Annotated in this window: 44 protein-coding genes, 1 tRNA gene and 1 pseudogene; 24 read left to right on the top strand and 22 right to left on the bottom strand. The window is 54.5% G+C overall.

The features are described from left to right. The 4 genes from ACTG34_RS04520 to phnN form a co-directional block, all read left to right on the top strand. Positions 1-352 (top strand): alpha-D-ribose 1-methylphosphonate 5-phosphate C-P-lyase PhnJ (locus ACTG34_RS04520; protein WP_439103814.1); only part of this gene is annotated, 352 nt, incomplete at its 5' end. A 5-nt stretch (positions 353-357) separates the two neighbouring features. Continuing rightward, positions 358-1,131 (top strand): phosphonate C-P lyase system protein PhnK, encoded by a 774-nt coding sequence (gene phnK / locus ACTG34_RS04525; protein ID WP_439103858.1) that lies wholly within the window; start codon positions 358-360, stop codon positions 1,129-1,131. Positions 1,132-1,134: 3 nt separating this feature from the next. Beyond that, a complete protein-coding gene (gene phnL, locus ACTG34_RS04530; RefSeq protein ID WP_439103815.1) occupies positions 1,135-1,818 on the top strand; it encodes a phosphonate C-P lyase system protein PhnL in 684 nt (227 codons plus the stop codon). Next, positions 1,818-2,366, top strand: coding sequence for a phosphonate metabolism protein/1,5-bisphosphokinase (PRPP-forming) PhnN (gene phnN / locus ACTG34_RS04535; RefSeq protein WP_439103816.1), 549 nt, complete (start codon positions 1,818-1,820; stop codon positions 2,364-2,366). The genes phnL and phnN overlap by 1 nt, the downstream gene beginning before the upstream one ends. On the opposite strand, the gene ACTG34_RS04540 is transcribed toward phnN, so the two are convergent. Further along, positions 2,342-3,031 carry a DUF1045 domain-containing protein gene (locus ACTG34_RS04540; RefSeq protein WP_439103817.1) on the bottom strand — a complete coding sequence of 230 codons (690 nt, stop codon included), beginning with the start codon at positions 3,029-3,031 and terminating at the stop codon, positions 2,342-2,344. The two genes, phnN and ACTG34_RS04540, sit on opposite strands and share 25 nt — an antisense overlap. A 71-nt stretch (positions 3,032-3,102) precedes the next feature. Between ACTG34_RS04540 and ACTG34_RS04545 the strand changes: the two are divergent. Then, positions 3,103-4,251, top strand: a pseudogene (locus ACTG34_RS04545) (alpha-D-ribose 1-methylphosphonate 5-triphosphate diphosphatase); the annotation flags it as partial. Between the two features lie 274 nt (positions 4,252-4,525). Here ACTG34_RS04545 and ACTG34_RS04550 read toward each other — a convergent pair. From ACTG34_RS04550 to ACTG34_RS04570, 5 genes are all read right to left on the bottom strand, one after another. Beyond that, entirely contained in the window at positions 4,526-5,527 is a 1,002-nt protein-coding gene (locus ACTG34_RS04550; RefSeq protein ID WP_439103818.1) for an endonuclease/exonuclease/phosphatase family protein, read from the bottom strand. Beyond that, the gene (locus ACTG34_RS04555) at positions 5,524-6,564 is read right to left on the bottom strand and encodes an ABC transporter ATP-binding protein (protein ID WP_439103819.1); all 1,041 of its coding nucleotides are present in this window, start codon (positions 6,562-6,564) and stop codon (positions 5,524-5,526) included. The genes ACTG34_RS04550 and ACTG34_RS04555 overlap by 4 nt, the downstream gene beginning before the upstream one ends. Before the next feature lie 9 nt (positions 6,565-6,573). Then, positions 6,574-7,455, bottom strand: coding sequence for an ABC transporter permease subunit (locus ACTG34_RS04560; protein ID WP_439103820.1), 882 nt, complete (start codon positions 7,453-7,455; stop codon positions 6,574-6,576). 11 nt (positions 7,456-7,466) lie between these two features. Then, positions 7,467-8,348, bottom strand: coding sequence for an ABC transporter permease subunit (locus ACTG34_RS04565; protein WP_439103821.1), 882 nt, complete (start codon positions 8,346-8,348; stop codon positions 7,467-7,469). 72 nt (positions 8,349-8,420) lie between these two features. Continuing rightward, complete coding sequence (locus ACTG34_RS04570) at positions 8,421-9,725, bottom strand: extracellular solute-binding protein (protein WP_439103822.1); 1,305 nt, start codon at positions 9,723-9,725, stop codon at positions 8,421-8,423. A 303-nt stretch (positions 9,726-10,028) separates the two neighbouring features. Between ACTG34_RS04570 and ACTG34_RS04575 the strand changes: the two genes are divergently transcribed. Beyond that, a complete protein-coding gene (locus tag ACTG34_RS04575; protein WP_439103823.1) occupies positions 10,029-12,179 on the top strand; it encodes an esterase-like activity of phytase family protein in 2,151 nt (716 codons plus the stop codon). A gap of 74 nt (positions 12,180-12,253) precedes the next feature. Here the strand turns inward: ACTG34_RS04575 and ACTG34_RS04580 are convergent, their stop codons facing one another. The 3 genes from ACTG34_RS04580 to ACTG34_RS04590 form a co-directional block, all read right to left on the bottom strand. Then, a complete protein-coding gene (locus ACTG34_RS04580; protein ID WP_439103824.1) occupies positions 12,254-12,532 on the bottom strand; it encodes a DUF3817 domain-containing protein in 279 nt (92 codons plus the stop codon). 180 nt (positions 12,533-12,712) lie between these two features. After that, complete coding sequence (locus tag ACTG34_RS04585; RefSeq protein ID WP_439103825.1) at positions 12,713-14,086, bottom strand: SLC13 family permease; 1,374 nt, start codon at positions 14,084-14,086, stop codon at positions 12,713-12,715. 358 nt (positions 14,087-14,444) lie between these two features. Next, a complete protein-coding gene (locus ACTG34_RS04590; protein WP_439103826.1) occupies positions 14,445-15,089 on the bottom strand; it encodes a peroxiredoxin in 645 nt (214 codons plus the stop codon). A gap of 104 nt (positions 15,090-15,193) precedes the next feature. On the opposite strand from ACTG34_RS04590, the gene ACTG34_RS04595 reads away from it, so the two are divergent. After that, positions 15,194-16,069 carry a hydrogen peroxide-inducible genes activator gene (locus ACTG34_RS04595; RefSeq protein WP_439103827.1) on the top strand — a complete coding sequence of 292 codons (876 nt, stop codon included), beginning with the start codon at positions 15,194-15,196 and terminating at the stop codon, positions 16,067-16,069. 332 nt (positions 16,070-16,401) lie between these two features. Here the strand turns inward: ACTG34_RS04595 and ACTG34_RS04600 are convergent, their stop codons facing one another. Next, a complete protein-coding gene (locus ACTG34_RS04600; protein WP_439103828.1) occupies positions 16,402-17,151 on the bottom strand; it encodes a 3-keto-5-aminohexanoate cleavage protein in 750 nt (249 codons plus the stop codon). Then, complete coding sequence (locus ACTG34_RS04605; RefSeq protein WP_439103829.1) at positions 17,148-18,473, bottom strand: aspartate aminotransferase family protein; 1,326 nt, start codon at positions 18,471-18,473, stop codon at positions 17,148-17,150. Before ACTG34_RS04605 ends, ACTG34_RS04600 begins: the two co-directional genes overlap by 4 nt. Before the next feature lie 118 nt (positions 18,474-18,591). Here ACTG34_RS04605 and glnH point away from each other — a divergent pair, with 118 nt between their 5' ends. The 5 genes from glnH (at position 18,592) to ACTG34_RS04630 (ending at position 22,676) form a co-directional block, all read left to right on the top strand. After that, positions 18,592-19,329 (top strand): glutamine ABC transporter substrate-binding protein GlnH, encoded by a 738-nt coding sequence (glnH, locus tag ACTG34_RS04610; protein ID WP_439103830.1) that lies wholly within the window; start codon positions 18,592-18,594, stop codon positions 19,327-19,329. A 61-nt stretch (positions 19,330-19,390) separates the two neighbouring features. Further along, on the top strand, positions 19,391-20,047 hold the full coding sequence (gene glnP, locus ACTG34_RS04615) for a glutamine ABC transporter permease GlnP (RefSeq protein WP_439103831.1): 657 nt from the start codon (positions 19,391-19,393) through the stop codon (positions 20,045-20,047). Further along, a complete protein-coding gene (gene glnQ / locus ACTG34_RS04620) occupies positions 20,044-20,772 on the top strand; it encodes a glutamine ABC transporter ATP-binding protein GlnQ (RefSeq protein ID WP_439103832.1) in 729 nt (242 codons plus the stop codon). Before glnP ends, glnQ begins: the two co-directional genes overlap by 4 nt. Then, positions 20,762-21,784 (top strand): C45 family autoproteolytic acyltransferase/hydolase, encoded by a 1,023-nt coding sequence (locus ACTG34_RS04625; RefSeq protein ID WP_439103833.1) that lies wholly within the window; start codon positions 20,762-20,764, stop codon positions 21,782-21,784. The genes glnQ and ACTG34_RS04625 overlap by 11 nt, the downstream gene beginning before the upstream one ends. Further along, positions 21,732-22,676, top strand: a complete 945-nt coding sequence (locus ACTG34_RS04630; RefSeq protein ID WP_439103834.1) for a MurR/RpiR family transcriptional regulator — start codon at positions 21,732-21,734, stop codon at positions 22,674-22,676. The genes ACTG34_RS04625 and ACTG34_RS04630 overlap by 53 nt, the downstream gene beginning before the upstream one ends. Positions 22,677-22,743: 67 nt before the next feature. Here the strand turns inward: ACTG34_RS04630 and ACTG34_RS04635 are convergent, their stop codons facing one another. Continuing rightward, positions 22,744-23,643 carry a dihydrodipicolinate synthase family protein gene (locus ACTG34_RS04635; RefSeq protein WP_439103835.1) on the bottom strand — a complete coding sequence of 300 codons (900 nt, stop codon included), beginning with the start codon at positions 23,641-23,643 and terminating at the stop codon, positions 22,744-22,746. A 27-nt stretch (positions 23,644-23,670) separates the two neighbouring features. Next, the gene (gene araD / locus ACTG34_RS04640; protein ID WP_439103836.1) at positions 23,671-25,413 is read right to left on the bottom strand and encodes an L-arabinonate dehydratase; all 1,743 of its coding nucleotides are present in this window, start codon (positions 25,411-25,413) and stop codon (positions 23,671-23,673) included. Positions 25,414-25,974: 561 nt separating this feature from the next. On the opposite strand from araD, the gene ACTG34_RS04645 reads away from it, so the two are divergent. The 6 genes from ACTG34_RS04645 to mnhG are packed head-to-tail and all read left to right on the top strand — an operon-like array spanning position 25,975 to position 31,931. Continuing rightward, positions 25,975-28,845, top strand: coding sequence for a monovalent cation/H+ antiporter subunit A (locus ACTG34_RS04645; protein WP_439103837.1), 2,871 nt, complete (start codon positions 25,975-25,977; stop codon positions 28,843-28,845). Position 28,846: 1 nt separating this feature from the next. Next, positions 28,847-29,203, top strand: coding sequence for a Na+/H+ antiporter subunit C (locus tag ACTG34_RS04650; RefSeq protein ID WP_439103838.1), 357 nt, complete (start codon positions 28,847-28,849; stop codon positions 29,201-29,203). Continuing rightward, a complete protein-coding gene (locus tag ACTG34_RS04655; protein WP_439103839.1) occupies positions 29,200-30,759 on the top strand; it encodes a monovalent cation/H+ antiporter subunit D in 1,560 nt (519 codons plus the stop codon). Before ACTG34_RS04650 ends, ACTG34_RS04655 begins: the two co-directional genes overlap by 4 nt. A gap of 1 nt (position 30,760) precedes the next feature. After that, entirely contained in the window at positions 30,761-31,261 is a 501-nt protein-coding gene (locus ACTG34_RS04660) for a Na+/H+ antiporter subunit E (protein ID WP_439103840.1), read from the top strand. Continuing rightward, on the top strand, positions 31,258-31,545 hold the full coding sequence (locus ACTG34_RS04665; protein ID WP_439103841.1) for a K+/H+ antiporter subunit F: 288 nt from the start codon (positions 31,258-31,260) through the stop codon (positions 31,543-31,545). The genes ACTG34_RS04660 and ACTG34_RS04665 overlap by 4 nt, the downstream gene beginning before the upstream one ends. After that, the gene (mnhG, locus tag ACTG34_RS04670; protein WP_439103842.1) at positions 31,542-31,931 is read left to right on the top strand and encodes a monovalent cation/H(+) antiporter subunit G; all 390 of its coding nucleotides are present in this window, start codon (positions 31,542-31,544) and stop codon (positions 31,929-31,931) included. Before ACTG34_RS04665 ends, mnhG begins: the two co-directional genes overlap by 4 nt. 369 nt (positions 31,932-32,300) lie before the next feature. Here mnhG and ACTG34_RS04675 read toward each other — a convergent pair. The 9 genes from ACTG34_RS04675 to ACTG34_RS04715 all read right to left on the bottom strand — a co-directional run bounded on the left by ACTG34_RS04675 (position 32,301) and on the right by ACTG34_RS04715 (position 41,118). After that, positions 32,301-32,377: transfer RNA gene (locus tag ACTG34_RS04675), tRNA-Arg, on the bottom strand. Positions 32,378-32,566: 189 nt separating this feature from the next. Beyond that, entirely contained in the window at positions 32,567-33,295 is a 729-nt protein-coding gene (locus ACTG34_RS04680; RefSeq protein ID WP_439103843.1) for an alpha/beta fold hydrolase, read from the bottom strand. Then, positions 33,282-34,088: a 3-oxoadipate enol-lactonase gene (gene pcaD, locus ACTG34_RS04685; RefSeq protein ID WP_439103844.1), complete on the bottom strand. Its 807-nt coding sequence runs from the start codon at positions 34,086-34,088 to the stop codon at positions 33,282-33,284. Before pcaD ends, ACTG34_RS04680 begins: the two co-directional genes overlap by 14 nt. Before the next feature lie 62 nt (positions 34,089-34,150). Beyond that, the gene (locus ACTG34_RS04690) at positions 34,151-34,477 is read right to left on the bottom strand and encodes a hypothetical protein (RefSeq protein WP_439103845.1); all 327 of its coding nucleotides are present in this window, start codon (positions 34,475-34,477) and stop codon (positions 34,151-34,153) included. 77 nt (positions 34,478-34,554) lie between these two features. Further along, positions 34,555-35,406, bottom strand: a complete 852-nt coding sequence (locus tag ACTG34_RS04695; protein ID WP_439103846.1) for an alpha/beta fold hydrolase — start codon at positions 35,404-35,406, stop codon at positions 34,555-34,557. Positions 35,407-35,871: 465 nt separating this feature from the next. Beyond that, positions 35,872-36,819 (bottom strand): ABC transporter substrate-binding protein, encoded by a 948-nt coding sequence (locus tag ACTG34_RS04700; protein WP_439103847.1) that lies wholly within the window; start codon positions 36,817-36,819, stop codon positions 35,872-35,874. A 68-nt stretch (positions 36,820-36,887) separates the two neighbouring features. Further along, entirely contained in the window at positions 36,888-37,895 is a 1,008-nt protein-coding gene (locus tag ACTG34_RS04705) for an ABC transporter permease (protein WP_439103848.1), read from the bottom strand. Next, a complete protein-coding gene (locus tag ACTG34_RS04710; RefSeq protein ID WP_439103849.1) occupies positions 37,892-39,418 on the bottom strand; it encodes a sugar ABC transporter ATP-binding protein in 1,527 nt (508 codons plus the stop codon). The genes ACTG34_RS04705 and ACTG34_RS04710 overlap by 4 nt, the downstream gene beginning before the upstream one ends. Positions 39,419-39,594: 176 nt before the next feature. Continuing rightward, positions 39,595-41,118: a UxaA family hydrolase gene (locus tag ACTG34_RS04715; protein WP_439103850.1), complete on the bottom strand. Its 1,524-nt coding sequence runs from the start codon at positions 41,116-41,118 to the stop codon at positions 39,595-39,597. 100 nt (positions 41,119-41,218) lie between these two features. Between ACTG34_RS04715 and ACTG34_RS04720 the strand changes: the two genes are divergently transcribed. From ACTG34_RS04720 to ACTG34_RS04745, 6 genes are all read left to right on the top strand, one after another. Further along, positions 41,219-41,941 carry a GntR family transcriptional regulator gene (locus ACTG34_RS04720; protein ID WP_439103851.1) on the top strand — a complete coding sequence of 241 codons (723 nt, stop codon included), beginning with the start codon at positions 41,219-41,221 and terminating at the stop codon, positions 41,939-41,941. Positions 41,942-42,449: 508 nt separating this feature from the next. Continuing rightward, complete coding sequence (locus ACTG34_RS04725) at positions 42,450-43,487, top strand: hypothetical protein (RefSeq protein WP_439103852.1); 1,038 nt, start codon at positions 42,450-42,452, stop codon at positions 43,485-43,487. Beyond that, positions 43,480-43,731, top strand: a complete 252-nt coding sequence (locus ACTG34_RS04730) for an acyl carrier protein (protein ID WP_439103853.1) — start codon at positions 43,480-43,482, stop codon at positions 43,729-43,731. Before ACTG34_RS04725 ends, ACTG34_RS04730 begins: the two co-directional genes overlap by 8 nt. A gap of 5 nt (positions 43,732-43,736) precedes the next feature. Further along, positions 43,737-44,807, top strand: a complete 1,071-nt coding sequence (locus ACTG34_RS04735; RefSeq protein WP_439103854.1) for a hypothetical protein — start codon at positions 43,737-43,739, stop codon at positions 44,805-44,807. A gap of 263 nt (positions 44,808-45,070) precedes the next feature. Continuing rightward, positions 45,071-45,655 (top strand): hypothetical protein, encoded by a 585-nt coding sequence (locus ACTG34_RS04740; protein ID WP_439103855.1) that lies wholly within the window; start codon positions 45,071-45,073, stop codon positions 45,653-45,655. 16 nt (positions 45,656-45,671) lie between these two features. Further along, positions 45,672-46,287: hypothetical protein (locus ACTG34_RS04745; protein ID WP_439103856.1), on the top strand; the 616-nt coding region annotated here is incomplete at its 3' end.

Consider the following 46,287-nt stretch of genomic DNA (forward strand, 5'->3'; position numbering starts at 1 on the left):
GAAGGTGGAGGAGCGCTATGTCATGGATCCCTCGCCCATTCCAAAGTTCGACAATCCCAAACTTGAAATGGCAGCAATCCAATTGTTTGGGGCGGGGCGCGAACAACGCATTTACGCTATCCCACCGTATACGAAAGTCGTGTCGCTCGATTTCGAGGATTATCCGTTTGATCCATCAAAGGCCGATCATCCGTGCGATCTGTGCGGAGCCGATCACACATACCTTGATGAGGTGATTATAGACGATACGGGTGGGCGCATGTTTGTGTGCTCCGACACCGATTATTGCGGCGAACGTCAGGGTGATGGCTGTCGCGGTCGTCTTTCGCCGGCACAGGAGGTCACACAATGATCCATATGCCCACACCGCTTTTGTCCGTCCGTGATGTCGCCAAATCCTACGGCACGCGGATCGGCTGTACCGATGTTTCGTTTGATCTCTACCCAGGGGAAGTTATGGGCATTGTGGGAGAATCCGGTTCGGGAAAGTCCACATTGCTCAGCTGCCTCGCCGGACAGTTAGCTCCTGATGCCGGCGAGGTATTGTTTGACACGCGCACGGGTGGGTTGCGCGATACGCTCGCTATGAGCGAACCCGAGCGACGCATGCTATCGCGCACCGATTGGGCGTTTGTCCATCAACATGCGCGCGATGGGTTACGCATGTCGGTGTCTGCGGGGGGCAATGTGGGCGAGCGTCTGATGGCCGTGGGCGCGCGGCGCTATGATACCATCCGCGCGCAGGCCATAGATTGGCTGGGTCGCGTAGAAATATCTGAAGACCGCGTCGACGATCGGCCTTCGGCGTTTTCTGGCGGGATGCAGCAACGTCTGCAAATCGCGCGAAACCTCGTTACGGGACCGCGCTTGGTATTCATGGATGAACCCACGGGCGGACTAGATGTCTCGGTGCAGGCCCGATTGCTTGATCTCTTGCGCGGCCTTGTACGCGAAATGGGATTGTCGGCCATTATCGTGACGCACGATCTCGCGGTGGTGCGCCTCTTGGCCGACCGATTGATGGTCATGAAATCGGGGCGCGTGGTCGAGGCGGGTCTGACCGACCAAGTGCTCGATGATCCACAGCACGCCTATACTCAACTTCTTGTTTCCTCTGTCTTGCAGGTGTGACCCATGATCCGTATTCAAAACGTCTCTAAAACCTTTACCCTCCACAACCAGTCGAGTGCGGTGATCCGCGTTATGGACGGGGCAACATTTAACGTCGAGCATGGCGAATGCGTGGCACTTACGGGAAACTCGGGTGCCGGCAAGTCGACGCTTATGCGGCTGATCTACGGCAACTATTTATCGACCTCTGGGTCGATCGTGGTCGGCGATGTGGACGTGGCACAGGCCGAACCGCGCCAAATCATCGCTTTGCGCCGCGAAACACTCGGCTATGTTTCGCAATTTCTGCGTGTGGTGCCACGTGTGGCAACACTGGATGTTGTAGCAGAACCGCTTTTGTCAATTGGCGTCCCAAAAGACATTGCGTTCGAGCGCGCCCGCGATCTTTTAACGCGGCTCAATATTCCACAAACACTATGGGGTCTGTCACCCACAACATTTTCGGGAGGCGAGCAACAGCGAGTCAACATCGCCCGTGGTTTTGCCCATACCTATCCAGCAATGCTTTTGGATGAGCCGACCGCGTCACTTGATGCAACAAACAGAGAAACCGTATTGAGCCTGATTGAGGAAGCTAAGTCACGCGGTGCGGCGATCATCGGAATTTTCCACGACCAACCCGCACGCGACCGCGTGGCCGACCGCGAAATCGATGTGTCCTGTTTCACACCTGAGCGGGTGGCATAATGACAGGTCGCTTGTTCGCCGTTGTCGGCCCGTCAGGGGCAGGCAAGGACACGTTGATAGACGCAGCAATGCAGGTGCGAGCTGATCTGTTCAAAGCCCGCCGTGTCATCACCCGCCCAACTGAGTCAGGTGGGGAAGACTTTGATGGCGTCACAGTAGCCGAATTTGATCGCCGTCGCGCGGCAGGGGAATTTGCGCTCTACTGGGATGCGCACGGGTTATCATATGGCGTGCCGCTGTCGATCGAGACCGCAATGCGCCAAGGACGGGATGTGATTTTCAACAGCTCTCGCGCCATCTTACCCCATGCCTATGAAATCTATCCGACCCTGTCTGTTATTCTTGTGACAGCATCGCCCGCAACTCTGGCCGGGCGTCTGGCTGCACGAGGCCGCGAAAGTCGAGCTGATATAGAGGGGCGTTTGGCGCGGGCCGAATATGACCTTGCTCCTGGTTTGCCTGTGCGACAAGTTTCGAATGATCGTGATTTGGGCGCGGCAGTAACCGCGTTCCTAACCGCTCTTCAGCCCGAAAGCGTAGAGCGGTGAACAACATGAAACCGCCCGTCCTCCGCTTCGCCAAACAGGCACAGTTCGTTGATCTCAAACGGGCGTGGCGTGAGGGGCAAAAGATGCGTGTCCAATATCCCCGTAACGTTTTGCACGTCGGTCGGATCGAGTTTGCCGGACAATGTCAGGTGGAACTGGAATTGCTCCATCACATAGGGATAGCCCCACTTGACGAGATTGGCCTCTTGGGCTGCCGACAGTCCTGCGGAGCGCCGACGCGTAAGTTCGGCCGCACTTGCTTCGGCACGAAAATGATCCAAGTCTTTCACAACCGTTGCGGCCAACTGCGCCAATGGAGCCATATTACTCGTTGGCGTGAGGGCCAAAAATCCATCGATGCAGTGCAATTGCAGACCGTCGCATTGCACGGGGGAAAGGCGCGCCGCCAATGTCGACATTTCTTCGACCAGTTGCGAACGTGTCTTTCCCGACTGGAGGCGAAAAGGCGGCTTGATAGTGCCATGAAATCCGTATTTGCGCGGCTGCTGCGTCAGCGCATTGATCGGCTGTTGCAACCCACCCCAATTGGGATGTGGGACTGTGCGCCCGCTCGAAGGATTCCATCCGAGCCAAGCCGCCGCAGCGTCAGCAAACGGTCCCGCAGGCGGGGCATAATAAACGGCAAATCTTTTATATTCTGTCATGGCGTTACATTTACCGGCGAAGTGTCACATCCTCGTGACAAAGACATGGCAAGTCGCAGACTGCAACTCAGGATAAATCAATGACCGATATCGCTTTTTCAAACGCACGCATCGTAAGCGACCACGAGGTGATCCACGGAACCCTTCGTGTATCAAACGGCAAGATTGTAGAAATCACGGCGGGTAACACAAATACTGCCGATGCCATTGACGTCTGTGGCGACATCTTAATCCCTGGACTGGTTGAGCTGCATACAGATAATCTTGAGCGCCACCTTGAGCCGCGCCCAAAAGTAGATTGGCCACATGCGGCGGCTATTCTCGCGCACGATGCTGAATTGGCTTCTGCAGGTATTACCACGGTTTTCGATGCGATGAGGATTGGGTCGATTCACAAAGATAATCTTGGTTATCTCCCCTATGCCCGCTCTGTTTCGCTTGAGGTCATGGAATTGCGTGCAAAGGGCGCTTTGAAGATAAACCACTACTTACACTTGCGCGCTGAAGTGTGCTCTGAAACGCTTGAAGCCGAGTTTGCCGAGTTTGGTCCTGAAGATCGCGTGGGGCTTGTATCGTTGATGGATCATACCCCCGGACAACGCCAATTTCGCGATTTAACCGCCCTCAAGACCTATTTGCAAAAGAAGCGCGGCCTCACTGATCATGACTTTGATGAACATGTGGAGCATCTGATGACTCTTCGCGGAACGTATGGCGAGCGACACGAAGAGGTTACAGTACGCGAAGCAATGCGTCTGGGTGCTGTCTTGGCATCGCACGATGACACATCAGCCGATCACGTTGACATCTCAAAAGGCTACGGTGTGCGGGTGGCTGAATTCCCCACTACAGTCGAGGCTGCACAGGCCTGTAAAACGCATGGGATTTCGGTTATGATGGGGGCCCCCAACCTGATCCGTGGAGGCTCGCATTCTGGCAATGTTGCGGCACATGAACTGGCTGAGCGAGGATTGCTAGATATCATTTCATCTGATTACGTGCCTTATGCGTTGTTATCGTCGGCATTTTTACTGGCTGATCTATGGGATGATTTGCCGCGCGCGATAGCAACTGTAACGTCCACACCAGCGCGCTCCGTTGGCTTTGCCGATCGCGGGGTGCTCAAAGTAGGCTTGCACGCGGATATTGTGCGCATCGCTCGTATCGAAGGTAGCCCTGTTATTCGGGGCGTCTGGTGTCATGGTCGTCAAGTGAGTTGATGCAAGCAGTGATTGCATTGGAACGAGTCCGCTTGTGTTTGATCCATCTAGCATCAAACGCGATGTGTCGTGTACCTGCTGGTTCGTGCAGCACGTTCGCGTACTTCAGGTGATATCTGTTTCCACATTGGTTCTTTTTATAACCCAGTATCCTTACGCCTGGGTCTGCGACAAACAAGGGGCGGTTCAGATGGAAAGGTACCGAAAAAGCAGAGTGCTAGATTTAGATGTGCAAGTGCGGATTGAGGAGGTGTCAATACCATCGCAATTGCTTTCAAATTTCGGCCGTGCACCAGACAAAATCGTGATCAGATAGTGGCTTTCCGCTATCCATCGTCGACGCCACAAGGCCGCTGTCCACACGCTTCAATCGACGGCCGGCGATCCAATCAAGCTTCATCGCCCGATCTGGGTGGGGCGTGATAAGACTAGGGCGTGTCGTGTTTCCGGGCGCTGTAAAATCCCAATTATAGCCACGGTCCTCGGCGAATGAAAACAAGGTTTCATTACGCCAGTCAAAATGCGGGGGCATGTTGTTTCCTGTGTTCAGGTCTCCGCCCAGAACGACTGGCATGTCAGGCGCGAAGGTGTCTATTGCGCCGAGCAAACGTTGCATTTGCATGTGCCGGTGCGCCGCATCCGCATTGCTTTCCAAATGGGTGCTTACAACACATAGAGGTCCGCTTTGTGTTGGGATCACCGCAGCGATCGCCATGCGTCCACCAAGTCGAGGTTGTTCCGGGTCTACAGTTGCCGTTCCGCGGGCGAACCAATGCCCGTGGTCATCTAATCGGATCAGTGCGGTGCGCTCAAACGGGACCGACGATAGGATCGCGTTGCCGTGCCAGCCGAGCGCATTGAAATCGTCGCGACAGAATGCACGTTCGGTTGCGCCACCAAGGTCGAGTTCGTGAAACTCGACCCCAAAGGCGTAGGCCATGCCCAGCTGTGCCGCCACGACTTCGGTGGTGTGGCGCTGACCTGTGCGGGCCATGCCATGGTCGACCTCTGATAGTAGAACAATGTCTGGAGCCACGGGCCCAAGATGGGCAGCGGTCTCTTCGGGAAACAGGCAGCGTTCCACATTCCACGCCGCGACCGTAAACTGAGGCGGAAGAGTGTTCGCAGCGGCCGTTCCCCCTAGTTGTACGGCATTCATCGCAGGCATCTGCGCCAGCAAGGCGCTGTGCGCTTGAGCAGTTCGCGGCGCGTCCAGAATGCGACGCCGTTCGGCCTCGGTGATTGGCGGAAGGTCTGCCACCTGTGTTGTGATCATAGCGCCAGACCTGTTTCTGCGTCGAACAAAACTACAGCGTCCGGATTGATCGACATCCGGATCGGCCCCGCGGAGACGACCACATCCTTACCGACATGGATAGTGAGGTCTTGTCCATCCAGTTGGCCGTGCAAAAGACGGTGTGCGCCTAACTCTTCAACGATATCGACCGTGAAGGAGATCTCGCAGGTGGGTCCAATCTCGATATCTTCGGGGCGGATGCCCAAGATGACGGGGCCGACTGCGGCCGTGGCCGCAACGCTGATGTCGTCGCTCAAATCTACACAGCCGCCGACGCTTGTGCCAGCAAGCAGATTCATTGGCGGCGCGCCCATGAAGCTGGCAACAAAGGTCGATGCAGGGCGGTGGTAGATCTCGGCGGGGGTGCCGATCTGTTCGATGCGGCCTGCGTTCAGTACAATGATACGGTCGGCCATGGTCATGGCTTCGACCTGATCGTGAGTTACATAGATCGAGGTAACACCAAGTCGGCGCTGCAGGGCCTTGATCTCGATCCGCATCTGATGCCGCAATTTGGCGTCGAGATTGGACAGCGGTTCGTCAAATAAGAACAGCGAAGGATCACGCACCACAGCGCGCCCCATTGCGACCCGTTGGCGCTGGCCACCAGACAGCTGGCTCGGCTTGCGATCCAGAAACTCAGTAAGGTTGAGCATTTTGGCAGCTGTTTGAACTTTCGCCTCGATGTCGGACGAGGCGATTTTACGGTTCTTCAATCCGTAGCCGATATTTTTGCGCACAGTCATGTGGGGGTAAAGCGCGTAATTCTGGAACACCATCGCAATGTCGCGATCTGCTGGATCGACGTGGTTCACATTGCGATCCCCGATCGATAATGCTCCTTCGGATATTTCTTCCAGTCCTGCGACCATGCGCAAGAGTGTCGACTTGCCACAGCCCGATGGTCCGACCAGCACGACAAATTCACCATCGGCGATGTCAAAGCTTGTGGGTGCAACAGCTTCAAACCCGTTGGGGTAAACTTTGCGGACATTACTGAGCGATACTTGCGCCATTGGTTCTTCCTATTTGTCGGATTCAGTCAGGCCCTTGACGAACCAGCTTTGAAAAAAGATCACGACCAACACGGGCGGCAGGATCGCGATTAGTGCCAGCATATTGGCGCGGCCATATTCGGGGATATTGGTGCCTTCAAGATCTTGGGTTAGCTGCTTGATCCCGCGCACGAGCGTGTACATACCCTCTTCAGTTGTCACCATTGTCGGCCACAAATACTGGTTCCAGCCATAGACAAACATGATGATGAACATGGCTGCGATCATGGTCTGCGATAGCGGCACAAGGATATCGACAAAGAACTTAATCGGCCCAGCCCCATCAATGCGCGCCGCCTCGACCAGTTCCTCGGGTACGGACCGAAAAAATTGGCGGAAAAAGAACGTCGCAGTGGCAGATGCAATAAGGGGCACAATAAGGCCGGTATAGGTGTTAAGCAGCCCAAGCTTTTGTGCGATTTCGTAAGATGGCAGGATGCGCACTTCGAGCGGCAGCAGCAACGTCGTGAAAATCAGCCAGAAGGCAAAGGTCGCAAACCGCAGACGGAAATAAACCAACGCATAGGCAGCCATCATGCCAATGACGATCTTGCCCAAAGCAAAGCCGATACCAAGGATGAGCGAGTTCATCAGCATCCGCATTCCGGTATTTTCACCCGAAAAACCTGAGGCCTGAAACATGGCGGATATGAAGTTGTCGTCGAACTGGTCGCCGATGACGAATTCAGGGCCGTTCTTGATCGTTTCAAGATCGGTTGTGGTTGTTGTTTGAAGCACCATCAAAAGGGGCACCAGCAAAAACAGTGACCCGAGAATTAAGATGACATGATCCAAAACGCGACCCCATTTCAGGCGGCGTTTAGCGATTGGGATGTGAGTGGTGTCGGTCATGATCCGGTCCATTATGTGTAGTGGATGCGGCGCTCCACCAGCCGGAACTGGAAGATCGTCAACGCGAGGACAAGCACCATCAAGATGACCGATTGTGCCGATGATCCCCCGATATCATTGCCACGGAAACCGTCGACATAAACCTTGTAAACAAGCGTCATCGGGTTATTGCCCGGCTCGCCTTTTACCAACACATCAACAACGCCAAAGGTGTCGAACAAGGCGTAGGTTATGTTGATGATCAGCAAAAAGAAGCCGGTGGGCGCGAGGAGAGGAAATGTTACATCCCAGAACCGGCGGACGGATGACTTTGCGTCAATTAAGGCCGCTTCGCGCACGGATTTAGGTATGGACTGCAGACCTGACAGGAAGAAGATGAAGTTCACCGGAACCTGTTTCCAGACCGCCACAAGAACCATCGCCGTGGCGGTGTCTGCGAAATTCACGCCGAGTTTGAAATCCCACCCAAGGGATTTTGCAAGCTCTGCCATTGGTCCCCAGTTTTGGTTGAACATCAGAAGACCGATAAACCCCGCGACAGGCGGTGCCACAGCATAGACCCACATCAAAAGCGTGCGGTAGGTTTTCGCACCGCGGATCACGTTATCGGCCTTAACCGCCAGTAACAACGCAAGCGCGAGGGAAAAGAACGTCACAAGCACCGTGAACAGCAGCGTGAATTTTGCAATTCGCTCATATTCAGAACTGGCTGTCAGGCGTGTGTAGTTGTCAAACCCTACAAAGCTGGCGCCGAACCCGAAGGGGTCTTCGAGGTAGAAGGACGACTGCACCGCATGTGCGGCGGGCCAATAGAAAAACACGGCGATAATAGCCAACTGTGGCAACAACAAAAGGACCGGAAGCCAACGTGTGGCGAAGCCTGCTCGTTTCATAATGTCCTCGAGGAGCTTTGAATGGGCGACGGCCGCACGTTGGTGCGGCCGCCAATATTAAACCTGTACGGTTTAGTTTTGGGTCTGTGCAAAACGGGCCAATAGCTCGTTCGATTCAACTTCGATTGTATCAAAGGCATCATCGACAGAGGTTTCGCCTGTCAGGATACGGCCGAACTCGCGGTTCATTACGTCACGGATCTGAACGTAGAACCCCATGCGGTAGCCGCGCGTGTTTTCGCTCGCGTCCAAAGACAGCTGCAGGATACCTGTTTCAGCGGCAGGGAAACGGTCATAATGTCCGTCAGCTGTTGCCATGTCATAGGCTGCGGTTGTGATCGGCACGTAGCCTGTTTCACGGTGCCACATGTACTGAACGTCTGGCGACGTCAGGTATTCAAAAAACGCCGCAGTTGCTTCGTTTTCGTCGTCAGGCTGACCTGACATTGCAAACAGGGCCGCGCCTCCGATGAAGGTTTGCTTTGGTTCAGTTGTGATCGCTTCCCAATAGGGGAGGTAGGTCGCAGAGAAGTCAAAGCCGAGGTCCTTTTGAGACAGGCCACCAAAGGAGCCAGATGAGCCAAACCAGATCGCAACTTCGCCTTCTTCGAACGGTGTTTGGTTGTCATTCCAACCTGTGCCGAACCATTCGAAATATCCAGCGTCCTGCCACTTGGTCAATGCCGTGAAGTGCGCCTTTAGAGGGTCAACGTTGACGAGGATCTCCGTCCCGTCCGCGCCATCATACCCGTTCGCGTTGGTCGCAAATGGGAGATCGTTGCGGGACATAAAGTTCTCGACGAAGATCCATGGCAGATGCGACTGCGCCATTGCGGTGTAGCCTGCCTCTTTCAAAGCGGGCGCTGTGACCGTTTCAAACTCTTCCCAAGTGACTGGGGGGGTGACGCCGGCCGCTTCGAGTGCTTGCACGTTATAATACATGATTGGCGACGACGAATTGAACGGCATACCGATCATTTTGCCATCCGCATCCGCGTAGAAATAACGCACGCCGGAAATGTAGTCTTCGATGTTAAAGTCTACGCCATTGGCCTCGAGCAAATCTTGAACTGGAACAGTGGCGCCTTGGGCCGCAATAACGGTGGCGGCGCCAGCATCAAACACCTGCATGATGTTTGGCTGCTCGCCTGCGCGGAAAGCGGCAATACCTGCCGTCAGGGCTTCCTCATAGGTGCCTTTGAAGACGGGCGTGATTTTGTAGTCGTCTTGGCTTGTATTGAAACCTTCAGCAATTTCATTGACCGTTTCGCCGAGGGCCCCGCCCATTGCGTGCCACCAAGTGATTTCAGTTTCGGCATATGCTGTGCTTGCCAACATGCTCAGCGCAGCAGCTGAGCTTATCGCGATGTTCTTCATGATCTTACTCCGGTTTCATGTAGTGCCGGCCTATGGCTGGCTCTTATGTCATGGGTGCTTGATGCGTCCCAAAATTCGAAAACTCGTCATAGCCGAGACAGTCCCGCCTGACGGAAATGCAGATCGTCCGCATGCTATGACCGCTACGATGATGAAATGACGGCGATGTGAAGGATTTGTTTGGGTTTTGTAACGGCGGGCAAGCTACGGCGATGTTTCATCGGTGCGTCATGATTTTGTCACGCCAGATTTACGAAACTGCCCATTCTATGTGCGGTAATCCATTTATATTGAGGAAATAGAATGTCATTCAAACTTATCGGCATGACGTCGGCTTTCGCGCTTGCTGCTACAGGCGCACTCGCGGAGATGAACTTCAATCGCATCGCAAGCTTTGCGACTTTCAACAATAATGCAGATGTGTCGGCGGCATCCTCCGCCGAAATTATTGGCGCGTCTGGTGACGGCATGACCTTGGTCTATTCCGATAGCCCGCTTGGCGTGATCGGTATGATCGACATCACCGATCCTAGCGCCCCCGCGGCCTTAGGTAACATCAATGTCGGTGGCGAGCCAACTGCCGTGTCCGTGCTCGGCAACATCGCCATGACCGGCGTGAATACGTCAGAAAGCTATACAGCGCCGTCGGGACTGTTGAAGGCCTTCGATATCACCTCAGGGATCGAAGTCGCCGCGTGCGATTTGGGCGGACAGCCTGACAGCACAGCAATCGCACCTGACGGCAGCTTTATCGCAATCGCGATTGAAAACGAACGCGATGAGGGCCTAGGCGACGGTGGTATTGGCCAGATGCCTGGTGGTTTTGTCGTCACGCTCGACATCACGGACGGCATGCCCGACTGTGAAAGCATGGTGCAGATTGACGTTAACGGCTTGGCTGACATTGGTGCGAATGACCCCGAGCCCGAATTTGTCGACGTAAACGCCGAGGGCGAAATCGTTGTTACAATGCAGGAAAACAATCATATCGTCGTGATGAACAAGACGGGCGAGATCCTCAGTCACTTTTCGGCGGGCGCCGTTGATCTGACCGACATCGACACCACGGACGAACGTGGCGCGCTTTTATTCACCCAGTCGCAAGAGGGCCGCTTGCGCGAACCGGACGGCGTTCAGTGGATCGACAGCGATCATTTCGCCATCGCTAACGAAGGCGACATGAACGGGGGCGCACGCGGTTGGACCATCTTCCACAAAGACGGCACCGAAGTTTATGAAGCGGGCAACAGCTTTGAGCACGCAGTCGTCCAGCACGGACATTACCCTGACAAACGGTCCGACGCGAAGGGTGTAGAGCCCGAGGGTATGGAGTTCGGCGTTTTTGACGATACGCCCTATGCGTTCATTCTGGCAGAACGCGCTTCAATCGTTGGCGTCTACGATGTCACCGACCCAACCGCCCCGGTCTTAACCCAAATGTTGCCATCGGGGATCGCACCTGAAGGGGCCATCGCAATCCCGTCGCGCGGGTTGTTCATCACTGCAAATGAGGCCGACCTAATCGAAGGTGGCGGGATTCGTAGCCATGTCATGATTTATGAATACCAAGACGCGCCCGCCACTTATCCCCAATTGACCTCAGCAGGAGCAGATGAGTTGATTGGCTGGGGAGCCATCTCGGGCATGGTCGCAGGCGAAAATGGCTTAATTTATGCCGTGAACGACAGCTTCTATGGCTATCAGCCAACGATTTTCACCATTGATACCACTGTAACTCCTGCACAGATCACCGCTGCCTTGCCCGTTACTCGAGGTGGGTTCGCGGCCCAAAAGCTCGATCTCGAAGGCATCACATTAGATGGCGAGGGCGGGTTCTGGGTAGCGTCCGAAGGGCGCACAGACCGGATGATCCCCCATGGGCTCTATCATGTGAACAGTAATGGAGAGATCGAGAAAGAAATTGCGCTGCCCCCCGAACTTCTTGCGGTTGAGCGTCGTTTTGGATTTGAAGGTATCACATTGGTGGATGGCACCTTGTGGATGGCGGTTCAGCGCGAATGGGCGGATGATCCCGCTGATCACGTCAAGCTGGTATCCTACAAGATCGAAACCGACGAATGGGGCGCAGTTCTGTATCCGAAAGCCGCGGTCGATACTGGTTGGGTCGGCCTTTCCGAGATCGTCGCCTATAATGGTGATTTCTACGTGGTCGAACGCGACAACCAGATCGGCGCGAACGCTGCGATCAAGATGGTTTACCGCATCTCAGGCGACCAGATGGTTCCTGCGGCGCTTGGCGGCGACCTCCCAGTCGTCCGAAAAGAGGCAGTCATGGACCTGATGCCTGCGCTGGAGGCCAACAACGGCTATGTCGTCGACAAAGTTGAAGGTCTGGCGATCTTTGCGGATGGCTCCGCTTGGGCGAGCACCGACAATGATGGCGTCGACGATAGTTCGGGAGAAACGTTCTTCTGGACCCTTGGAAGCCTCTAGGCCTCAAAAGCTGGAAGCGGCGATGCGCAACAAATATCGCGCATCGCCGCACCCCGAGCTCCATATCATGGCTCTTACTTGCGCAGGCTGCCCAACCAGCGTTCGTTGACAAAACCGCCAAAAGGGATCAGCGCGCCGATAAAAAGACGCAAGCCGCCCCAAACCCCAATCAGTTGTGTGCCGAGCCCATAAACGATCATGACCACAAATCCGGTAAAGGCAGCGCCGTGAATCGGTCCGATGATGGAGACCAGCCCTGGCAAGCCTGCCCAGTATTTGAGCGGCACAGCAACACACACCAATATTATGAGCGTGAGCCCCTCGAGCATCGCTGCACGTTGAAGCCATTTCATTAGATCTACTCCAGTTTGATGGTCCGCCCCTAACCGAACGTGTGGCACCGATACTGAGCGCTGAGAGGGACGGCAATGCGGCACTAAGTCCGGAAACCGATTCCTTCCCCCCCAAAAACACCCGATCTTTTCCTGAAGATTAAAGTTATGCGTGCGCCCTTTCGACTGCATAGGTCGACATCATATGACGCCGAGAAGTTTCCACCACAAGAAATCAAGCGGCACAAGCGCAAGCAGCGTAATGATTGAAACGGTCACTGTAAGCTTCAGCAGTGGTCGTGTTTTTTCCCCTGCAAGCCCCATTGCAACGATCAGGGGTCCAACCTGGTAAGGGAAGATTACAGTGGAAAAGCCGATGACTTGTGTCATCAACACCGCGGTGAGCGAGAAGCCCGTGGCTTCGGCCAAGTCTGCTGCAAGCGGTGTCAGAACAGCTGGCGCACCAGGCGCTGTTGTGAAAATCGAAGTGCCCGTTCCCAAGAGCGACAGCGAGATGAAATTCATGAAGTCTTGTCCGGCTTTCAAAGGCAGAACGGTGAAGGCCTGAGTTGCAATAATGTCGCCCAAGCCGCTGGACTGGACTATGGTTCCAAGCGTCAAAGCGCCCGCCACGAATAGCAGCATTGAGAAATCGACAGATGATTTGAAAACTGGCGGTGGCACGAAACCCAATTGCGGCACCATCAAAACCAAAGACGCGCCTAAGCCGACCCACGCCGCATTGATCTCGTGCAGTTGGTCTGTTGCCCAAAGACCAAGCGTCAACAACAAGATTGCCATCAGTATGGTCTGGCGCTCTTTGCCTGCTGTCCCGTGTTCAGTTTGGATCACATTGGCCTCAACCTGTGCCGGAAAGAAATACAGAACAAGTCCAATGATGAGAGCCGATTTCAGCAGTCCCAGCACAGGGTAGTGTAGCAACAAATAATCACTATAACTGAAATGTATGTCGAAGGATTGCTCGGCCACGCCGGACAGGATGATGTTGGGGATGTTGGATGGTAGGATCGCAAAGCTAGGCATATTCGTGCCGATGGCGATAATAATTGCGACGCCTGTGCGTCCTTTTGTTCCTTTTCCAAGCCCGAATGCATCCGCAAGGGCCATGCCAACAGGGACCAAGACCGCAGCCCGCCCTAACGATGACGGCATAACAAACCCGAGCATCATCCCCAACACCATGAGACCTATGATCAAAGTTGCATAGCTTTTAGAAAGATGCGGTCGCGCAATCGCACCCATTCGTGCGCCGAGTCCCGAATGGGTAATTGCAGCACCGATGACAAATCCCGCCACTACCAGCCAGATCGCGGTTGATGAGAAGCTCGAAAAGACCTCTTGCGGTGTCGCCAGATCACCCAAAATCAACGCTGCAAACAGGAACGTGGACCCAACGTATCCCGGCATCACGCCCGTGCCCCAAATCGCCAAGGTGATAAGCACAACACCAAAGGTCGTTGCCTGCGCACCCGTCATCCCCGCAGGCTGCGCGATTGCCGCCCATGCAGCCAATATGACGGCCAATATGAAGATAAGGTTTGATGCACGTGTCATGAGAGTCACTTTGTAAATTGAGTGTTTTGCGGATGTCTTAAGCGGATGAAATGTCATCACAATGAGATATGACGTCCAATCGTGCCAACGCGGCAAAATGCCACCGATTCCTCTCGGTCAAAGTTGTAAGCGTTGACCCCTTTGACTTTCTCACCAACTGCTGTTGGCGCGCCAGTCTGGGCCTTCAATCATGGCACCACATAACATTGATCGGCTAGAGATGCGTGTCCAGAATCCAGACCAACTCTAAGATCGGATTGCTCATCGGCTTTCTCCTCGAAGTTTGATGTCACTCCATTTGGCAGCATTATTAAAATTCCGGCGGCAAAAGGCGGGCTCAAAGAGCCCGCCAGTCGCGTTAAAGTGTGCGGGTTGAGAAGTACCAATCCACAGTGTGGTGGCCTTCGCTGGCACGGGCCATCGCAGCCTCGGGGGTTGCTGGCGTCGGAACAATCACTGGCTCACCCGGCTTCCAGTTTTCTGGCATTGCGCATTGGTTTTCATCTGCCGTTTGCATGGCAACCAGCAGGCGATAAATTTCATCCACCGAACGACCAGCATTCATAGGATAATAGACCATCGCACGCAGGACGCCTTCGGGGTCGATCAGGAACGTTGCGCGGACAGCGGCGGTGTCTGACGCGCCCGGCTGAATCATCCCGTAGGCCTGTGCGACCGCCATATTGAGGTCGGCGATGATTGGAAACTTGATCTCGACGCCGAACTTTTCTTTGATATTCAGCATCCAAGCAATGTGGCTGTAATGGCTGTCGATGGACAGGCCCAACAGCTCTGTATTGCGGGCATTAAATTCGTCCTGCTTCTTGGCGAAGCCGATGAACTCTGTTGTGCAAACGGGTGTGAAGTCCGCAGGGTGAGAAAACAGCACCAGCCATTTGCCGCGATAATCTGCAAGGGTTTTGCGGCCATGTGTTGTAGGAGCGTCGAATGCGGGGGCGGGCTCGTTCAGGCGAGCACCTGCGGCGTGGATCTGGTCGGTCATTTGGGCTGTCCTTCGTGTCAGCGTTTCGATGATCCAGAAATAGCTGCTAGACAAAAATAGAGGAAATTGAATATAAAACTAATTATGATAGATATAATCTATAAATGATTACGCTTCGCCAAATACGCTATCTGACGGCTGTGGCCGAGACGCTGAATTTCTCACGGGCGGCTGAAATCTGTTTTGTAACCCAACCCACTCTCAGCGCGGGCATCAAGGAACTAGAGGACCGCCTTGGGGTACAGCTTATAGAACGCACCCGTCAAAGCGTGCTGCTGACGCCTGTTGGCCAGAAGATCACAGCCCGCGGGCGCCAACTCTTACTGGACGCCATAGAGATTGAGACCGTAGCGAAGGCCCACCGCAATCCGTCTGAGGGCGATTTGAAACTTGGGTCGATCCCAACGATTGGCCCGTACCTGTTGCCGCGGGCGTTGCCTGTAATCCGAAATATGTTCCCTGATCTTCGCGTTTATCTGCGCGAAGAGATGACCGAGAGTCTGATTGAGGGCCTTACTGCGGGGCGTCTTGATCTGATACTGATCGCGCTCCCGTTTGACACAGGTGCCTTGGAAATCATGCCGCTCTTTGCGGACGGCTATCAACTGGCCACACCCGCCGATTGGCCAGTCACGCGTGACGTTGAGATGTTGACCGAAGGCGGGCAACTCATGCTGCTCGAGAAAGGACATTGTCTCCAGCGCCATGCATTGGAGGCATATCCCAGCCACAATTTGTCCGTGCAAGACAGCTTCTCTGCGACCAGCCTCACGACGTTGATTGCAATGGTATCAGAAAGACTGGGCGTAACCCTCTTGCCGAACCTTGCAGTCGAAGCAGGCGTCGCGGGAGGTAGCAACGTTCGGCTTACTCCGCTCCCCGACGCCTGCCCGCGTCACGTGGTTCTCGCATGGCGGCCGGGGTCGGCACGTGATGCGCTATTCAAGAACCTTGGCAACCTTCTGAAAAGCTTAAACTAAGTGAAATTGACATCGCGCGTGAAACCGAAACGGGAGTGTCCAATGTTTTCGGCACGAGGTGCTGATTGAGGGCTACGCGGCGGAGAACCAAGTTTGCCTACACATTCTGTGCATCGACGTTTCGTTGAATGCCAAGCGGCCTGTGACGATAGAAACGCACAGGTCCGGTTTATCTGCCGAGCGGGCCTCCTCAGTGAATGCGGTCAACGCGTGCATTGTATGTGAGTGCAACCCTTTCTTGACTGCTTGTGCCCCCGCGGCTTGGGCTTGGGGTTCCTTCCTATACGCCCTCCAAGGGTGAATGATGAGAATTAGAGACGAAATAATAGGCCTTAGAGTTGAGCGATCTCGGCAACACGAGCAGCGTTATTCGCCGCCAAATTTCCGACTGCAGCGAAGAGATTGTTTTCAAATCCGACCCGTGCTTTGCCTCCCAGATCAAAGGCGCACCGCAAACATTCAGTTTCGGTTCTCCCGAACGCGCAGGCGGCCCAATCCGCGTCGGGTGCAACTTGGCTTAGCTGTTCGACCAATGGCGCCAACAGATTGCTGTTCGAGTATTGGCCATCGGTATAACGCCCCAAAACGAGTAGCGCTTGAATGTTCTCTGTCGGGATGCGACCCGACACGATCTCGTGCTTTAGCAGCGCGAGATCCGCCTGATCATACAGTATATGTTGCACCGCAATGTCTGACTCATGCGCCCAATGGTAAAAGTCGAGGACGGGCCCTTCGCTTAACATCTCGCGGATCGAAATTGATACCGCTACGGGCATCACATCGCGCACGAGCCTACGTTGTTGTGATGGCGTGTATTTCCCCACAGATTCTGTAGTGATCTGTACGAGCATGTCTGGGCACGAAATAGCCATCTCAGCGATTACTTCACGGTAAAGCCCCGCATCAAGAATATGCGCACCGTTTGCATCTCGTACATGAGCATGCAGCCCGGTGGCGCCCTCGCTCCAACATGCGACGGCGGTCTTTACGGTTTCTTGAACGGTGATGGGCAGTTCAGGGTGGTCTGCTTTGGTGCGGCGCGCCCCATTGGGGGCGACCATGATACGGGGCAACGGCCTCATGATGCCAATGCCATCGCGATCGCGCGATCCAGTTTTTCGACCAGTTCTCCAATCTGATCCTCTGTTATGATGAATGGTGGGGCCAATAGGACATGATCACCTCGCTGCCCGTCAATTGTGCCTCCCATCGGGTAGCACATCAGCCCGTTTTCCATCGCGGCAGCTTTTATTTTCTTATTTATCGCTCGGGACGGATCAAAAGGATCTTTGGTGCCGCGATCAGCGACCAACTCCAAACCTCTAAACAGGCCACGTCCACGGATGTCGCCGATGTTCGGGTGCTGGCCAAACCTCTCTTCAAGGCGGGACTGTAATAGATCACCCATGACTTGCACACGTGGGATGAGTTCGCCTCCCGTCAACTGCGCGACAACCGCTTTCGCTGCGGCCGTTGCCATTGGATGGCCAAGATAGGTGTGACCGTGTTGGAAAAAACCACTGCCATTTGCAATCGTTTCGAAGATTTCAGATGAACAGAGCATCGCGCCAATCGGCTGATATCCCGCGCCCAACCCCTTGGCTATAGTGACAATGTCAGGTGAAATGCCATCGTACTCACTCGCGAAGAGATGCCCGGTGCGCCCCATGCCGCACATAACTTCATCAAGGATCAGCAAAATCCCGTTGGCGTCACAGATGTCGCGGATACGCTTGAAGTAGCCGTCGACGGCAGGAACCGCGCCAAGTGTCGCTCCAACCACAGGTTCTGCGACAAACGCCATGACGCTTTCTGGTCCCAAGCGGTCGATCTCGGCTTGCAACTCATTTGCAACCCTCTGGCCATATTCATATTCAGTCTCGCCGGTATCTTGCTCGCGATACGCATAGCACGGAGCAATATGGCTTGCTTCGATCAATAACGGATCGAACTGCTTTCGCCGCCACGCATTGCCACCGGCGGCCAAAGCGCCCAACGTATTGCCGTGATAACTTTGGCGGCGCGCGATAATCCTGTGACGTGTGCTCTCACCTTTTTCCAAAAAATACTGGCGTGCGAGTTTGAGCGCGGCCTCGATCGCCTCGGATCCGCTTGAAACGATATAGGCGTGATCGATGCCGTCAGGCGCGTGCATCACGAGCAGATCGGCAAGTGATTCTGTCGGCTCAGATGTAAAAAAGCCTGTATGGGCATAGGCGATTTGGTCTAACTGGGCATGCATCGCATCGCGTACGATTTGGTTCGAGTGCCCAAGACATGACACCGCCGCCCCACCACAGGCATCAAGGTATCTCTTCCCAGTATTATCAATGATATAACACCCATCTCCGAAGGTGGCGGTGGGTAGTTTGGCGTGGGATGTACGATGGAAAACAGCAGTCATTTTTGCATTCCGATTCTGGCTGATAGGTAATCATATTTGCATTTTGTGTTTACTTGCAAATTATTTTGCATACAGATTGATGTAGGACAAGAGGTCCGTTCAATCCTAGGGAGGACACATGAATATCATCGAGAAACTAGCTGCTGCGGCAGCCCTTGCGATTACTGCGACGAGCGCGGTTGCTGAAGATCTGATTGTCGCAACTGACACTGCGTTTGTGCCATTCGAGTTCAAACAGGACGGCGAGTATGTCGGCTTTGATATCGATATGTGGGACGCAATCGCCAAAGATCTGGGCGTATCATATGAGCTGCGCCCAATGGATTTTAACGGCATCATTCCCGCCCTACAGACCGGTCAAGTCGACGTAGCTTTAGCCGGCATCACAATCAAGGAGTCACGTCAGGAAGTTATCGACTTTTCCGATGGCTACTACGACAGCGGCTTTCTTTTGATGGTTCCGTCTGACAGCGATATCACTGGTGAGGCTGATTTGGCTGGCAAAGCTGTAGCGTTGAAAACCGGTACATCTGCTGCCGATTATGCTAATGAAAACTTCACCGATAGTGAGCTGCGCTTGTTCCCCAACATCGATAACGCCTATCTTGAATTACGCACCGGTCGTGTGGACGCTGCCATGCATGACACGCCGAATGTACTTTACTACATCGCAAATGCCGGAAACGGTGACGTCAAAGCCGTTGGTGCGCAGATGTTGGCGCATGAATATGGCATCGGTTTTCCAAAAGGTAGCGCGTGGGTTGAGCGCGTGAACGCATCTCTAGCCGCGATGAAGGCAGACGGGCGTTATGACGCGATCTTTTCCAAGTGGTTCGGAAAAGCGCCTTCCAACTAAATTCAAAATAACCAACCCGCGCCTGAAATGGCGCGGGTAATCCAAATAAAGGGGGCACCTCATGCAGGTCGACTGGTCAATCATGTTCGACTTTATCCCGCAGTTGATTGCGGGGTCTAAGGTCACAATATACATCACAGTTTTGGGGTTGATCGGGGGGATCATTCTTGGCGTTATTGCTGGATTGATGCGCGCCTATGGCAACAAGTTCCTCAACGCCATCGCTTTCACTTATATTGAATTGATCCGCGGCACGCCGATTGTTGTGCAGGTCATGTTTCTTTACTTTGCTCTGCCTGTTTTGGCCGATATTCGAATTGATCCGATGTCTGCGGCGGTATTAGCGATTGTGGTGAATGCAGGCGCCTATATTGCCGAGATCGTTCGAGGCGCGTTTTTGTCCATTCACAAGGGCTTGACCGAGGCTGGTCTCGCTATCGGGATGCCACATTGGCAGGTTTTGCTTTATATCGTTGGGCCCTTGGCCTTTCGCCGCTTGATCCCTCCGCTTGGCAATCAGTTTATTGTTAGCCTGAAAGACACATCATTGTTCATCGTGATTGGTGTTGGTGAATTGACCCGTACCGGACAAGAAATCATGGCGGCGAACTTTCGCGCGGTGGAAATCTGGACCGCTGTTGCGATCTGTTATCTGATGATGACTGGCACCATGACAATCGCGTTGCGTGCCGTTGAAAAGAGGATGAAAATCCTATGAGCTTTATTGAATTTAAAAAGACATCCAAAGCCTTTGGCCCCTTGGAGGTTCTGACCGATGTCGACCTGTCTATCGAGCAGGGCGAAGTCGTGGTTTTGATCGGCCCCTCTGGCTCGGGAAAGTCTACATTACTGCGCTGTATAAACGGGCTTGAGACCATCACTGGCGGTGATTTGATCGTTGACGGACTTTCTGTCAATGCAGGCAGCAAAACACTTCGCGAAATCCGGCAAGAGGCCGGTATGGTCTTTCAACAGTTTAACCTCTTCCCACAGATGACAGCCTTGCAAAACGTGGCGCTTGGGCCGCGCAAGGTGCGTGGTCTCGCTAAGGCCGAGGCCGAAAAGCAGGCAAAAGAGCTACTGGACAAAGTGGGACTGTCTGACAAGGGCGGTCATTTTCCTGCCGAATTGTCAGGTGGGCAACAACAGCGCGTTGCAATTGCACGCGCATTGGCTGTGAAGCCAAAGGTGATGCTGTTCGATGAGCCGACTTCAGCACTTGATCCTGAATTGAAGCATGAAGTCCTAAACGTCATGCTTCAACTTGCCAAAGAGGGGATGACGATGGTTGTCGTCACTCATGAGATGAGTTTTGCAAAACAGGTTGGCACGCGGTTGATCTTTATGGAACACGGCAAAATCGCCGTAGATGATGACCCGCGCACCGTAATAGATTCCCCTCCGAACCCGCGCATGAAGGACTTTCTTAGCCATGTCGAATAGCATGAACCCTATCGGTTGGCTAAAGGTCTCCGGCACGTCGTTTGAAATTGGGCATGCTATGGGCGTAGAGGGGCGTGAGGCTGTTCATACGCATTTGATTCACTCTGACATATGGTCAGCAGTTACATCACCTGATCATGGAAACACAGTTGCCCGATTGATGCGAAACACCCAGATGCGGTTCCCAGAGTTCTATGATGAAATTCGTGGTTTGGCCTTGGGTTTGCAATTGCCGTTAAAGGACGTGTTCGCATGGAATTGCCGTGGGGACATACTTGCCTCGGTCCCCGATGGCTGTACCACGATCCAGACTCCGGGAGATGAAATCAAGATCAGTCACAATGAAGATGGATTGCCATTCTTTCGAGGCTATTGCTTCATTCTTGACGCGCGTCCGCAATCGTCGACGGCGTTCCGAGCGTTTTGTTATCCGGGGTCAGTCGCGGGTCACACGTTTGGCTGGAATGATGCTGGTCTGGTGCAAGCCGTGAATAATCTACGGTTGCGAAATGTCGAAGCAAAAATACCCCGGATGATCTTGGGGCGTGCTGTTCTGGCTTCGAATTCGCTGGAAAACGCGTTGGATGTTCTGTCCAACGAGCCGGGCTGTGGAGGGTTCCATATGACACTCGCTCAAGCAGGCAACCCGAACCTGCTCAGTGTCGAATATGGCGGTGGAAAGGTGTCGGTCTCTCAGATAATGTCACGAAGTGGTCATGCCAATCATGCTCTACATTTGGCCGCGGACGGGCAGATTGTGACCCAGTCTTCAAGTGACCGGCAAACGACCGTCGAGCGGCTCACATTAAATCCCCGCATGGCGGATATCGATATTTTGCGCGACACCTCCGGTCCAGGCCTGCCGATCCGTAGGGATGCCCCCGACGACCCTGATCAAGAAAACACGCTTGCAACATGCTTGTTTATTGTTTCTAAATCTGCGGTCGAGTGGAGGATCTATGGTGACAAAGAAGGACGAGCAGCCCACCAAAGCGAACGTGAGCCTGCCTAAGAATGCCCCAAGCAATATTGAAGAGCTACGCGCTGTCCTTATCGCTATCACAAAGGGCGATGCGCGGCCTCGGCTCGGGGCGAAAGCCCGTGATGCTTTTGGTAAAATTTTGGATATCCAAGATAGTAATGACTTATTGTCGATTACAACGCTGTCGGAGCGCATAGATACGAATCCGTCAACTATCACGCGATTGGCTAGGGCACTCGGTTATTCCGGTTTCGGTCCCTTTCAAAAGGCATTGTTGGCCACGCGGCTGCAACAACCAGGATCTTTTTATCTGAACCAGGCTCAATCAGTGATCTCAAACGCAGATCAACCGATCAAACAGCGCGCCGCTCAGCTGTGCCACGAAAATCAGGCAAACATAGATTATTTTGTAGATAACTTAGACACTGGGAGCTTTGAGAGCGCGATTGGTCTCATTTCAAACGCGCGGCGTGTCACCGTCTATGGCGTCCGACAGTTTCATTCTCTCGCGGCTTTTTTGACCTACGGCCTTCGTTTGGTCCGTTCCGACGTGTCTCTTCTCGATGCAAACGGATTAGGGGTCGCCGAGGAAATCGGTGCCATGGGGGCCGGAGATGTTTGCATCGTAGCGAGCGTTGCGCCGTACTCGAGCCAAGTGGCGCTTGCCGCGCAGGTGGCGAACGAGCAGGGCCTTGATGTCATTGCCATTACAGACCTTGCCAGCTCACCACTCATCTCGAACGCGAAAATTGCAATTTTTGTGCCCCATCAGAGCAGTTTCATATCAAACTCGATTACGAGCTATTTTGCGGCTGCCGAATGCATCATCAACGCGGTCGCCGCATTCGACTCTGATAAAACAGAGCAAGCCCTAATCGCCCGTCAGGCGCTGATCCAGCGCCTGAGTATCGAAGACCGTTGAGCGTTGACAAAAAACGGTGATGTTGAAACGGTCGTGTGGTTGGTCGGGTCTTGTGGCCTCACGAACATCAGATCAGCTTGTTGCTTTTCAAAAAGCCTTCCATCGTCGCTTGCTGCGCGGTGGTGAGGGGCCATGCGGAGGGTGCGCGGGTGGGGCCGCAATCGTTGCCGATAGCTTTCAGCGCAGCTTTCACACCCGTCACGTTGGTACCATTCATCTCTTGGGCGCGCACGTCCTCAAAGGGTTCCATGTCGGCAATTAAGGTGTTGGCTTTGGGGTAGTTCCCAGCTTCCAACGCGGCGTGGATCGCAACTGAACGCTCGGGCCAGATGTTGATCAGGCCGGATGTGAATCCACGCGCGCCAACGGCGTAAAACGTTGGTGCCCAGACCTCAGCTAAGCCGCCCACCCAAACGATGCTTGGATCACACGCCGCTTTGGCGGCGGCCAGTTTCATCGGGTTTGGTGTGGCCCACTTGACGCCTTTGACGCCCTCAACCGCACACAGATCCGCAATTGCGCCAGTGCCGATTGTATCGTTGCGCAGGTATACCATCATCGGCAATCCACCCGATGCGTCCGCGATGGCATTGAGGTAGTCGATCACGCCGCGCGGGGCGACGAACGGGTCTGGTGGCTGATGAACCATTAAGGCCGTGGCCCCCGCCTCAGCCGATACTTTGGCTAATGTGATCGCATCGCGAACACCGCGTCCGATACCCGCCAATACGGGCGCGCGCCCGTCAACCATGTCGACGACTTCTTGCGCCATCGCGCAGGCCTCATCGGTGGTCAGGGCATAAAATTCGCCCGTGTTACCGTTCACCACTGGCATGTGCATGCCTGCGCCTAAGGCGCGGTCAATGATCGGCGCAAGGCGGTAGGGATCGATATCGCCCGCCTCATCATACGGGGTGACGAGAATGCCGGAGATGCCCGTGAGAGCTTGGTCGAGGGTCAAAGCCATAGGGTGGCCTCCTTGAAATGGTTCGTCTTAAAAAATGTCGGGTTCGCCCGCGGGAGCACCAAAATCGCGTTCCAGATAGTCAAAGTCGCATCCCTTATCAGCCTGCGTGACATGGCGCGAGAACATGTAGCCGTAGCCGCGCTCATATCGGGGTTCGGGGGCGACCCATGCGGCTTTGCGTGCGGCGATCTCGTCATCGCTGACAAGCATATTGAGCGACCTGTTGGGCAAATCCAGTTTGACAATGTCACCCGTTTTCAAAAGCGCAAGCGGCCCGCCGATAAAGCTTTCTGGTGCCACATGAAGCACACAGGCGCCGTAGGATGTGCCGGACATGCGCGCGTCCGAGATTCGTAGCATGTCACGGTGGCCTTGTTTGATCAGGGCTTTAGGGATCGGCAGCATTCCCCATTCCGGCATTCCTGGCCCGCCCTGAGGTCCAGCATTACGTAGAACCAAAACCGTGTCGGGAGTCACGTCGAGATTTTCGTCGTCAATGGCCGCTTTCATCTCCGGGTAGCTGTCAAAGACGAGTGCGGGGCCCTCATGTTCGTAATACTTAGGGTCGCAGGCCGCAGGTTTGATTACGGCCCCATCGGGACACAGATTGCCGCGTAAAAGAGCAAGCGAGCCTTCGGCGTAGACGGGGTTATCAAGGGGGCGAATAACATCATCATTGTAGACCTTCGCGTCCTTAATGCCGTCACCTACGCTTTGTCCCGTAACGGTGATGCAAGAGGTGTCGAGCATCGCTTCCATCTGTTTCATCAGCGCGCGCAACCCGCCCGCGTAGTAGAAATCTTCCATAAGGTAGTCTTTGCCCGAGGGCCGCACGTTTGCGATCAGCGGAGTGCTGCGGCCAAGCGCATCCAAATCATCAAGAGTTAGATTAACGCCGGCGCGGCGCGCCATTGCGATAAGGTGGATAACTGCATTGGTCGAGCATCCCGTGGCCATGGCAACCTTGGCGGCGTTCGTTACCGCTGCTGGCGTCACAATGTCGGAAGGTTTGAGGTCTTCCCAAACCATATCAACAATGCGTCGACCGCAATCGGCGCCCATGCGTTGGTGGCCGCTATCGGAGGCAGGAATCGAGGATGCGCCGGGCAATGTGAGTCCCATTGCATCCGCAATTGCAGTCATAGTCGATGCGGTGCCCATGGTCATACAGGTACCGGCGGAGCGTGCGATACCGCCTTGAACTCCAAGCCACTCCTCGTCCGTGATGTTGCCCGCGCGGCGTTCGTCCCAGTATTTCCAAGCGTCTGAGCCAGAGCCGAGGATTTTGCCCGCGTAGTGCCCGCGGAGCATCGGACCAGCGGGGAGAAAGATCATGGGAAGGCCCGCAGTGATTGCACCCATCACCAAGCCTGGCGTGGTCTTGTCGCACCCGCCCATGAGGACAACCCCATCGAGGGGGTGCGCGCGAATTTGCTCTTCCGTCTCCATGGCCAGCATGTTGCGGTACAGCATCGAAGTTGGTTTGTTAAAGCTTTCGTCCACCGACAGGGCGGGCATTTCCACAGGAAATCCGCCCGCCTGTAGGACGCCGCGTTTGACGTCGCGCACGCGTTCTGGAAAGTGGCTGTGACACGAGTTGAGTTCGGACCATGTGTTGAGGATGCCAATAATGGGCCGCCCGCGATACTCATCGTCAGAATAGCCAAGCTGCATCATCCGAGAACGGTGACCAAAGCTGCGTAAATCATCGGGTTCGAACCACCGAGCTGAGCGAAGTTGGTCAGGCGAGATGTGCTTTTTTTCTGACATGCGCGGCCTCCCGACCTCGAAGTATTCGGATTTAGTGTTCGATTTTGTGTATGCGCGTACATAACAGGCCGTCAACTATAGATGCGAAAAAAGATCTAATTATTATATATTATAGACAGCTTTTGACTGGATTTATAGAAATCGCACGAAAATTAGTATGCGCATACATAATAGTTTCCTGCGGTAGATTTGTGTGCATCACATTTGCTGTCATATTGGGCGATAGGGAGGGTGCTGCGTATTTGGCGCGCGAAGCACTTTGTGCGACTATCGCGATATCATTCGGCGATGATGCCAATCAAAACTCGGCAACTGTCGCAGGCGTGCTTTCAGGGGGTAATCCCACTAAATCTAATGGTGACGGATGCAGCGGGTCACACAAATGGAAGGGCCGCCATTTGAGTCCGTTTTGTTGTTGCATTCCGCAAGTTTGTACCAGTTTTTGTGTTTCGCTGCTGCTTTTAACAAGATTTAGGTGAATAGATGCGGTGTGGCTCTTGCAATTGTGCGCAATTACCGCACATTTAACCAAATAACATTGCAATTGAGTCAGGAATTCACGTGTCCCTCTTCTTTATCGTTGCTTTGCCGTTCTTCGGCGCGCTGTTGCCAGGTTTGATGAATGCCGCGGGTCGGTCGGCAACAGCTGGCGTCACCTTCACCGTCACGTTGGCAGCCTTTGTCGGCCTGTTGACCAACCTGCCTGCGATCCTTGCGGGTAATGTCGTGATGGTGCGCGTCGACTGGTTGCCCTTGCTTGGGTTGAACTTTTCGCTGATGCTGGATGGCTTGGGGTTTTTCTTTGCCTTCCTGATCCTTGGAATTGGGCTGTTAATCATTGCTTTTGCGCGGCATTATCTTAGCCGCGATGATAACATGGGACAGTTTTTCACCTACCTGCTGCTCTTTCAGGGCGCGATGGTTGGTATTGTTTTGAGCGACAATATTCTGCTTTTGTTGGTGTTTTGGGAACTGACATCGCTATCATCATTCTTGCTGATCGGATACTGGAAGCATTTGCCCGAGGGGCGCCAAGGCGCAAGAATGGCGTTGACCGTGACAGGCATGGGCGGGCTTGCAATGATCGGTGGCATGCTGATCCTTGGTCAGATCGCGGGTAGCTATGATCTTAGTGTGATCTTGCAAAATCGTGACCTCATCCAAGCGGACCCGCTCTACGTTCCTGCGTTGATCCTTATCCTGCTTGGGGCTTTTACAAAGTCTGCACAATTTCCGTTTCATTTCTGGTTGCCTCATGCGATGGCCGCGCCCACGCCTGTGTCCGCCTACCTTCATTCTGCAACGATGGTGAAGGCTGGTATTTTCTTGTTGGCGCGCATGTGGCCCGTGCTGTCTGGCACGACAGAGTGGTTTATGATTGTGACCTCGGTGGGCTTGATCACTATGGTTTTGGGGGCGGTCATCGCTCTATTCAAACACGACCTAAAGGCGCTGTTGGCGTTTTCAACTGTCAGCCATTTAGGCTTGATCACTATGCTGCTCGGCACGGGCACAGCGTTTGGCGCGATGGCGGCGGTGTTTCATATCCTTAACCACGCCACGTTTAAGGCGGCGCTTTTTATGTCTGCCGGGATCATCGATCACGAAGCGCACACGCGCGATATCAGACGGCTTGGCGGCTTGAGAAAACTGATGCCCGTGACCTTTGGCGTCGCCAGCTTGGCGGCGTTGTCGATGGCGGGGATACCGTTGCTCAACGGGTTCTTGTCAAAAGAAATGATGCTGGAAGAAGCCTATCATACGGTGCTGTTCAGTTCTTCGTGGCTGGTGCCTTCTTTGGCAGTTGTCGGGGCCTTGTTTTCGGCCGCCTATAGCTTCCGCCTGATCGGGCATGTGTTTTTGGGGCCCGTACGCGATGACTATCCCGCCAAACCTCATGATCCGGGTGCAGGCCTGTGGTTGCCGCCTTCGATCCTTGTTATGCTGGTTGTGCTCATCGGCGTCGCGCCGTTCATTGTCGAACCTCTGGTGAAGCTGGTTACAGCTTCTGTTTTGGGCGACGCGGCGGAGGTTCCCAAAGCGCACTTCAAGATCTGGCATGGCCTTGTACCTGCGCTATACATGTCGATCACGGCGGTTGTGGGTGGTTTGCTCTTGTTGGTGGTTTTCAATCCGGCATTGCGCCTGTGGGACAACGCACCGCGCCCTGAAGCCAAAGTCATTTTTGAGAGCCTCGTCAACTTTGTCGTCCGACTCGCCCGCACCATTACCCTGCCACTCCATAACGGTTCATTTACGCGTTATGCCGCGATCGCAATCATCACAATGGTCGCCGCGGGCTATTATGCGTGGACCACAGGAACAGTCGGCGCCGCAACGTACCGCATGCAAGCTGCCGGTGCTGTGCCTATTGCCGGCTGGCTGATGTTGGTGGCGGCGACTGCGGGGATGGTCATGATGCATCGTAACCGCCTGTTGTCACTGATCCTGATTGGCATTGTCGGGCTTATGGTGTCGACTGGGTTTGTGTTCCTAAGTGCCCCCGATTTGGCGATGACACAGTTTACTGTCGAAGTCGTCACGATCATTTTGCTGCTGCTCGCATTGAATTTTCTTCCAAATACAACGCCGGTGGAAAGCTCTGTTTTGAGACGGGTGCGCGATGCGGGTGTGGCGGTGATCGGTGGTCTGGCAACCTTTGGGCTGTCCTATCACTACATGCTGCGCGACCCGATCATCACACCTATTTCGGAATTTCATCTGGCCAACTCCTACAAGGGCGGCGGCGGCACAAACGTGGTGAACGTGATCCTTGTGGATTTCCGCGGGTTTGACACTTACGGCGAAATCATTGTGTTAGGCATTGCGGCGCTGCTCATCTACGCGTTGACCGAGACGTTGCTGAATGGTCCGGTGCGGGCGCGTCTACTGAACCGCAAGCCCGATCAGGCGCGTTCGGGCATGAGACATCCGATGATGATGGTCGTGCTTACGCGCGTTCTTTTCCCGATTATTGTAATGGTAGGGTTCTACATCTTTCTGCGTGGCCACAATGAGCCGGGTGGTGGATTTATTGCGGGCCTGATCGTATCGATTGGTGTGGTTATGCAATACATGGCCAGCGGTTTTGGCTGGGCATCTGCGCGGCTACGCTATCCGTATCACGGGGTGATCGGGGCCGGCGTCTTGATCGCGGGCTTGACGGGCATCGGATCTTGGTTTGTCGGGAAACCATTTTTGACATCGGCCTTTACCTATGTACGCATCCCGCCGTTTGAAACGTTCGAGTTGGCCACTGCGGCGTTATTCGACTTGGGTGTCTTTCTGGCCGTTGTGGGGGCTGTCATGCTGTCGCTAGAAAGTTTTTCAAGACTTGCGGGACTCGCAAACGGGCCAAGCGATAACAACAACCCTATGGACGTCGACCCGTCACGCGACGATCTAACTGCATCTAAAGAGAAGGCCGTTTAACATGGAGCTGCTTGTTGCATCCGCCATCGGAATTTTGACGGCAGGAGGGCTGTATCTTACGCTGCGCCTGCGAACATTTCCGGTGATCTTAGGCATTTCGCTACTGACCTATGCGGTGAATGCCTTTTTATTTGCCACAGGGCGCTTGACCGTGGGCGCACCGCCCATTTTGCGTGAGGGGATCGAAACGTATACCGATCCGCTTCCGCAAGCGCTGGTTTTGACGGCGATCGTAATTTCCTTCGGGATGACAGCCGTTGTGGTGATGATCAGCCTTGGCGCATTTCTCGGCTCTGATGATGACCATGTGGATGATCAACCTGATCGTGATGAACTCCGTCCGGAGGGCACGTCATGATCCATTGGGTCGTAGCTCCCGTTATTCTGCCTGCACTAGTCGCACCGTTTATTGTGCTCGCGGCGCGCTATCATATTGGCATCCAGCGCGTTCTGTCGGTCACCGGCATTGCGGCACTGGTTTTGGTGTCGATCGGGCTGGCATTGCAGGCCGCAGATGGCACAATCACGCTCTATCAGATGAGCGACTGGGCGGCGCCCTTTGGCATCGTTTTGGTTGCTGATCGTCTTTCCACGATGATGGTTTTGTTGACTGCGGTGCTTGCTCTGTTTGTGCTGCTCTATGCCATCGGCTCGGGATGGGACAACAGGGGGCGACATTTCCACGCGCTGTTTCAGTTTCAGGTGATGGGGATCATGGGCGCGTTCCTAACAGGCGATTTGTTCAACTTGTTTGTGTTCTTTGAAGTGCTGTTAATCGCGTCCTACGGGTTGATGATCCACGCAGGCGGAAATGCGCGGCTTAGGGCCGGTGTACAATACGTCTTGTTCAATCTGATAGGCTCAACCCTCTTTCTCTTTGCGCTCGGGTCGATCTATGCGGAAACAGGCACACTGAATATGGCCGATCTGGCCAATCGTGTGACCTTGATCAGTCCAGACGAAACCGTCGGTATCCGAGTGGCTGCCGTGCTGTTGCTTCTGGTCTTTGCGATCAAAGCGGCGGTGGTGCCACTTCATTTTTGGCTGCCGTCTAGCTACGCCGAAGCCCCTGCACCTGTAGCCGCCTTATTTGCGATCATGACCAAGGTGGGCGCCTATGCGATCATCCGCGTTTATACCATGATCTTTCCGCCGAACCTCGACGTGACATCAGGATTGCATGATGTCTGGTTGCTGCCCGCAGCCTTAGTGTCTTTGGCCATCGGGATGATCGGTGTACTTGCGGCCAAAAAGCTTGACCGTTTGGTGGCGTATTCGGTGATTGGCTCCATGGGAATGGTGATGGTGTCTATCGCACTGTTTACGCCTGCGGGCATTGCGGCCGCGCTTTACTACGTCGTGCATTCGACGCTCGCGGCAGCCGCGCTGTTTCTTATTGTCGATTTGGTGCGCAGCGGGCGGGCAGATTTGGATCTGACACCACAACCCGTCATTGTTGGAAACCCCCTCACGGCCGCTTTGTTTTTTGTAGGCGCCATAGCAATGGCGGGCCTGCCGCCGTTGTCGGGCTTTCTGGGAAAGCTTCTAATTCTGGATGCAAGCTCTGACAGTAGTTTGATGGGTTGGATTTGGGTGATTGTTTTAAGCTCGAGTCTCATCAGCATCGTCGGGTTTGCGCGTGCAGGCAGCATTCTGTTTTGGAAGGCACATAGCGTCGAGAGTAGCGATGATGCGCAAGCGCCACAGGGCGAAGCGTCAGCACAACGCCCAGCGGCCCTGTCATATGTTGCGGTTGGTGGGCTGATATCGCTTCTGGCTGCGCATACTGTTTTTGCAGGTCAGGTTCACGGCTACACCACCACAATGGCGGCTGAACTGTTCACGCCGCAGCCTTATATTTCTACTGTGGTCGACACACCCGGCAAGCTGAGCAATCCGAAGGGGGATCACTGAAATGGCACGCGCATATAACTGGCTTTTTCCGCATCCTGTGTTGACGCTTTTGCTCGCGATTATCTGGACCATGTTGCAGAACGAAGTCTCGGCTGGGATGGTTGTTTTCGGCATCATACTTGGCATTATCATTCCGCGTATGACGTCGATTTGGTGGCCAGATAGACCCAAAGGGTTCCGCCTTGGAAAGATGGTGACCTACAGCATCATGGTAATGTGGGATATCGTGGTGGCCAATGTTCAAGTTGCCTGGATTGTTCTGAGCGTTCCGAATTCTAAACTAAAGCCTGCTTGGATCGTGATTCCACTGGAGCTGCGCGAGCCGGAGGCGATCACTTTGCTGGCTGGAACAATCACACTTACCCCTGGCACCGTGTCGGCCGATCTGTCGGCCGAAGGGCGCAGCTTGCTTGTGCATGTGTTGCACACGACTGATCCAGACGCGGAAGTCGACGTCATAATGAACCGCTATCAACGCCGCCTAAAGGAGATATTCGCATGACAGCTGCTACAGAGTTTTTGAATATCGCGTTGATGATCGCATTTGGGACACTGGCCCTCGGACAAATATTGTCGATGGTGCGGCTCGTGATTGGCCCGACACCGGGCGACCGCATTCTTGCGCTGGATACAATGGTGATTAATGCGCTGGGGCTGGTGGTTCTGCTAGGCATCTATCAGGGCGTACAGATCTATTTCGAAGTGTCGCTATTGATTGCGATGTTGGGATTCGTCTCGACCGTGGCATTGGCGCGCTTTATTCTGCGGGGGGACATTATCGAATGACTGTCGAAATTATTGGAACTTACGCGGTTGCGATTTGTTTGCTGATTGGCTCAGGGTTCGTAGCAGTCGGGGTTATCGGGCTGTTGAAATTCAACGATTCAATGACACGTCTGCATGCCCCGACAAAAGTTGGGACGGTGGGGATTGGTGCTTTGCTATTGGCCTCGATGGCCCATTCGTTTGTGTTGGGAGATACGTCGACACACGAGATCCTCATTATGGTGTTTTTATTCGTCACAGCTCCGATTTCAGCGAATTTCATTGCAAAAGTGAACATCCATCTGCGGTCTTCGAGTACGCCACCCGCGCCGTCGAACGATATTGCATGGTCGACATTGAACGTCTCTGAGGATGACCGCGAGATTGCGAAATCGGATCCAAGCTAGGTCTGAGTTCACCAATGTAGCGGGGCAATGGAGGCACCGCCGCGTGTTCCACGCTCTGGCATCAGACTCTCTTGTCATAGTTGGTAGGTCATTGCCGGCACGTTCAAAACCGCGAATGCTCAAAGATGGCGGACTTTGCGATGGTGGTGGACACCGGCAGTTTCTGCGGTGCCTCCGACAGTCTCTTGCTGTCCCCGCCCTATTGGTGTCCGATCCGGTGGCGTGCCCCGGGCGGCAGCTTTTGTATCGTTCCCCCCGCCGGATCGCGTTCACGTGTCGCATGCCGATTTCATTTGATCGGCCGTGCAAAACAAAACTCGCGAAAGTTAATCTACGGCTGACGGCGGCACACATGAATGAAGAACAAAATGGCGATCCCGGGAGGACTCGAACCCCCAACATCCTGATTAGAAGTCAGGTGCTCTATCCAGTTGAGCTACGGGACCGTCTGCATTTTCGCTACTTATCAGAACACAAATGCGGTGAAAAGCACCAATGGGGCGTGATGGTCTGAGTTATCTTCTCGCGACGTTTCCCCGCTTTCGTGCTTGCGGTCGAGCGCGGTGTTTCATGCTTAGCCAACCGGTACGATTTACGCGTCTGCGCAGGGCCGACTTTTGCACCCTGATGGGGTCTCAATGAGCTTTGATAACACAATCGACCAAGCGGTCTGGCATTGAGAAAAAGGGTGAGTGTGACGATGGTAGGTGGTCCACATGGCTTGTTGGCCAGCCCTTGGTCATCGTTACTTGGAACGCTGGAGGAATAATGCGGTCATGGTCGCAGATCACGTAGCGGCGCGGTACACTGGCATAATTGCCCGTTAACGCAAGTACGGTTTCTTGGGGGGCAATGGCTTGGGCCGAAAGTCTTGGGATCGCAAAGTCTATGATCTCGGGCCCGCAATCGTGAAACAGGGTCTCAGCGGCCTTTTCCGGAATAAATTGAAAGGCCAATCCGTCATCCGTGCGTTCGATGACATCTAGGATCGGGTGGCTTGGTGCGGAGCGTCGGCGATCCGCGAGACTCATCCCGTCTACGGGAACATAGGCGCAGACGTAGACAAGGCGGGACACTTTATCTGGAGCCACCTCTGCCACGGCGGAGATCGGATAGCCGCCAGCAGAGTGGCCAACTAGGACGACAGGTGCGCCGCCATGGGCCTCGATATCTGCTAAAATCGCATCACGGTAAGCTGCGAGTGTCACATCCTCAAGGGGCGTGGTGTCGCTACCGTGCGAAGGCAGGTCCAATGCGCGGGCCTGTAGGCCGCGTTTTGACATCTCGGTCAAAACGTCCCGCCAACACCATGCGCCATGGCCAGAGCCATGAATGAATAAATAAGCGGGGCTACTTTGTGTCATGGTGCGCGGTGTGGCCAATCTCGGTTAAAAACGCAGATAGCAAAGCCGCAAAGTCTTTGGGTGCATCGACGCACGGCAGGTGACCAGATTTGCGCATCAATTCAAATCGCGACCCAGGAATAAGATTGATGGTTTCGCGCACCAGATCTGGCGGGGTCGATCCGTCATGTCCTCCCGCTATCCCGAGGCAGGCCAATCGCAAGCCTGAGGTCGGTGTGTAAAAGTCTGTTCCAGATATGGCGGCGCAGCATCCCAAATAGCCGGCTTGGTCTGTGTCCATAATAGCATTTCCCCAATGCGTTGCCTCATCGGTGGTGCGAAAGTCAGGTGCGAACCAACGTTCCAGAGTCGGAACAACTATACTTTCCAATCCGCGGGTGCGAATTTGCGTGATGCGCGCATCCCAAACCGAGGGCAGGCCGAGCTTGGCGGCCGTATTGGACAGGACGATTGCGCGAATTTGATCAAGGCGTTTGATTGCGAGACCCTGCGCGATCATGCCGCCAATAGAACTACCGACAAACACACAATCGCGCACGCCGAGAGTATCAAGAAGCTGCTCGGCATCCGAGACGAGGCTTCCCATCGAATAGGGGCCGCGCGGCACATCAGATTCGCCGTGGCCCCGCATGTCGTATCTGATAACGCGCAGGGTATCGGTCGGCAGGTGTGCAAGGGCGGCATCCCAAACAGTTAAATTGACGCCCAATGCATGTGAAAACACGACAACTGGGGCGTCTTTTGGACCTGTGTCTCTAACGTTGAGTTGGGTTCCGTTAACTTCGACGCGCATCGCTTGCCTCATGCTCACAATCTGGTGATTGCGTCAAACAATAGCGGTGCGCGTCGACGCCTTCAATGAGCGACAGCGATCATACCCGAAATTATCAGGCCGCCACCGAGGATCATTCGGGGGGTAAACTTTTCCCCCATAAATAAAGCAAATACGAGAACGAGTGCCGTCTCGACACCCACCAAGATGAGGTACAATTGGCTCATCGAGTTGTGTTTTAAAAGCGCGATCTCGCCAGAAGCGGCGAGTGCAAGACCCGCGAGGATGAGTGCGGCTCCTCCCCAAGCAAATTGTATACCTGAGACAAGTTTCATCCCCATGGTGGCCAGCGCGTAGCTTGACCCAACAAGGATTAAAAGAACGGATTGCGGTACTGCATAGGCAAACATATGGCCTCTTGTTGTTGTTAACGATGGTGACACTATACCGCTGCACTGCCGCATTTTCCACAAGAATATAGGGGGTGTTACGCAGCGGATTCTTCAATTTGAGCCAAAAAGCGCTCGATAACCGACACGCTTTCGGGTTCGTCCAAGAAGGGGACGTGACCACGATCAGCGACTTGAGCGGCAATCATATCCGGACGCCGAACCTGCATCTGCTCCAAACAATTCTGGGAGAGAAGGTTGGAATTTGCGCCCCGCAGGATAGCAAGAGGCAGGTCGCAAAGAGCGTCGAAGAGGCGCCATAGATCGGGTGTGTTGTCCATTGCCGCGGCCTCGACCGCATCACGCAACTTGGGGTCATAGCGCAATTCCAAATGAGTTGGCCCACTGTCCCAAAGCCGTCGCGCGTAAGCCAACCACTGAGAGCGCGACACATTTGAAAAATGCGCACCAAGAGCGAGCGGTAGTTTGTCTGCGGCATCTGAGTACGAGCGATAGGGGCATGGGCGCCCGAGGTATGTCATGATGTGGGCAAGGCCTGAGGAATCCAGTTCGGGACCAATGTCGTTAAGCAACACGCCAGACAAACGCTCTTTTGCCGTGGCCGCCAACACCATTGCAATCAGACCGCCACGTGACGTGCCTAAGAGGGCTACGCGATCAACTTTGAGGTGATCGAGCAGGGCCAAAGCGTCCTTGCTCTCTTGGGCAATGGTGTATGTTGCAGGGTCGGCACACTGGGATGCGCCACGCCCACGGCTATCGAGTCTGATAATCCGCGCACGGTGCGCGAAGTGATCGACCACAGGCTCAAAGTCATCCATGTTTCGGGTCAGACCAGCGAGACACAAAAGGGGGATGCCGCTACCGATATCATCATAGGCAAGAGTTACACCGTCTTGTGCTTCGAAGAATAAATGAGATGTGCGCATGGTGACCTCCTTATGTGTCCCGCAACGTGAGGTTCCCCTCGCCACTGCGATGAGACGGACCTTGAAAGGCTTTGCCGGCGCGCGCAATCGTTTTCTAAAATCGCTCAGGAGAGGTTGGAACCGAGCAGCGCGAGTATCTTGAACTCTATATTTGAGGCGCAACTCGTACGTTTTCTCGGCGGCGTTGCCATACGCCGCGTGATCACTCTGCGTTCTATTTTGCGATGGGGATGCGGAATTGACGGCTGTACAAGCGCGCCCGTTTCGGTCGCTGACACAAGCCCGCAGATTTAATGTATTGCTATCACCAACGTTTAGTGGCGCAGCGCGCGATTAGGTTGGCCACTATGCCCGATGGTCTGGCCGCCAGGCTCATGGACCGTGCGCCGTTTGACGTTCGACCCTCGGTTCATCGGGCTGAACGTGTCGCAGCCCAGACAACGCTGGGCTGCGACTATCGTTATATCAATCGTACAGAACAGCTTGAATTTCAGCATTATCGATATTGGATTGGTCGTAGTAGTAGAAACCTGTGTCGATGATGGCTGGTAGTGTTTCACCATTCATTGCGGCAACTGCGGCCTTGACCGTTTCATAGCCGATACCAACGGGGTTTTGCGTGATTGCACCGTTCATTAGGCCGTCGCGGATTGCATCTGTCTGGGCTTTGCCTGAATCGTAACCGATGACTGTTAGCCCTTTCGTGCCCATTTCGCGCACTGCGTTGACGATGCCGATAGCGGAGCCTTCGTTGGTGCCGAACATGCCACCCAGATCAGGGTTCGCGGTCAAAATTGCCTTGGCCACTTCGGTGGACTGCAACTGGTCGCCCGCGCCGTATTGAACGCTGACAACTTCGATGCCGGGGTATTCGCTTGCCATCCGGTTAAGAAAGCCATCGCGGCGGTCAATACCTGTGCGGCTGGTCTGGTCGTGGGCTACAACCGCAACGGTGCCCGTACCGCCAAGGAAGTCAGCCATTTTATCCGCAGCCAATGCAGCGGCAGCAACGTTGTCGGTGGTGGCCGTTGACATTGGAATGTCACTGTCCACACCGCTGTCGAATGCGATGACTGGAATGCCAGCCTCGGATGCTTGACGGAGCAGCGGGATCGCTGCTTGGCTGTCGAGTGCGGCAAAGCCGATAGCCGCAGGGTTGTTGGCCAATGCTGCTGAGAGCATATCGATCTGACGGTCGACCATAGTTTCGTTGTCTGGGCCTTCGAATGTGATGCGCACATTGAATTCTTCGGCGGCCTGATCTGCACCGGATTTTACGGCCTGCCAGAACTGGTGCTGAAAGCCTTTCGAGATCAGCGGAATGTAAATCTCGTCTTGTGCAGAGACGGCAGATGCCGAACCAAAGGCAAGAGAAGCGCTAAGAGCGCCAATGAGAACGCGACGTGACAACATGTGGTTTCCTCCTCGGTTGTCGATTGACCTGACCGAATAACGATCAGGGTTCGTGGTGAGTTCGTCTGTTAGCTAGATTTCTTGCGGCGCATCATGTCCGCATAGACAGCCAGAATAATAATTGCGCCGGTCACAACTGTTTGCCATTCCTGCGCCACGGAAAGCACCCGCAGCCCATTGGTCAACACGGCCATGATCAACGCCCCAATCAATGAGCCAAGAATAGACCCGCGCCCGCCAGATAGGGACGTGCCGCCGATCACAACCGCGGCAATCGCCTCAAGCTCATAGCCTAGGCCTAGTGCGGGTTGTGCCGAATTAAGGCGCGATGCGATCAGCAATCCTGCGATGCCAACGATGGCACCGGCCAACGCGTAAATCGCAATTTTCCAACGGTCGGTATTCACACCTGATAGCCGCACAGATTCCTCGTTTGATCCCAAGGCAAAGCAATAGCGACCAAGAACGGTACGGTTCAAAATATACGCCGTGACAGCCGCAACAATGAACAGGATCAAAACACCATTGGGGAGCGGTAGGGCAGGTAGAACGTCACCAATCAAAGACCCACGCGAAATTTCACTAAACCCCGGCGTATCGTTGAAATAGATCGGGCGCGTACCCGAAATCACGAGGCTCAGACCCTTGAGGATCAGCATCATACCAAGAGTGGCGATAAACGGAGGGATCGCCATTTTGGCGACAAATGTGCCGGAGCATGCACCGCACAGGGCGCCGGTCAGAACTGCCGCGATGACGCCGAACATCAATGGCATTCCCGCGTAGGTCAGCACAACGCCCGTTATGACCGCGCAGAATGTCATCATCGTGCCGACCGAAAGATCAATACCGCCGGTAATGATGACCAAGGTTACAGCGATCGCCAGAACGCCATTCACAGACGTTGCCTGTAAAATGGAAATCATGTTCGACGTCTGCATAAAGTTGGGTGACGCAATGGAAAACCCGATCAGTAACACCACAAGACTGGCAAACGCCAAAACCCGCTGATGCGTGCCCGCCGCGACAATGCGCGACAAGGTCGACTTTGGGGCATCTACTGTTGTCGTGGTCATTTTACGTCCTCCGCGCCGGCCAACGCAGTGTCGCGCTGGGTGGCTAATTCCATGATTTGTTCTTGTGTGGTGCCTTCGCCGCCAGGCAAAATGCCCGTTAGGCGGCCTTCGCACATCACCGCAATGCGGTGACTGAGGCGCATGACTTCGGGCAGTTCGGATGAGATAACGATGATCGCGCGCCCCTGTGCCGCGAGAGCCTCAAGCAAGGCGTAGATTTCCGACTTCGCGCCAACGTCGATCCCGCGTGTGGGTTCATCAAAGATCAGCACATCACAGTCGCGCAATAGCCATTTGGCAATCACGACCTTTTGCTGGTTGCCGCCCGACAAAAGCCGCACCTCTTGCATATCGGACGGTGTGCGAATGCCCAGCTGGTCGATGTATTTGACAGCAACGTCTTTCATCGACGCCTCGTTCAGCACCCCGAGCCGGTTCGTAAACCGTCCCAGATCCGCCATCGGAATGTTGGCGCGGACTGTCATATCGATGGCAAGGCCAAAGTGCTTGCGATCTTCCGACAGATACCCAATTCCCGCTTGGACGGCTGTATGAGGTGTGCGGATATCAACGGGTTGACCATGAACGAATATCTCGCCCGCATCACGTGGATCCGCGCCAAATATAATGCGTGCGACTTCGGTACGTCCCGCGCCCATCAGGCCAGCAAAGCCGAGAATTTCACCTTTGCGGACATCAAAACTAACATCGCGCACCTCTTTGCCACGCGTCAGATTGCGAACGTCAAGCGCCACTTCGTTTCGTGATGTGTCCGGAATGACAGGTGCCGTTTGAGTCACATCGCGACCCACCATCAGTTGGATGATCTTGGCCAGGGGGGTGTCGGCGGCCTGAACAGTATCGATATAGGCTCCATCGCGCAAAATGGTGACGCGGTCGGCGATCACCTTGATCTCGTCCATGCGGTGGCTGATGTAAACGATGCCCACGCCATTCGCCTTGAGCATGTTGATCACCTTGAACAGCTCGGAAATCTCGGTGTCGTTCAGGGCGGCGGTTGGTTCGTCCATGATCAGAACGCGCGGGTTATACGATAGCGCCTTTGCGATTTCGATCAGCTGTTGGCGGGCAATTGTTTGGGTGCTGACTTGCGTGCGCGGATCCATCGCCAAATTGAGCGAAGCAAAGATTTCAGCGGTTTTCGCATTCAGCGCCGGCTCGTCCAATCGGCCGAAACTGCGGCGTGGCTCACGCCCGATCAGCACGTTTTGGGCCGCAGTCAAGTCGTTCATTAGGCTGAGTTCTTGATGAATGATGCCGATGCCGAGGTCTTGTGCGGCGCGTGGACTATCGGGGGCGACAGGATTGCCATCAACAAACATCTCGCCGCCATCACGCGAATAGATGCCTGACATAATTTTCATCAAGGTCGACTTGCCTGCACCGTTCTCACCCATCAGGGCGTGAACTTCACCGGGCCGCAGATCGAATTGCACCGCTTTGAGCGCGTGAACTCCGGGAAAGCGTTTCTCGATCCCTCTCATTTCGACCAAGTAAGTCATGTGCTTCGGCCCTCCCAAACCAATGCTTTGCCGTCAACCCGCACCTGCGCCACAAGCTAAGGCTGTTCGACTCGTCGCAACTCTATTTCTACTTGGCAACACATCCCTCTGAAGCGGCCCGCGCACACAATTGTTTTTTTGCGTTGCGTTGTGGAGTGTCGCGCTGGTGCCCATGCTCACATCACCGCGCCAATCTGCCACGGTACGAATTCGACCCCGCCAAACCCCAACTCTTCGCTCTTTGTTTGCTCACCCGAGGCGACACTTATAAACATCTCAAAGATATCTCGCCCCTTGTCGTCCAAGGTGACGCCTTCGCTGACGATGTCACCGCAGTTGATATCCATATCGTCGGACATCCGCCGATACATTTCGGAATTGGTGGCGACCTTGATGCAGGGTGTCGGCATATAACCCGACACTGATCCGCGTCCGGTGGTAAAGACGATCAGGTTGGCACCGGATGCAATTTGCCCCGTCACCGAACACGGATCGAATCCGGGGCTATCCATAAACACAAAGCCCTTTTTGTCGATTTTTTCGCCGAACAGATACACATCTGTCAGGGGCGCACTGCCACTTTTGGCGACAGCACCCAGTGACTTTTCCAGAATTGTGGTCAGCCCGCCGCGCTTGTTGCCGGGGCTTGGATTGTTGTCCATCTCACCTTTGTTGCGGGCGGTGTAATCTTCCCACCACCGGACGCGGTCAATCAGCTTTTCGCCGACTTCGACGGTTGCCGCGCGGCGGGTCAGTAGGTGCTCAGCCCCATAAATCTCCGATGTCTCGGACAAGATCGTGGTGCCGCCGTGACGCACCAGCATATCGGACGCAACACCAAGTGCAGGATTGGCGGTGATGCCGGAGTATCCGTCAGAGCCGCCACACTGCATCCCTACAGTCAAATGCGAGATCGCAGCGGGCTTGCGCACAGCAGTGTTTGCTAATGCTGCGATACTGCGCAGCTCTTCAAGGCCTTTTTCTATGGTCTTGCGGGTGCCGCCCTCATGCTGGATCGTCATATACCGGAGCGCACCATCAGCGCGGATTGGACGACCGCCCACAAGGGCGGACACTTGCATGACTTCGCAGCCAAGGCCGATCAGTAAAATGCCGCCAAAATTGGGATGCTGCGCATATCCTGATAACGTCCGCAACAGCGTGTCATAGCCTTCGTTTTCACCCGACATGCCACAACCAGTCCCATGGGTGATCGGGACAATCCCGTCGACATTGGGAAAGGCATCAAGAAGGCCGGACTTTTCCGCAGCTTCGGCGATGAATTTAGCCACTGACCCAGAGCAATTTACCGATGTTAGGATGCCAAGGTAGTTACGCGTACCAACCCCACCATCAGCGCGGTGATAGCCGTTGAATGTGCGTGTGTCCAAAGCCGCATCTAGCGCCACAGCCTCGCTTGCGTGTGCATAGTCACGGGTGTGCTCGCCCATGCCGAGGTTTTGCACATGAACATGTTCGCCCACGGCGATATCGACCGTTGCCTGACCGATAGTTTGACCATAACGGATTACATTTTGTCCCGCAGCAATGGGTGCAACTGCAACTTTGTGTCCCTGCCTTGTCGACTGGAGTGTTTTAACCCCCGTTGAACAGATCTCTTCACCCGCGCCAATGTCCGCCATGGCAATCGCAACGTTATCGCTAGGGTGCAAGATAATCGCGCGGGGTGGTTGGTTCATCGCGAGTGTTCCTCTGGTCCAAGGGGAATTCTATCTGTTACATTAGTGCTAGCTTGACTCGTCATACCTGTCAACTAACATGCCAGTAGGGAGCCGTGACTTGCCTGATACACACCATGCACTCGACATCGAAAGCCTGACGGGACCATTGGGCCAGCGGATTTATTGCGCGCTGCGCAACAGTATTTTGGATCTGTCGTTGGAGCCTGGAATGGCGCTGCGCAAAGGGGCACTTTGCGAGCAATTGGGTGTGTCGCGTTCGCCCGTTGCCGAGGCGCTGGGGCGACTATCGTCTGAGGGTTTGGTCGACATCATCCCACAATCCGTCACGCGCGTGTCGCGGTTTTCGATGAGCGAGCTGCGCGAGGAAAGCTTTCTCAGGGACGCGATTGAAGTCTCTGCGGTTGGCAAAGTGGCCAAGGAGAGAACCGACGAGCAATTGAGAAAGTTAAAACGAAATCTTCAGATGCAAAACCTATTGGTGGCAGACGGAGATTTTCAGGGCTTCTTTGAGGCAGATCTAGCGTTCCACGACTTGATTCTCGCTTTTACGGGCTTTCCCAAAGTCGCCCTTGCCGCTGATCAAATGTCGTTACAGCTTCGCCGTGCACGTGTGCTGATCCTTCCTGAAAAGGGCCGAAAAGCCGAATCCGTGATGGAACATAAGGCCATCCTTGACGCAATTGAGGCACAAGATGTCAACGCCGCGAAAAGGGCAATGTCGCGCCATTTAAGCTATTTGATTACACGCGTTGCTCCGCTTGAACGCCAGCGCCCCGAATATTTCCGACCCCATCGAAAGAGTAAAGATGACGCGCGCTAAGACGGTCCTTTTGAAACGCAGAACGAAACAGCCTGTATGACTGCGCCCGCTCTGATTTGGCTGTGCGCCGCTGAGCAACCTGTATCGAAATAGTGATGACGCACAAGCGCACGCCATGCGCGGCTAGAGGTGAAGATAGAACGGCAACACTGTGCGTCCCTACTGAAGTCTATCAGGACGACGTAATGTCTGGTTTCTTTACAAGATATTGATCGACACCCGTGTGGAAACTAAACTGTCATGTGTTCGATTGGTGCACCGACAACCCTCTTTTGGATGCCACCGGATCAGTGCCGCCAGACAAAGTAAAGGCGAACTTCTGTGCCGCTCTAGAAAGATCAGACGCGTTGGCATAAAGAAGACAAATTAGCTGTCGCCAAACCCGTTGCGGTTCTGACTGTTGTCATAAGTACCGCTGGGCTGTAGGGAAGCGGCCGCTGCCTGTTGTAACCCGTGTGGGCAACGTTTGCCAAATTGACAATGTTCCAGACACACGGACAAGGGCGATATGGACAAAAGTATTCTGAGGTTGCGCAAAATATTAAACGCGCCACAGCACTTGCCGCAAGGCGAGAACTTGGTGCCGTTGGATGACGTGCCTCACGCTTCGGTTCTTGTTCTTGAGGATCCGTTGGCGCGCGGCATTTTGAAAAGTCCCGCCGCGGCCCCGTTTGATATGTGGGCGTACTATCTGGCGCTATGTCGTTTGACAGCCCAAGACACGCCGACCCTAACCGGCTTTTTCACCAACTCGCCAATGCTTCAACACACACAGGCGCACCGCGAGACACGCCGCAACAGCGCATGGGTTTACCGTGCGATCGAGGCCGATTTACAGGGTTGGCTTGAAGCGGATGACACATTTGCGGGCTGTGATGCCAGTAGCGCTCAGACTGCGTATGACAGCGCGCAACGCTTCATTGATCGCCTCTTTGTACGGATGGTATCCGCGGCGTCAGGATTGCCCGAACGCGACATTCCCGTTCTTCCTGGGCACCTGTTTGATCTTTTGCCGCGCCGCAAAACCGTTTTGGCGTGCGAGGCACAAGCCGCAGCCTTAGTGCATGCATTGAGTGATCAACTCGCGCGGACAGGAAAGAGCAAAGATGATGTTTGGGCCATACTCGTTTTGGTCATTATGGGCTATGATGCGCTGCGCGGAAGTGTCCTATATGCGTTGAGCGTGGGTGAGACTCCGACATCCTATGCATCGTATGATGCTTGGTTCAAAAGTATTGCCCCTGTCGCGCTTTTGCCGCGACGGTTTTCGCATGACGTAGAGATTGAAGGCCACTTATTCGTCGCGGGCCAGCTCGCCTATATCTTTCCTCACCTCATTCACCGCAGCCAAGCCAACGATGATGTTGCATCATCCCTCAGCTTTGGCGCAGGTCCCCATACATGCCCCGGACGGCGCATCGCACTTTTGGCCGCGTCGGCATTTTTCGCAAAAATTGGTGAGATACCCTCAGACAATAAACCCACCCCAAATCGACACTGGCGTCGAGATTTGGTGTTGATTGAAAAGGCAGGAAAAAATGACTGAACAGCCCCCCGTCGAACAGATGCAAAGTGTTCTTGACGTTGCTATGACCTATGTCAGTGAAGATTTGACACCACAAGACGCGTCCGCGATGTCCATCGCAAAGCTGGGCTTGGATTCCCTGTCTTTGATCGAGATGCAGTTGGAGGTTGAGGAGCGTTTTGGCCTTGAATTGGACGTCGACGCGCTGAGCTCGGATCAAACACTAGCCGAGCTGATTGCGAGTTTGACACCAATCGACGGATAAGCGTGGTGGCGGCACAACATCATCTGTTTTGGCTTCGACCCGACCGGAAGGTTCAATACTACGGGCACGGTGCGAACAAAGACCAAGAGCTTAGCGTTGCTCGGCTGAACTTGCGCACACTCACGCGTGCCAAAGAACAGCTTCGCGTGGGGTTAGATCTTCAGCTTCAACAAAACCCGACTTTTGCGCGTGCGCGTAGCGAAAGGGCGGTGATCCAAATGCGCGGCGCGCTCCATGCGCTCGAGAATGGGCAAGCGGTTGAAAATATCGCCCTTAAACGCGTGGTTTTAGGTGCACTCTCACATGGCGCATTGCCCGTTTTGAAACAGATCCGCACCCACGTTACACGGTTTGACCCCTTGCTCACACCTCAGTACCGAGACGTTGTTCCGTTGATAAACACCGACATGCCTGTGCGAGATGGCCTTTTGCTGCACCGGGCTGATCCGCATCTCTATCTGTGGACGCCAGCTAAAACCACACATGAAAGGCGGCTTTTGGTTTGCTTTTTGACTGCGACAAACACGCTTAATACCTCTTTACCTGTCGCTCATACACGATTGGCCGAACTTGGCGTGCCGATTTTGTACATCTACGGGTCACCTACATGGCATCCGTCCCGTGGTGTGGCTCAAAATTGGGATGTGGCCGCGAGTTCCCATGCCATCCGCGCGCTCATGGCGCGGTTCGGATTTGAAGCCTTCTACGGCCTCGGCGCCTCTCTTGGGGGTTACGCCGCGTGTCTCTATGCAAAGCCTCTTGGCCTTGAGCGGGTGTTGAACTTTTCGGGGTCAGCGGGTCATGTCCCCGGAGCAGGCGACGATCCTTTGCCCGTCTCAAACTGGGCGGATGGGTTCGACCACACACGTATCCTATCGATCTTTGCAAGTCATGATGCGACAGACAAAGCCATTTTGGCGAAGTATGACGCCGCACATTTCATGACGCAAAGACTGCTTTTGCCAACGGATCGCCATGGCACATTCACGACCTCTTGGACGGACGGGTATTTGCCACAGCTTCTTGATTGGCTCTGGTCTGGACGCGCAGTTGGCCGCGCTCCACAAAATCAATGATGATCACATAGGTCTGATCCGTTTGAAGAATCGCCGTCACACCACGGCCCTATGCCAAGGCCTGAGATCAAAATACTAAAGGATTGCTTGTGACAATTCGGGGTCCAAGCGAACCCCGTGGGCCGGCCCGAATATCCCTTCGGGGTGTTCGGCTCGACACGCACTCAAAGCGATACGATGAACCTGCGCAGTGCCGTTTGATGCCCATAGGTATCTTGGGCAGAAGATGGCTGAACTGTATATAAAAAGTCTGCCAGACATCCATGCCACATGCTTTGCGTCAACAAGAAACCGTTTTGCGCGCACGGACTGCCGCGTGCCGTTTGGCCGTAGGTCGTTTTGCCTTTGTGGCAGTGGTCGGCTTTGGCACCGTGGCGCATGCTCAAGAGGTCGACGCAATCGCCCCTGCGACCACGGTTGCTCCCGTGGTGAACATCTTGACACAAACAGCCGTCAAGCTTGGTGCGCTCACCTGCGCCGCGCGCGTCCAACAGGTCACCACGCGTTTGGGCGTCACTGCGCAAACGCGCGCTTCCCTCAGACGTCCGTCAAACCCGCCCGACACCAACAGCTTTTCCATTGCGATGACGGTCCCCGTCGATGGTGTCTTGGGGCTGGCCGTAGCTGATTTCTATCCGTCCTCGCAAGCGTGCAAGGCCGACTACGCCCTGACCGTCAACCTACCAGACAGATGCGCCACCGTGCGCGCGAACGGGTTCGCCGGACTGCGCTCCGAAAACGCACTCGATGAAACGATCACCGCGTTATCGGATCAAACCAATATGCGGGTGTTCCTCGTCTCCTCCGGCGCGGGATGTACCGTCATCAAAACCGAAACATTCGACTAACTAAAGGGACACATACATGAAACTCAAAACTATGCTTCTCATCGGCTCCGCCTTGGTGCCCATGGGCACGGGGGCATTTGCCGCTGACGCATCCTATACCACGTCCGCAGATGTAACTGATGGTGTCACAATTTCCGACGGTATGAATGACCAAGAATACCTTGAAACCTACAATTTCTTGGATAGCACGGCTACATCCACGACGGCGACATCGCTCAACACGACAGGTTCCTCAACCACGGCAGTGGGCAACACCGCGGCGGAAACTCAAGTGAACGGTACGATCGTTCAAATCGATGCAACAAATAGCATCGACCTCAATGCAGCCACTCGTGTCGACATTGACTCCACCCTAGTCCACATTGACGCAACGGATGACGTCTATTTGGGTGCTGGTGACTTCACTCGCCTCTATGCAGGCCAAGACATTTCCCTCGACGCAAGCCAAGACCTCTACCTCGACGCAAGCCGAGACGTTTACCTCGACGCCAGCGCGGACGTAATCGTTGATGCAGGCAGTGATTTCACTGTCGACGCGAATGATGATATTGGCTTGTTTGCCGACACCAATGTAAGAATTAATGCTGATGAAAACTACGTTGTTGCTGCTGGCGATACGGCAGTCATTAGCT

Source organism: Celeribacter marinus (assembly GCF_965656515.1).
Classification (GTDB): Bacteria; Pseudomonadota; Alphaproteobacteria; order Rhodobacterales; family Rhodobacteraceae; genus Celeribacter; species Celeribacter marinus_D.

Excerpts from the sequence above, each read along its gene's own strand:
- phnK (WP_439103858.1), top strand. The coding sequence starts at position 358 with ATGCCCACACCGCTTTTGTCCGTCCGTGATGTCGCCAAATCCTACGGC.
- phnL (WP_439103815.1), top strand. The coding sequence starts at position 1,135 with ATGATCCGTATTCAAAACGTCTCTAAAACCTTTACCCTCCACAACCAG.
- phnN (WP_439103816.1), top strand. The coding sequence starts at position 1,818 with ATGACAGGTCGCTTGTTCGCCGTTGTCGGCCCGTCAGGGGCAGGCAAG.
- ACTG34_RS04540 (WP_439103817.1), bottom strand. The coding sequence starts at position 3,031 with ATGACAGAATATAAAAGATTTGCCGTTTATTATGCCCCGCCTGCGGGA.
- ACTG34_RS04550 (WP_439103818.1), bottom strand. The coding sequence starts at position 5,527 with ATGATCACAACACAGGTGGCAGACCTTCCGCCAATCACCGAGGCCGAA.
- ACTG34_RS04555 (WP_439103819.1), bottom strand. The coding sequence starts at position 6,564 with ATGGCGCAAGTATCGCTCAGTAATGTCCGCAAAGTTTACCCCAACGGG.
- ACTG34_RS04560 (WP_439103820.1), bottom strand. The coding sequence starts at position 7,455 with ATGACCGACACCACTCACATCCCAATCGCTAAACGCCGCCTGAAATGG.
- ACTG34_RS04565 (WP_439103821.1), bottom strand. The coding sequence starts at position 8,348 with ATGAAACGAGCAGGCTTCGCCACACGTTGGCTTCCGGTCCTTTTGTTG.
- ACTG34_RS04570 (WP_439103822.1), bottom strand. The coding sequence starts at position 9,725 with ATGAAGAACATCGCGATAAGCTCAGCTGCTGCGCTGAGCATGTTGGCA.
- ACTG34_RS04575 (WP_439103823.1), top strand. The coding sequence starts at position 10,029 with ATGTCATTCAAACTTATCGGCATGACGTCGGCTTTCGCGCTTGCTGCT.
- ACTG34_RS04580 (WP_439103824.1), bottom strand. The coding sequence starts at position 12,532 with ATGAAATGGCTTCAACGTGCAGCGATGCTCGAGGGGCTCACGCTCATA.
- ACTG34_RS04585 (WP_439103825.1), bottom strand. The coding sequence starts at position 14,086 with ATGACACGTGCATCAAACCTTATCTTCATATTGGCCGTCATATTGGCT.
- ACTG34_RS04590 (WP_439103826.1), bottom strand. The coding sequence starts at position 15,089 with ATGACCGACCAGATCCACGCCGCAGGTGCTCGCCTGAACGAGCCCGCC.
- ACTG34_RS04595 (WP_439103827.1), top strand. The coding sequence starts at position 15,194 with ATGATTACGCTTCGCCAAATACGCTATCTGACGGCTGTGGCCGAGACG.
- ACTG34_RS04600 (WP_439103828.1), bottom strand. The coding sequence starts at position 17,151 with ATGAGGCCGTTGCCCCGTATCATGGTCGCCCCCAATGGGGCGCGCCGC.
- ACTG34_RS04605 (WP_439103829.1), bottom strand. The coding sequence starts at position 18,473 with ATGACTGCTGTTTTCCATCGTACATCCCACGCCAAACTACCCACCGCC.
- glnH (WP_439103830.1), top strand. The coding sequence starts at position 18,592 with ATGAATATCATCGAGAAACTAGCTGCTGCGGCAGCCCTTGCGATTACT.
- glnP (WP_439103831.1), top strand. The coding sequence starts at position 19,391 with ATGCAGGTCGACTGGTCAATCATGTTCGACTTTATCCCGCAGTTGATT.
- glnQ (WP_439103832.1), top strand. The coding sequence starts at position 20,044 with ATGAGCTTTATTGAATTTAAAAAGACATCCAAAGCCTTTGGCCCCTTG.
- ACTG34_RS04625 (WP_439103833.1), top strand. The coding sequence starts at position 20,762 with ATGTCGAATAGCATGAACCCTATCGGTTGGCTAAAGGTCTCCGGCACG.
- ACTG34_RS04630 (WP_439103834.1), top strand. The coding sequence starts at position 21,732 with ATGGTGACAAAGAAGGACGAGCAGCCCACCAAAGCGAACGTGAGCCTG.
- ACTG34_RS04635 (WP_439103835.1), bottom strand. The coding sequence starts at position 23,643 with ATGGCTTTGACCCTCGACCAAGCTCTCACGGGCATCTCCGGCATTCTC.
- araD (WP_439103836.1), bottom strand. The coding sequence starts at position 25,413 with ATGTCAGAAAAAAAGCACATCTCGCCTGACCAACTTCGCTCAGCTCGG.
- ACTG34_RS04650 (WP_439103838.1), top strand. The coding sequence starts at position 28,847 with ATGGAGCTGCTTGTTGCATCCGCCATCGGAATTTTGACGGCAGGAGGG.
- ACTG34_RS04655 (WP_439103839.1), top strand. The coding sequence starts at position 29,200 with ATGATCCATTGGGTCGTAGCTCCCGTTATTCTGCCTGCACTAGTCGCA.
- ACTG34_RS04660 (WP_439103840.1), top strand. The coding sequence starts at position 30,761 with ATGGCACGCGCATATAACTGGCTTTTTCCGCATCCTGTGTTGACGCTT.
- ACTG34_RS04665 (WP_439103841.1), top strand. The coding sequence starts at position 31,258 with ATGACAGCTGCTACAGAGTTTTTGAATATCGCGTTGATGATCGCATTT.
- mnhG (WP_439103842.1), top strand. The coding sequence starts at position 31,542 with ATGACTGTCGAAATTATTGGAACTTACGCGGTTGCGATTTGTTTGCTG.
- ACTG34_RS04680 (WP_439103843.1), bottom strand. The coding sequence starts at position 33,295 with ATGACACAAAGTAGCCCCGCTTATTTATTCATTCATGGCTCTGGCCAT.
- pcaD (WP_439103844.1), bottom strand. The coding sequence starts at position 34,088 with ATGCGCGTCGAAGTTAACGGAACCCAACTCAACGTTAGAGACACAGGT.
- ACTG34_RS04690 (WP_439103845.1), bottom strand. The coding sequence starts at position 34,477 with ATGTTTGCCTATGCAGTACCGCAATCCGTTCTTTTAATCCTTGTTGGG.
- ACTG34_RS04695 (WP_439103846.1), bottom strand. The coding sequence starts at position 35,406 with ATGCGCACATCTCATTTATTCTTCGAAGCACAAGACGGTGTAACTCTT.
- ACTG34_RS04700 (WP_439103847.1), bottom strand. The coding sequence starts at position 36,819 with ATGTTGTCACGTCGCGTTCTCATTGGCGCTCTTAGCGCTTCTCTTGCC.
- ACTG34_RS04705 (WP_439103848.1), bottom strand. The coding sequence starts at position 37,895 with ATGACCACGACAACAGTAGATGCCCCAAAGTCGACCTTGTCGCGCATT.
- ACTG34_RS04710 (WP_439103849.1), bottom strand. The coding sequence starts at position 39,418 with ATGACTTACTTGGTCGAAATGAGAGGGATCGAGAAACGCTTTCCCGGA.
- ACTG34_RS04715 (WP_439103850.1), bottom strand. The coding sequence starts at position 41,118 with ATGAACCAACCACCCCGCGCGATTATCTTGCACCCTAGCGATAACGTT.
- ACTG34_RS04725 (WP_439103852.1), top strand. The coding sequence starts at position 42,450 with ATGGACAAAAGTATTCTGAGGTTGCGCAAAATATTAAACGCGCCACAG.
- ACTG34_RS04730 (WP_439103853.1), top strand. The coding sequence starts at position 43,480 with ATGACTGAACAGCCCCCCGTCGAACAGATGCAAAGTGTTCTTGACGTT.
- ACTG34_RS04740 (WP_439103855.1), top strand. The coding sequence starts at position 45,071 with ATGCCACATGCTTTGCGTCAACAAGAAACCGTTTTGCGCGCACGGACT.